The sequence below is a fragment of the Gordonia sp. C13 genome, from assembly GCF_023218005.1.
In the GTDB taxonomy this organism is placed as follows: Bacteria; Actinomycetota; Actinomycetes; order Mycobacteriales; family Mycobacteriaceae; genus Gordonia; species Gordonia namibiensis.
The window spans coordinates 1-57501 of the sequence record NZ_JALPSY010000009.1; the positions used below are offsets into that span (position 1 = coordinate 1).

Here is a 57501-nt window from a genome sequence, read left to right on the forward strand (position 1 = left end):
TTTCAGAAGGGCCCCGTATTCGATGATTTCTTTCGTCGAATACGGGGCTTTTCTCGTTCGCGCACGTCGTATCGACGTGGCCGGCGATGCTTCCCATCAAGGTTCAAGGGCATAGATTGGCAGCTATGAGTGATCGTGATCGTCCGCGTCGTGACGGACGTGGTGAGCGTGATACGCGAGATCAGCGGGAGTCGCGGGGCCAAGGTGGCCCCCGAGGTCAGCGGGGTACCCGCAGCCAGGGCGACTCCAACCGTGGTGATTCGAGTCGGGGCCGTCGCCCGGACCGTCCGGGTCGCGAGCGCGGCGACGGTGGCCGCCGGCAGCAGGGCCCACCGCTGCCCGATGATGTCAATGCGTCGGATCTCGATCCGGAAGTCCGTCGCGATCTCCTGACCCTCGACAAGGCGAATGCCGAGATCGTCGCCAAACACCTGGTGATGGTTTCGCGGCTGCTGCTCGAAGAGCCGGCTCTCGCCCTCGAACATGCCCGAGCCGCACGAGGCCGCGCGTCACGGGTGGGCGTGGTCCGCGAGACCACTGGTATCGCGGCGTACAACGCGGGCGAGTGGCAGGAGTCCGCCACCGAGCTGCGTGCTGCCCGACGCATCACCGGCAACAACGCTCTGCTGCCCCTGATCGCCGACTGTGAGCGTGGGCTCGGGCGTCCGGAACGTGCTGTCGAGATCGCACGTGGCGACGAGGGCCGTACCCTCACCGGTGAGGACGCCACCGAGATGCGGATCGTCGAAGCCGGCGCACGCATCGACCTCGGTGAGCCGGAGAAGGCGGTCGTCACCCTGCAGGCCGAGAACCTCAAGCCGGGCCAGGTGGGAACCGCGCCTGCACGCCTCTACTACGCCTACGCGTCGGCGCTGTACGCATCGGGTCGTCGCGACGATGCCATCACCTGGTTCATGAACGCGGCAGCCGCGGACATCGACGACGTCACCGACGCCGAGTTCCGCCTCACCGAGCTCGCGAATGACGACGCACCCGTCGGAGACGCCGAGCCCGCCGTCGACGGTGTGGATGTTCTCTCCGACAGCGCGGTGTCCGAGGTTCCGCCGACAGCCGAGCAGGCGACGCCGGAGCCCGTCTCTGCCGAGCCCACGTCGACAGAATCGATCGTGACCCCGGAGCCGGTGGCTGCGCCAGAACCGGTTGCCGAACCCGAACCCGAACCTGAGCTGGTGGCGCCTGAGCCGGTCGCTGCGCCTGAGCTGGTGACGCCCGAGCCCGTTAGCGCTCCCGAGCCGGTTGCTTCACCGGAGCCAGCCGACACCGACACGATCGACAACCTGGAAGGGACCGCCGACCTGTCGGCGACGTCGAGCTACGTCGACGAAGGCAATACCGGGTCGCAGGCACTCGTCAATCGGTACGACGCGCTGCTGCTGGACCTCGACGGGACTGTCTTCGCGGGCCATCAAGCGCTGCCGAACGCGGTCGACACCCTCGACCGGCTCGACATCCCCCGTTTCTTCGTGACCAACAACGCGAGTCGTCGGCCCGCCGACGTCGCGGCACACCTACGTGACCTCGGCTTCGACGCGACCGACGACCTCGTCGTCACCTCGGCGCAGTCGGGGGCGCGGTTGCTGTCCGAGCATCTGCCTCCCGGGTCGCGGGCGCTGGTCATCGGCACCGACGGTCTGGCGCAGGAGGTCCGCGAGGTCGGCATCGGTGTCACGCGGAGCGCCGACGACCGTCCCGCAGCGGTCATCCAGGGCCATTCGACCGAGACCGGCTGGGCGCAGCTCTCGGAGGCCGCTCTAGCGATCCGCGCCGGCGCACTGTGGGTGGCGACGAACGTCGACGCCACTCTGCCGTCCGAACGCGGTCTGCTCGTCGGCAACGGCTCGATGGTCGCCGCATTGCGCAATGCCACCGGCAAGGAGCCGCTCGTCGCGGGCAAGCCCGCCGCCCCGCTGATGGCAGACGCCATAGCCCGTGCGGCGGCGAATTCGCCGCTCGTCGTCGGGGACCGTCTCGACACCGACATCGAGGGCGCACACGCCGTTGGGATCGAGAGTGCACTGGTCCTCACGGGTGTCAGCACGGTCACCGACCTGCTGGTCGCACCTCCGGAGCAGCGGCCCACCTACGTCATCGACGATCTGGCCGGCGTGTTCGACGACATCGACGCGGTCCGCGTGGCCGACCAGCCGGGCTGGACCGTGACCGTGGACGCATCCACCGTGACGGTCTCCGGCTCGGGTGACGAGATCGGTCTCGTCCCTGCTCTCGCTGCTGCCACCTGGGCCGCGGTCGACGCGGGCACCGCCGATCCGGAGGAACTGCGGATCCGTGCCGAGGGCACGGCGCGGGAGAAGCTGGCGTCGCTGGGTGTCACCCTCGTCGGCTAGCGTGGTTCACGATGACTTATCCGAGTGACGAGAACAGTCGTTCGGACCTGAGCAGCGGTCCGACACCGAACAGCATGGCGCCCCGACCCGGTCCGGGCGCCATGCCGCGTCGCCAGTACGACCCGATGGCAGCATTGCACGACGCCCCGTCGTCGGAAGCGGGTACCGAGCTCGATCTGCCCGACGTCGAGGCCACGGTCTCGCAGCTTCTCGCGCAGGTCGACGAGCTCCGGGAGTCCGTCGGGGACACCTTCTCGCTGGCTGCGCTCGAGCGCCAGGCGAACCTCCTCGAGCAGGCCCACGACGCGCTCACCGCGGCGCTCGACGCGGTGGACCGCCGATGATCCGACTCCGGATGCGGTACTGACGATGGCGACCAGAGCACGACTCGACGCGGAACTCGTCCGGCGTGGCCTGGCCCGATCCCGTGAACAGGCGCGCGAACTCGTCGACTCCGGCGTCGTGAAGGTCAACGGAACGGTTGCGGCGAAGGCCGCGACCGGCGTCACGCGTGACACCCCGATCGTGGTGGTGGAAGCACCGAAAGACGACTGGGCATCGCGAGGCGCCCACAAACTCCTCGGTGCGCTCGAGGCATTCGAACCCCAGGGTCTGACCCTGGCGGGTCGTCGGTGTCTCGACGCCGGAGCCTCGACCGGTGGCTTCACCGACGTCCTGCTGCGTCGCGACGTCCGGGAGGTCGTCGCCGTGGATGTCGGATACGGACAACTCATCTGGCGCCTGCAGAACGACGATCGCGTACACGTACACGACCGCACCAACGTCCGGCACCTCGAACCGGAGGCGATCGGCGGGCCGGTCGACGTCGTGGTCGCCGACCTGTCGTTCATCTCGTTGGGACTTGTCCTACCGGCGTTCGCACGCTGCGCGGTGCCGGGTGCCGATCTGCTGCCGATGGTCAAGCCGCAGTTCGAGGTGGGAAAGGAGCGCGTCGGCTCGGGCGGCGTCGTGCGCGACCCCGCTCTGCGAGCCGAGGCCGTGCTGGCCGTGGCGACAGAGGCGGCCGCTCTCGGGCTCGAGACCCGCGGCGTGGTGGCCAGTCCGCTGCCGGGCCCTTCGGGCAACGTCGAGTTCTTCCTCTGGCTGCGCAAGGAGCACGGTGGCCGGGCGGGCGAGGAGTCGGGGGAGAGCGATAGGGTCGACCCGTCGGCCTCGACCGACGAGCTCCGCTCGATGATCGAGCGTGCGGTCGCGGAGGGGCCGAGCTGATCGGCCTATCGGCCGGCGCCCGCTCATCCCGTTCTCGCTCGACCACACACGTCCGACCACACTTCTCTGGAGGGAACCACCAGTGACCGACGATTCGGTAGCCGAGTCCGCCGGTGCCCGCGAGTTCTTGGTGGTCGCCCACACCGGACGTGAGAACGTCCTCGAGACGATCGAGGCCATCGCCCGCCACTGCGGTGCCGCCGGTGTCGCGCTACGCGTCGTCGACCACGACACCCTCGACCGGGATGCCCCCGATCACGACGTGATCTACCGCAACCGCGACGATCGGCAGTCGCGACCCGGGAACGTGCCCGTCGATCCCGAGTACCTCCGGTCGCTGGGCGCTGTCGTCGAGGTGACCACCGCCGAGTCCGCATCGGCCGAAGGATGTGAGCTCGTCATCGTCCTCGGTGGTGACGGCACCTTCCTCCGTGCCGCCGAGCTGGCGTGCCCGGCGGGGGTGCCCGTCCTGGGCATCAACCTCGGGCACATCGGTTTCCTGGCGGAGTCGGAGGCGCACAAGGTCGACGAGGTGATGGCTCAGCTCATCGCCCGCGACTACCGCATCGAACCGCGGATGACCCTCGAGATCGACATCGTCGACCCGGCCGACCCCGACCCGCCGACGGCGAGCAGTTGGGCGCTCAACGAGGTCGCGATCCTCAACACCAGCAAGAACGGTGTGCTCGAACTCGTCACCGAGGTCGACGGCCGACCGGTGTCGGCATTCGGCGCCGACGGCGTGCTGGTCGCGACCCCGACCGGGTCGACGGCCTACGCATTCTCGGCGGGCGGCCCGGTGATGTGGCCCGATCTCGAGGCGATTCTCGTGGTGCCCAACAACGCACATGCGCTGTTCGCGCGGCCCATGGTGACGAGCCCGCGGTCGCGCATCGCGGTGGAAGTGGACAAGAACGGACGCTCGGCGGTGGCGCTGTGCGACGGCCGTCGAGCACTCGACGTGCCGGCCGGCGCCCGCGTCGAGGTCGTACGCAGCGATCGTTCGGTGAACTGGATCCGGATCGACTCCGATCCCTTCGCCGACCGGCTCGTCACCAAGTTCGCCCTCCCGGTCACGGGATGGCGAGGGAGGCAGGCATAGGGGTGCTCGAAGAACTGTCGATCACCGGACTCGGTGTCATCGAGGAGGCGCAGGCGCGTTTCCATCCGGGCTTCACGGTGCTGACCGGCGAGACCGGCGCGGGCAAGACGATGATCGTCACCAGCCTGCATCTGCTGTCGGGTGCGCGTGCCGACGCGACCCGCGTCCGAACCGGTAGTGCCAAGGCGATCGTCGAAGGCCGCTTCCGGCTGGCGAACGCCGAGGGCGTGCAGAAGGATCCGGTGGTCGCCGACATCCTCGACTCCACCGGAGCCGAACTCGACGACGACGACACCGTGATCGCGGTGCGCTCGGTCAGTGCCGACGGACGCTCCCGCGCTCACCTGGGTGGGCGCTCGGTGCCCGTCGGCGTGATGGGTCAACTCACCACCGCGGTCCTGGCCATCCACGGTCAGAACGATCAGCTGCGCCTGCTGCGTCCGGAGCATCAACGTGCCGCTCTCGACACGTTCGGCGGATCGAAGGCAGCGTCCGCGCTCGAGGCCTACCGGAAAGCACGAACAGCGTGGGTCGACATCCTCGACGAACTCGATGCCCGTCGTGCCAACTACCGCGAGCTCGCCCAAGAAGCCGACCGGCTCCGCTTCGGCATCGACGAGATCACCGCGGTCGACCCGCTCCCGGGCGAGGACGAGGAGCTCACCGCGACGATCCGACGCCTGTCCGACCTCGAGTCGATCCGCGGGGCCGCCGATCAGGCCCACCACATCGTCGCCGGCGACTCGGGATCGTCGGTCATCGAGGGACTGGGTTCAGTGCGCACGCTCCTCGAGGGCGCAGCCGACGACACCCTGCGAGGACTGGTGCCCCGCGTTTCCGAGGCGCTCACAGTCATCACCGACGTCGGTGCCGAACTGACCGCGTTCACCTCGAGCCTCCCGGCGGACGCCGACGAACTCGACAAACTGCTGGCACGCCAGGCCGAGCTGAAATCCCTGGTGCGCAAGTACGCGCCCGACGTCGACGGCGTCATCGACTGGCGGCACAAGGCACAGGCCCGGCTCGCCGAGATCGAGGACCCGCGGGCGTCGATCGAGGAACTCGAATCCGCGGCTGCCACGGCGCTGGAGAAGGTCGAGGTCGCCGCGGCCAAACTGCACACGCTGCGCCTCAAGGCGGCGTCGTCGATGGCGGACAAGGTGTCCAAGGAGCTGAAGGGCCTCGCCATGGGCGACTCGGCGCTGGCGGTCTCCGTCAGCCCCGAACCCGCCTCGCCCGAGGATCGGCTCGCGATCACGGTCGACGGGACCCGCGCCCACGCCGGGGCCGACGGCGCCGACAAGGTGGAGTTCGCACTCGTCGCGCACCCCGGGGCCACGCCGCTCCCGATCGCGAAGTCGGCATCGGGCGGCGAGCTGTCGCGCGTGATGCTCGCGCTGGAGGTTGTCCTCGCCGCTCCGACCTCCGGCTCGGTCATGGTGTTCGACGAGGTCGACGCCGGTGTCGGCGGTCGTGCGGCGGTGGAGATCGGCAAGCGCCTTTCGAGGCTGGCCCGAGCCCATCAGGTCATCGTCGTCACGCACCTGCCGCAGGTCGCGGCATTCGCCGACAACCACCTCGTGATCGGCAAGTCCAAGAAGGGCGCGCTGGTCACCAGCAGCGTGCGGACCCTCGACCGCGACGAGCGTGTCGCCGAACTAGCACGCATGCTCGCCGGCCTGGGGGAGTCCGACACCGGACGCGCCCACGCCGAGGAACTGCTCGCGACCGCCGAGGCGGAACGGGCCGCGCACTGACCTCGGACGGGCTGGTGCCCGTGTTGCTTGTGTGACAAAAGTTTCTCGTGTTACGGCGCGCCTCCCGGGCTCCGTCGTGTGTTCGGTCAATCATTGCGGGCATGAAGATGCCTGCACTGCTCGCGCGTAACACCGAAGAACTGCCTGGCGTGACCGGTATCGCCAGGATCGACAAGAACACCAAGCGGCTGCTCAGTCGGGTCGGCCCGGGTGACATCGCCATCCTCGACGAGGTCGACCTCGACCGCGTCACCGCCGACGCCCTCGTCGAGGCCAACGTCGTCGCGGTGGTCAACGCCTCTCGCTCGATCACCGGCCGCTACCCGAACCTCGGTCCGGAGGTGCTCGTCGCCTCCGGCATCGTGCTGCTCGACGATGTGGGCCCGGAGATCTTCAAGCGCGTCAAGGACGGCGCCAAGGTGCGCGTCCACGACGACCGTCTGTTCGTCGGTGAGCGTCGTCTGGCTCTGGGCACCGAGCTCGACGAGCGCGACATCGCCGACATCATGATCGGCGCCAAGGCAGGCCTCGTCGATCACCTGGAAGCCTTCTCGGGCAACACGATCGAGTTCATCCGCAGCGAGTCCCCGCTGTTGATCGACGGTGTCGGCGTGCCGGACATCGACGTCGACCTCGCCGGGCGGCACGTCATCATCGTCGGCGAAGGCGCCGACCGTGCTGCAGATCTGCGGGCGCTCAAGCCGTTCATCAAGGAGTACCAGCCGGTGATGGTCGGCGTCGGTACCGGCGCGGACACCCTGACGAAGGCCGGGTACAAGCCCGCGATCATCGTCGGCGATCCGGAGAACATCAAGACCCCGACGCTGAAATCCGGTGCGCAGCTGGTTCTTCCGGCCGACACCGATGGTCACGCCGCGGGACTCGAACGCATCCAGGATCTCGGCATCGGTGCGACGACCTTTCCTGCAGCCGGTTCTGCGGAAGACCTCGCCCTGTTGCTGACCGACTACCACGGTGCCGACCTGATCGTCACCGTCGGCTACCCCGGCACGCTCGACGACTTCTTCGACCGTTCGCGCCGTGAGAGCAACCCGTCGATGTTCCTGACCCGACTCAAGGTCGGTCAGAAGCTCGTCGACGCGAAAGCCGTTGCGACGCTGTACCGCAGCCGTGTCTCCGGTGCTGCGATCGCCTGTGTCGTCCTGGCCGCACTGGTCGCGGTGATCGCGGCGCTGCTGCTGTCGAACACCGGCACCGACGTCACCGATTGGATCGTCACGCAGTGGAATGCGCTGCTCGACTGGGCACGAGAGGTCTGGAACCGATAGGCGATGATTTCGCTACGACAACATGCGATCTCACTGGTCGCGGTATTCCTGGCATTGGCGCTCGGATTGTTCCTCGGCTCGGGGTTCGTCGGTGATCGCGTGAACTCGATGACCGGCACCAGCCGGGACCGCATCGGTGATCTCGAGGAGCAGCGCGACGACCTGAACGCGAAACTCAACGCCGCCAACAGTTTCGATCTGGCGATCGGGCCGCGGCTCATCGCCAACACCTTGCGCGGCCAGTCGGTTCTCGTGGTGACGGCGCCGAATGCGGCAGAGGCCGACGTCGACGCCGTGAAGGAGAACATCTCGGGCGCCGGCGCGCGGTTCGCCGGTCAGATAGCGCTGTCGGAGTCTCTCCTCAGCGACCAGAACGCCGAGCAGCTGCGCACCATCGTCGACCAGACGATCCCGCCGGGAGCGATTCTGCGTGCTGAGCTGACCGACTCGGGCAGCCGGGCGGGTGACCTGCTCGGAACGCTGGTTCTGTCCGGAAAGTCGACCCGCCCCGCGTCGTCGGCTGACCGTCGGACCGGGCTCGCCGCCCTGCGTGACGGCGGGTTCATCGACTACGCCAACAACGCCGTCACGCCCGCCGATCTGATGGTCGTGGTGACGGGTGACGAGTTCGGGCCCGATTCGGGCGCCGAGGGCGCGCTCGTGGCACGCCTGGCCGCCGCGGCATCCGTGCGCGGTGTCGGAGGTGTGCTCGTCGGTCGTACCGGGTCCGCGAACGGCGGCTCGCCGATCGCGGTGGTCCGTGCCGATCCGTCGCTGGCCAACGCCGTGTCCACCGTCGACAACGTCGACCAGCCGACCGGCCTGATCACCACCGTCCTGGCGCTCGCCGCCGAGGGCAAGGGTGCGACCGGGTCCTACGGGACCGGCGCCGGGGCGACTGCGGTCACCGTCGGGGCCGACGGCAAGCCGGCCGCCTGACGCCGTCGAAACCGCCACTAATCGAGCCGATCACGTCATCGGAGTGAGTACCGCCACGCCGCGTCCGGGTGTGGCGGTACGGCGTGGCGGCCCAGTGGTGTTACCCTGGAGTCCCGTAGGTAATCAGGGCATCCGCTCCGATTCGGCCGACGGGAGACACGCTTTTGCGACCTTTGCGACACGTTCACGACACCAAGCACATTTTCGTCACTGGTGGCGTCGCTTCTTCACTGGGTAAGGGCCTCACGGCCTCGAGCCTGGGTCAACTTCTCACCTCTCGGGGCCTGCGGGTCACGATGCAGAAGCTCGATCCCTATCTGAATGTCGATCCCGGCACGATGAATCCGTTCCAGCACGGAGAAGTCTTCGTGACCGAGGACGGCGCCGAGACCGACCTCGATGTCGGGCATTACGAGCGCTTCCTGGACCGCAACCTCTCGCAGTCGGCGAATGTGACCACGGGACAGGTGTATTCGACGGTCATCGCCAAGGAGCGACGCGGCGAGTACCTCGGTGAGACCGTGCAGGTCATCCCGCACATCACCGACGAACTCAAGGCCCGCGTGCTGGCGATGGGCGAGCCCGACGCCGACGGCGAGGTCCCGGACGTCGTCATCACCGAGATCGGTGGCACGGTCGGCGACATCGAGTCGCTGCCCTTCATCGAGGCCGCGCGCCAGGTGCGCCACGAGGTGGGCCGCGACAACGTCTTCTTCCTCCACGTCTCGCTGGTGCCGTACCTCGCGCCGTCGGGCGAGCTGAAGACCAAGCCGACCCAGCATTCGGTCGCCGCGCTGCGCAACGTCGGTATCCAGCCCGACGCGCTGATCCTGCGATGCGACCGCGACGTGCCCGAGGGGCTCAAGAAGAAGATCGCGCTGATGTGCGACGTCGAGCTCGACGGCGTGATCTCCACCCCCGACGCACCGTCGATCTACGACATCCCCAAGGTGCTGCACAACGAGCACCTCGACGCCTACGTCGTCCGCAAGCTCGGACTACCGTTCCGCGACGTCGACTGGACGGTCTGGGGCGAGCTGCTCCACCGCGTCCACGAGCCGCGCGAGACGGTGCGCGTCGCCCTGGTCGGCAAGTACGTCGACCTGCCCGACGCCTACCTGTCGGTCACCGAGGCCATCCGCGCCGGCGGTTTCGCCTGGAAGGCGCGCACCGAGATCAAGTGGGTGCCGTCGGATGACTGCGACACCCCGGCAGGGGCGCAGGCCGCCCTCGGCGACGTCGACGCGATCCTGATCCCCGGCGGCTTCGGCATCCGCGGCATCGAGGGCAAGGTCGGGGCCATCTCGTACGCCCGCCGCCGCGGCATCCCGCTGCTCGGTCTGTGTCTGGGCCTGCAGTGCGTGGTCATCGAGGCCGCCCGCTCGGTGGGTCTCGACGAGGCCAGCTCGACGGAGTTTGATCCCGACACCCCGCATCCGGTCATCTCGACCATGGCCGACCAGGCGGACGCGGTCGCCGGCGAGGCGGACCTGGGCGGCACGATGCGCCTCGGCGCCTACGACGCCGTCCTGAAGGCGGGTTCGGTCGTGGCCGAGTCGTACGGCTCCCGTGAGGTGTCCGAGCGTCACCGTCACCGCTTCGAGGTGAACAACGCCTACCGCGACAAGATCGCCGATTCAGGTCTGGTGTTCTCGGGCACCTCGCCCGACGGTCACCTCGTCGAATTCGTCGAGTACCCGAAGTCGGTGCATCCGTTCTTCGTCGCCACCCAGGCGCACCCGGAGCTCAAGAGCCGGCCGACGCGCCCGCATCCGCTGTTCCGCTCGTTCATCGAAGCAGCACTGAAATACAAGGCGGCCGAACGGCTCCCGGTGGATCTCGGTGACGACTACGAGTCGAACGACGCGCCGGCCGACACCGTCGCGGCGGTCAACGACGTCACCGTCGAACCGGTGGCCGGAATCGACCAGACCGGCGCCGAGGGCTGACCGGGTTGGGCGGCCACGAGTTCGACGTCAAGAGCACTCGCACCGTCTACGACGGGGCGATCATCACGCTGCGCGTCGACGAGGTCGCCATGCCCGGCGGTCGCGTCGCGGAGCGGGAGGTCGTCGAGCATTTCGGTGCGGTGGCGATCCTCGCCCGCGACGAGGACGGCCGCATCGCCATGGTGCGGCAGTACCGCCACCCGATCGGTCGGCGCCTTCTGGAGTTGCCCGCCGGTCTGCTCGACCAGGACGGTGAGGCGCCGCTGACGGCGGCGCAGCGCGAACTGGCCGAGGAGGCCGACCTGGCCGCCGACACCTGGCACGTCCTGGTCGACCTGGCGTCGTCCCCGGGATTCTCCGACGAGGCGCTGAGGCTGTACCTCGCCGAGGACCTCCATCACCTCGACGAGGCGGAGCGCGTCGACGAGGAAGCCGACATGACGGTTGAGTGGCTGTCCCTCGACGACGCGGTCGCGATGGTGCTGTCCGGGGAGATCGTGAACGCCACGAGCGTCGCGGGCATCCTGGCCGCCTCGGCGGCGGACCGGACGGGAATCGCGCTGCGGGACGTCGACGCACCGTGGACCGACGAACCGACCGCGCTGCGCGATCGCCGGCGCTCGTGAGCTCGGCAGTCGTGGGTCGCCTGTGACGATCGCCGCCGACATCTCGCGCTTCCTCGACCATCTCACCGTCGAGCGGGGTGCGGCGGCCAACACCGTCTCGTCGTATCGCCGGGACCTCGAGCGGTACCGGCGGTACCTCGAATCGCGCGACATCGAGTCGATCGACGCCGTCACCGAGGAGGACGTCCGCGAGTTCCTCGTCGACCTGCGACGCGGCGACCCGGACGCCGGGCACACTCCGCTCGCGGACAGCTCGATCGCGCGAACCCTGGTCGCCACCAGGCGTTTCCACAAATTCGCGGTGGAGGAGGGGATCGTCGCGACCGACGTCGCGCATGCGGTCCGTCCGCCTCGTCCGGCGCGGCGTCTACCCAAGTCGCTGCCGGTCGAGGAGGTGCTGGCGATTCTCGAAGCTGCCGGCGCCGAAGATCATCCCCGCGCTCTCCGCGACCGTGCCCTGCTGGAGTTCCTCTACAGCTGCGGGGCCCGCATCACCGAGGCGACCTCACTCGACATCGACGACCTCGACCTCGACACCCGGGCCGTGCGTCTGAGGGGCAAAGGTGGCAAGGAACGTCTCGTCCCGCTCGGCGGGCCGGCGATCGACGCCATCGACGCCTACCTGGTCCGCGGTCGTCCCGCGCTGGTGTCACGGGCGACCCCGGCGCTGTTCCTCAACGCCCGGGGCGGACGCCTCTCGCGGCAGTCGGCGTGGCAGGTGCTGGTCACCGCCGCCGAACGGGCCGGGTTGGACAAGGCCGTCTCCCCGCACACCCTGCGGCACAGCTTTGCGACGCATCTGCTCGACGGCGGCGCCGACGTCCGCGTCGTCCAGGAGCTTCTCGGGCATGCGTCGGTGACCACCACACAGGTCTACACACTCGTGACGGTGAACACGATGCGTGAGGTCTATGCCGTCGCACATCCGCGTGCCCGCTGACCGCGCGCCGACCGCGGGAGAACGTCCGCGATGTCCTAGGCTGATACGAGTCGTCGACCAGGGACCGGCATCCGCCGCCCGGCCGACACGCATCGGACACCGAAGAGTGAAGGGAGCGGCGGGCACGTGACCACTCCGAGCGCACCGCGGTCTGGCACCCGCCTCGAGTGTTCGGGGACGTGGTCGTGACCTCCGCGGGGGACCAGTACAGCATCCAGGTCTCACCGGGTCATGACGCCGACGAGGTCGATCACCACGCGGCCGACGAGATCGGCCCCACCGGACGGCCCTATCGCGAGGTTCCCGAACCGCGACCCCTCGATCGTCACGGTCCGGCGACCGTCATCGCCGTCTGCAATCAGAAGGGCGGGGTCGGCAAGACCACCTCGACCATCAATCTCGGTGCCGCGCTCGCCGAGTACGGGCGTCGCGTCCTGCTCGTCGATCTCGACCCGCAGGGTGCGTTGTCGGCGGGTCTCGGTGTGCCGCACCACGAACTCGAGCAGACGGTCTACAACCTCCTCGTCCCGCCGCAGGTGGCCACCGACGACGTGCTGATGCGTACACGCGTCGACGGACTCGACCTGCTGCCCAGCAACATCGATCTCTCCGCCGCGGAGATCCAGCTCGTCACCGAGGTGGGCCGGGAACAGTCCCTGGGCCGTGCACTGCACCCCGTCTTGGACCGCTACGACGTGGTGCTCATCGACTGCCAGCCGTCGCTCGGGCTCCTCACCGTGAACGCCCTGGCCTGCGCGGACACCGTGCTCATCCCGATGGAGTGCGAATACTTCTCACTGCGCGGCCTGGCGCTGCTCACCGACACGATCAACAAGGTGCGCGACCGCCTCAACCCGCGCCTGGACCTCGGCGGCATCCTCGTCACCATGTTCGACGCCCGCACGCTGCACTCCCGCGAGGTGATGGCACGTGTCGTCGAGGTGTTCGGCGAGGCCGTCTACGACACCGTGATCTCGCGTACCGTCCGCTTCCCCGAGACGAGCGTCGCCGGTGAACCGATCACGTCCTGGGCACCCCGCTCGGCCGGTGCGAAGGCGTATCGGGCGCTGGCGCGTGAGGTGATCGCGCGCAACCTCAAGGGCGCATGACCGTCGACACCGACCCGGCCGTGTCCGATCCTTCTGCGCCGGAAGTGGACGGACCCGACGTGGACGGACCCGACGTGGACGGGCCTGAGGTGGACGGACCCGGAGCGGCCGCGCCGATCGAGGCGTCGGCGCCGGCCGGTGACGCGCCCGAGGAGAACGACGAGGCCACCGAATCCGGCTTCCGGGTCAAACTGCGCAACTTCGAGGGCCCGTTCGACCTGCTGCTGAACCTCATCTCGCAGCACCGGCTCGATGTCACCGAGGTCGCGCTGCACGTGGTGACCGACGACTTCATCGCCTACACCCGCGAACTCGGGCCGGAGGTCGGGCTCGACCAGACCACCGAGTTCCTCGTCGTGGCGGCCACGCTGCTCGACCTCAAGGCGGCACGGTTGCTGCCCTCGGGCGAGGTCGACGACCCCGAGGACCTCGCACTTCTCGAAGCCCGCGACCTGCTGTTCGCACGACTGCTCCAGTACCGCGCGTACAAGCAGGTGGCGCAGCTGTTCGGCGAGCTGGAAGCCGCTGCACTGCAACGCTATCCGCGTGCGGTCTCGCTGGAGCAGCGGTTCGAGGACCTGCTGCCGGAGGTCACCCTGGGTGTCGACGCCGCTGGTTTCGTGCAGGTCGCCGCGACGGCGCTGACCCCGCGGCCGGTGCCGACCGTCGGACTCGACCACCTGCACGACGTGCAGTCGGTTTCGGTGCCGGGTCAGGCGCGTCGGATGGCGGCGCTGCTCAGCGCGTCGACCGGCGAATGGGTCCCGTTCCGCGTGCTCACCGCCGACTGTGAGACCGGCCTGGAGATCGTCGGCAGCTTCCTCGGCCTGCTGGAGCTCTACCGCGAGGCAGCCATCACCTTCGAACAACCCGAGGCTCTCGGCGATCTCGCGGTGATGTGGACCGGAGAACGCGAGATCGACGACCTGCGCATCGACAAGGCAGAGGATTACGGATGACCGACGGACCGATCGACGACGCCGACGATGTGAACGACGAGGCCATGAACGACGAAGCCGTGGCGGACGCGGACGAGCCGGGTGCGGTGGCCGAGGCCGTGCCGGACGACAACGGTGCGAGCGATCCCGGCCCGGCCGATCCCGAACAGACGGCGCTGACGGGGGAGGACGAGGTCGAGGTCCTCGATGACGCGACGCTGCGGGCGGCGCTGGAGGCCGTGCTGCTCGTCGTCGACACCCCGGTGACCACCGAGGAACTGGCCAACGCCGTCGACCAGGACCGGTCCCGGGTGCGCGACATGCTCAACGCGATGTCGTCCGAGCTCACCGCAGCGCGCAGCGGCATCGACCTGCGGTTCGCCGGCGACGGCTGGCGTTTCTACACCCGCGCGGACTACGCGCCGTACGTCGAACGATTGCTGCTCGACGGGGCACGGTCGAAGCTGACGCGCGCGGCACTGGAGACACTGGCCGTGATCGCCTACCGGCAGCCGGTGACCCGCGCGCGGGTCAGCGCAATCCGCGGTGTGAACGTCGACGGCGTGATTCGGACCCTGGTCGCCCGTGGCCTGATCAACGAGGTCGGCCAGGACCCGCAGACCAACGCCACGACCTATGCGACCACCGAGCTGTTCCTCGAACGACTCGGCCTCGCATCGCTGTCGGAACTGCCCGATCTGGCGCCCCTGCTACCCGACGTCGACCTCATCGACGACCTCGACGACGAGCTGCTCTCGGATCCCCGATTCGCCAAACTGTCGCCTCAGGCGTCAGACTCGAAGGTACTGGTCACCGACGGTGACCTGAACGATGACTAGATCCGCACGGATCCGACGAACACAGGATTGAGAACAATGGCTTCCGCTGGCCGAGATGGCTCACCGGGAAAACGCCGTAAGGGCGCCCCCGCACAGCAACCGCGAACGAAGAAGACGCACCGCAAGGGGTCGTCGAAACCCAATGCCGACGTCGGGAAGATCCGGCTCAACAACGCCCGGCCCGCACGCCACCAGGTGGCACCGGACCAGGTGAGCGGCAACGGGCCGGAATTCGTCGCAGACGGTGTCCGACTCCAGAAGGTCCTCGCCCAGGCCGGTGTGGCCTCGCGCCGCGGCGCCGAGGAGATGATCGCCGCCGGACGTGTGAAGGTCGACGGCAAGGTCGTCACCGAGCAGGGTCTGCGCATCAACCCCGACACCGCGATCATCCACGTCGACGATGCGCGCGTGATCATGGACGAGACCAAGCAGTACCTCGCCTTCAACAAGCCCAAGGGCTGGCAGTCGACCATGGCCGACGATCAGGGGCGTCCGTGCGTCGGTGACGTGGTCGCCGAACGCGTGATGGCCGGACAGCGTCTGTTCCACGTCGGCCGGCTCGACGCCGACACCGAGGGCCTGCTGCTGCTGACCAACGACGGGGAGCTGGCCCACCGGCTGATGCACCCGTCGTTCGAGGTGCCCAAGACCTACCTCGCGACGCTGAAGGGCGAGGTGCCGCGCGGCATCGCCCGTCACCTCCGCGAGGGCATCGAACTCGACGACGGCCCGGTCAAGGTCGACAAGTTCACCGTGATCGAGGTCCACGAGGGGCAGTCGCTGGTGCGGATCACCCTGCACGAGGGACGTAACCGCATCGTGCGCCGCATGATGGACGAGGTCGGCTTCCCGGTCACTAAACTCGTTCGCACCCATGTGGGTACGGTCGCGCTGGGGGAGCAGCGACCCGGCAGCCTGCGTGTTCTCGGCAACGACGAGGTCGGCGGCTTGTACAAGGCGGTCGGACTGTGACCGCTGGCACGACGCGCGTCGTCGCCATCGACGGGCCGGCCGGCACGGGCAAGTCGTCGGTGTCGAAGCTGCTCGCCGACAAGGTCGGCGCCAGCTACCTCGACACCGGTGCGATGTACCGCGCGGTGACCCTGGCGGTTCTCGACGCAGGTGTGGCACTTGATGATCCGGCCGGTATCGCCCGGGTCGTCGATGCGGTCGACATCGAGCTGATCCCCAACGGCGACGGGTCGTCGACGGTGCTGCTCGACGGTCGCGACGTGTCCGGCCCCATCCGGACCGACCACGTCACCAGCGCGGTGTCGGCGGTGTCCGCGGTTCCCGAGGTGCGCACCAAACTCGTTGCGCTGCAGCGACAGAACGCGCAGGGGCGCTTCGTGGTGGTCGAGGGTCGCGACATCGGGACCGTGGTGTTCCCGACTGCCGACGTCAAGATCTTCCTGACCGCGACGCCGGAGGCCCGAGCCGACCGGCGGCACAAGCAGAATCTGGCCGCGGGACGCGACAGCGATTACGCATCGGTCCTCGACAGCGTGAACCGTCGAGATCATCTGGATTCGACGCGCGCGGTGTCGCCGCTGCGTGCCGCCGACGACTCCGTCGTCGTCGACACCAGTGACAAGACCCTCATGGAGGTGCTCGACGAACTGAGTGGCCTCGTCGAGACCCGGATCGGAGTATCAGAACGGTGAGCGACAACTTCGAGACCGACCTGACAGCGTTGCCCGGCGACGGCATCTGGTCGGACGAATCCGATTGGCAGCTGGCCGATATCGAGGGCGCCGACGGCGCCGCCGAGGTCGAGCACATGCCGGTGCTGGCGATCGTCGGACGCCCGAACGTGGGCAAGTCCACCCTCGTCAACCGCATCCTCGGCCGGCGCGAGGCCGTCGTCGAGGACATCCCCGGCGTCACGCGCGACCGTGTGTCCTACTCGGCGAGCTGGTCCGGACGCAGCTTCACCGTCGTCGACACCGGCGGCTGGGAGCCTGACGCGAAGGGCCTGCAGCAGGCCGTCGCGGCGCAGGCCGAACTAGCGATGCGCACCGCTGATGCGATCGTCGTGGTCGTCGACGCAACGGTCGGTGCCACTGCGACCGACGAGGCCGTGGCACGCGTCCTGCGCCGGTCGAAGACGCCGGTGATCCTGTGCGCCAACAAGGTCGACAGCGAGCGGATGGAGGCCGACACGGCCGCCCTGTGGTCGCTGGGGCTCGGTGAGCCCCATCCGGTGTCGGCGGCACACGGCCGCGGTGCCGGCGACCTGCTCGACGTCATCTTGCAGAAGCTGCCGGCGACTCCGCGTGAGGCACCCGTGCTGGGCGGTCCGCGCCGCGTGGCGCTGGTCGGCAAGCCGAACGTGGGCAAGAGCTCGTTGCTGAACAAGCTGGCCGGCACCGAACGTTCGGTGGTCGACAACGTCGCTGGGACCACCGTCGACCCCGTAGACGAGATCGTCGAACTGGGCGGCAAGGTCTGGAACTTCGTCGACACCGCCGGTCTGCGTCGCAAGGTGCGCACCGCGAGCGGTCACGAGTACTACGCGTCGCTGCGCACGCGGGCGGCGCTCGACGCCGCCGAGGTGGCGATCCTGCTGATCGATGCCTCGCAGCCGATCACCGAGCAGGACCTGCGGGTGTTGTCGCTCATCATCGAGAGCGGTCGCGCGCTGGTCATCGCATTCAACAAGTGGGACCTGGTCGACGAGGATCGTCGCTACCAGCTCGACAAGGAGATCGACCGTGAGCTCGCGCGCGTGCCGTGGGCGCGTCGGGTGAACATCTCGGCGTCGACCGGTCGTTCGGTGCAGAAGCTGGTGCCGGCGATGGAGAGCGCGCTCGAGGCGTGGGACAAGCGCATCTCGACCGGGCCGCTGAACAGCTGGCTCAAGGACGTCATCGCGGCCAACCCGCCGCCCCTGCGTGGTGGTCGCCAGCCACGCGTGATGTTCGCGACCCAGGCGTCGGTGCGTCCGCCGACCTTCGTGCTGTTCACCACGGGCTTCCTCGAGGCCGGCTACCGCCGATTCCTGGAGCGTCGTCTGCGCGAGGAGTTCAACTTCGACGGTTCGCCGGTGCGCATCAACGTGCGTGTCCGCGACAAGCGGGAGCAGCGCCGCAAGCGCTGACCGTCTCGTGCGTTCCTGGTGCGGTTGTGACTGATGTTGGAGGCGCTGTGAGATGCTGCGTCTCGTGCTCATCTTGGCAATCATCGTCTTCGGAATGGTCATCGGCGCCCTGGCTCAGCTCATCATCGGTGGCAAGAACATGTGGAGTATCGACTGGGGTCTGGCGCTCGTCGCCGGCGTCGCCGGCTCCTTCATCGGCGGGTTGCTGATCAGCCTGATCGCTGGTCACGGCATCGAACTCCACCCCAGCGGCATCATCGGTTCGCTCCTCGGCGCGCTGATCGTGACCGGCGGCTGGATCTGGTTCAAGAAGCGTTCCTCGACCAACTGACCCGGCAGCAGCCGACGCGTCGGGGAACACCCCTTCTGACCAGGCGATTGGTACAGAACAGCACTCGTCGGCTAATCTTTAATCCGCCCGCTCCGGTGGGCAGTCGAAGGACCGAGAGGTCTGCAGACAACGGGCTGTGGCGCAGTTTGGTAGCGCACTTGACTGGGGGTCAAGTGGTCGCAGGTTCAAATCCTGTCAGCCCGACGTAAAGCCCAGGCGAGAGTTGGTTTCTCGCTTGGGCTTCATCATTCCCGGAGGTCGTTTTCCGTGGTCCCACTCTGTCCCCTTGGGGCTCTCTTCGGCGGTCGCCCATGGACGGACGGATCGCGCTGAACCCGAGTCCCGTGGACAATGGGAGGCGAGCAGGCTGCCACGCCACGTACCCCGGAAAGCCCTCGAAGTCGGCCGCCACCTCCACAACGGGGATTGACCAGCGAGGATCACCCCGTGCCAAGGATCGGCGCGGGGTGATCCTCGCTCGGCGGACCGAGTCAGCGCCTGCGGGTCAGGAGATGGCGTCGTCCGCTCGGGCCCGTTTCGTCGTGCCGTCGAGTTCTGGGACGAGACCGAAATCGGTGAGCAGTTGTCCGATCTGGGTATGGTCGAGGCGCTCGATGATGCGGTTGCCGACGAACTTCGGGCCGGGGAGCTCCACCTCCTCGCCGTCACGCAGGCGCGCAGTGGCCTTGAGCAGGAACCTCAGGTCATAGGTGGAGTTGAACACCTCCGGCACGCCGCGGTCGATACCCAGCAGATGGTAGGCGGCCTCCATCCCGGTGCGCACCGAGTACTCGGTGGTGAAGATGGTGTCGCGCGTGGTTTCGGCGAACTGGCCGATGAACGCGAAGTTCACCGCGCCCTCGGGCACAACGTCGGGGCGGTCACCGGCCTTGCGGGGCATGAAGAACGATGTGACGTAGGGCATCATGACGGGCACGGTCTTCGCGCCGTGGGCGGCGAGCTCGGGGATCTGCTCAACGGGGACGCCCATGTGGTAGAGCCACTCCTGGGTGATCTCTTCGCCGGTCGATTCCTGCATCGTCTTGCCGGTGTAGTCGCCGGGAACGTCGACGAAGAGTCCGTATACCCAGACGACGATCTCGTCGTCCGCCTGCGCCTTGAAGTGTGGCTGCCGGTTGACGGTCCAGCTCATCAGCCAGGCGGAGTCCTTGGCGGTGACGATGCCGCCGGTGACGACCTTGCCCGAGAACGGGTCGCGCTTGGCGATCTTCTCGATGTAGGAGGGGATCCCGGGGCCGACGGTCGTGACCGTGGCGGACTCCCACTTGGTCTTGGGGATGTCGCCGGCGAACACGTCGGGACGGCCGAACGACGGATGCTTGGCTGCGATCCGTCGCCACAGGTCCCAAGCAGGTGCCGGGCCTTCGTCGAGCTTCGCAGCGCGGTGGTGGTTGCCGTCGTCGGAGTTTTCGGTGAGCGAGCCGATCGTGGCGAGCACGAGATCGTCGGCACCGAGGTCGACCCCGCCTTCGACCCCGTCCTTGACCCAGTGGATGCGGGTCGCTTGCTTGCGGTCCCCGTCGAAGGTGAAGTCGATGTCGGTGACCTCGGTGGAGAACTCGAACATCACGCCCTGATCCAGCAGCCACCTGTACATCGGGAGCACGAGCGACTCGTACTGGTTGTACTTCGTGAACTTCAGTGCCGACAGGTCGGGCAGACCGCCGATGTGGTGCACGAACCGGTGAAGGTAGAGCTTCATCTCTAGGGCGGAGTGCCAGTTCTCGAACGCGAACATCGTGCGCCAGTACAGCCAGAACTTGCTGTTGAGGAAGTCCTCGCCGAAGACCTCGTCGATGCGCTTGTCCTCCATCTCCTCGCGGGAGGCGAGGAAGACCTTGACCATCTCCTTCTGCGCCTTGTCGCTCAGCCCGAACTCGTTGTTCGTGACGAACTCCTCGCCCTGGTTGTGGGTGACGCGGTTGAGAGAGTAGTTGGGGTCGTCCTTGTTGAGCCAGTAGAACTCGTCGAGCACCGACCCGTCGACCTCGAGCGACGGGATGGTGCGGAAGAGGTCCCACAGGCACTCCATGTGGTCCTCCATCTCCCTGCCGCCGCGGATAACGAAGCCCTTCTCGGGCTTGCGGATCCCGTCGAGCGCCCCGCCGGGGAGGTCGAGCCGTTCGAGGATCGTGATCCTGTCCCCGGGGAGCTGTCCGTCGCGGATCATGAACACCGCCGACGCCATCGAGGTCAGCCCAGCCCCGACGAACCAGGCGGTCTTGTCCTCTACACCCTCGGGCTTACGCGGGCGCGCGAATGCCTCGTAGTTGCCGCTGCTGTAGTACATGGTCACGCCTCCGTGCTCGTGTAGTCGTAGAAGCCTGCACCGGTAGAGATGCCGAGCTTGCCCTGGTCGATGTAGTTCGCCTTGAGCCACTCCGCGAGCGGCTTCGCCTCCGGGCCCGCGTGGCAGAGGATGTTGTACGGCGTGGTGAGGCCGATGATGTCGGTGATCTGGAAGGGGCCCAGCGGCGCGCCTGTGCCGATCCGCCAGACGTTGTCGATGTCCTTTGGCTCGGCGTAGCCGCCCGCTGCGAGTGCGTAGCTCGCGTTCAGGAACGGCACCAGAAGCGAGTTGAGGACGTAGCCGGCCTTCTCCTTGTGAATCGGGATCGGCACCATTCCGATCTCGCCGGCGAAGGCGACGATCTCGTCGAAGACGGCCGGGTCCGTGTCCGACGTCCCCATCACCTCGGCGGTGTTGTACTTCCATACCTGATTGGCGAAGTGGAGTGCGAGGAACTTCGCTGGGCGGCCGGTGGAGTCCTTGAGGTCGCTCGGCAACAGCGTCGATGAGTTCGTTGCGAAGATCGTCTTCTCCGGCGCGAGCCCGCCGAGCTTGCGGTAGGTGTCCTGTTTGATGGAAAGTACCTCCGGGATCGCCTCGATGACCAGATCCGCGTCCGCGACGGCCTCTGCGAGGTCGGATGAGAACCGGATGCGGGTCAGCGCCTCGTCCGCCTTCCCTTCGGCCGCCCCCGCGACTCCGTCCTCCTTATAGGTGATGACGAGAGTGTCGAACCGCTTCTTGGCTGCCTCGATGACGTCGTCGCTGATGTCGTAGGCGGTGACCTGGAAGCCGCTGTAGGCGGTCTGGAAGGCGATCTGGCTGCCGAGGACACCCGTCCCCAAGACCGTCACGCGCGTGATGCTGCTCATTGTCCTGTCTCCTTTTTCTCTTCTCTAACGGCCGATCCGGCCGCCGGGTGTGTAATGCACCACGCCGGTCACGATCTGTGTGACTTGGAGTCTGAGGTCGTTGATCGCGTCGATCTCCGGAATGTCCGAGGCCGACATCCGAGCGATCGCGAGATGGGTGATGGCGAACAGCGCGGATCCCGCAACACGTGCCTCCTCGTCGCTCAGCGCCGGCGCGGCGCGGCGCAGTGTGTCAGCGAGTGACGCCTCGAGTTCGAAGATCAATGCCATGCCCTCGGCTCGGAACTTCGCGTTGTGTGGACCGAACAGCAGCTCCCGCTGGTACGCAGCACTGTTCTCCGGCTCCCGCGCGGCGGCGGCGACAAGCGGGGACAGCCTCGCGACGATCGCGGCGGCAGGCTCGGGCGTCGAGGCCGCATGCTCGGCGCCTTCGGCTATAGACGACCGGAGTACCTCGTTGTAGACCATGAGCAGCAGCTCACTTTTGGTCGCGGCGTAGCGGAACAGAGTCCCCGCTGCTACCCCGGCCCTGGCGGACACCTCCTGTGTGGTTACTGCGGAGAACCCCCGCTCACGCACCAGGTCAGACGCGGCGCGGAAGATCCGTTCCCTCTTGAGCCGCATGTTCTGCTCGCGGCGGGGCTCTACCTTACGGGCGTCCTGACGCCGTTCGGGGCCCGAAAACGGCTGCGTCACATTCACATGAATGAGCGTACTCAGTTTTTCTTGGCTCGCAAGGGAGCAGAACGAGGGGTCCTGTCAGCCCGACAGAATTGTCAGCACAATGTGCTGGCCACTGTCGTGTCTACGCCCAGCCGTTAGCGATGTTCCAGCTCCCCGTACTGGGCGAGCAACCGGTCGATCGCGCTGCAGTCCTGGAGGAATCGCCGGCGCTCGGGGTCCTGGGCGGCGTCGCGCAGCATCTGGTCTGCGTCCGGGACCTGTTCCGCGGCCAGGATCGCCGACCACACAGCCCCGTCGGTGGTGGTGAACGCGTCGACCCCGTCGCGCAGCGCTCGCGCCAGACACCTCCGGTCTTCGAAATCGAGTTTGTCGTGGACCGAGGCGATCATCTCGATCGCCACCGAGGCGTGGGCGCGCTCGTCGCGGCGGTGTAGCGCGATGGTCGCCTGGTGTACCGGTTGGATCGTCCGGTCCCCGGCGATCAGGCTCAGGTAGTCCGCGATCGAGGTCTCCGCGACCGTCGCGAACGCCAGTGTCGTGAGCGCGGCCGCTCGTGGGGACTCTGCCTGTGTGCGCGCCTCCCGATGTCGCCGCACCGTCGACGACTCCGGCAATGTCGTGTCCGGCAACGCCCAGCCGCGACGACGTCGGGTCAGCGCGGACGCGTTCAGGTGCATGAGCGTGTGGTATTCCTCGTCGACCATCGACTGCACCACCGCTGCGCGGTCGGCGTCAGAGAACCCGGTGCCGAACACGTCCCGGAACAGTAGCCCGAAACCGGGTGTCACGACGTCCTGTTCGATGTCGACGACGTTTTTGTTGTACGCGATCCACGCCCATGCCCGGACCCGGGTCCGAACGTCTTCGTCGAGCCGCTCCCAGGTCGGATGCCCCGTGAACGGGAGCAGCACCTCGGGATAGTCGTCGCGGGTGTCGTCGTAGAGGTCGTCCATCGTGGGGATGTCGAGTTCGGGTTCGGTGCGCCGCACCGTCGCCCGCCGCGGCCAGCTCCGCACCAGACCCTCGATGACCGCCGACTCCACCGGGTCGGACGCATCGTGTTCGGGCAGGTGGTCGGTCATCGTGACAGTCCCTCGAACATCTGCGCACACAGTCGCGCGTAGTCGTCTGCGTGACTGCCCAACGATCCACCCGCTTCGGTGAGCAATGTCGCGAAATCCTCGGTGTCGCCCGCGCACGCATCGGACACCCGGGAGACCGCCCGCGCCAACGCCTCTCGCGCGGCAGGTGCACATGGGTTCGACGCCTGCACGTCCCGATACACCTCAGGTGTGCCGCCGGTGATCCGTGCCAGCAGTGCCGACATCGTCGTGAACGGAGGTGTGGCCAGAGCGGCCGCTTCGTCGGCGTCGACTCCGAGGTCGGCGAGCGCGTACCCGAACGCCAGGATCGCCGCATGGGTGAGGGCCTGCACCGCCACACACACGTGGTCGTGCCGGTCCGCGGTCGTCATCTCCACCCGTGCGCCCCACCGCGCGAGGTCGTCGCGAAGGCGACCCGCACCAGGACCGTCTCGATGAACGACGACTGCAACCGTCCGGCCTGAAAGGCCGAGGGACGGAGCGAACATCGGGTTGATCCCGACGATCGGACCGCTCCCGTCGACGTCGTCCCCGGCGAGTTCGGCGACGGCGGAGGAGAACCGGGACTTCACCGAGAGCGTTTCCAAGAGCATCGCTGTCGGCCGCAACAGCGTGCTGACCGCCTTCACGGCCGCCAACGCGACGTCCTCCGGGACCGCGAGGACGACCACGTCGGCCTCGCCCAACAGTGCGGCCGCCTCCGGCCCAGGCGATCGGATGTCGTCGCCGCAGCGTGCGTCGAGCACGTGCACGGTGTCCCCGTCACCGCGCCACCGGTCAGCGAGCATCGTGCCGACCGCCCCCGCACCGCCGGCCACGACGACCGACCGGGCACCGGGGGTAGGTGACGAGGTCATGGTTCGCTCTCGTCGGCGACGGACAGGCAGCGTCGCATCGACAGCGCCTTCACCATCGTCTCCTCGAACTCGTCTTCCGGGTCCGACAGCGCGACGATCGCACCCCCGACCCCGAAGGTGACCTCGGATTCGGTGGCCACCATGGTTCGGATCACGATCGACAGGTCGGCGGTTCCGGTCAGCGAGAAGTAGCCGATCGCACCCGAATACACCCCTCGGGGGCCGGCCTCGAGTTTGTCGATGATCTCCATTGTGCGGATCTTCGGCGCGCCGGTCATCGACCCGCCCGGGAACGCCGCCCGCACACAGTCCACCGCGGACACTCCTTCGCGCAAGGTCCCGCGCACCGTCGACACCAATTGGTGTACCGGCGAGTAGGTTTCGACGTCGAAAAGTGACGGTACGTGTACGGAGCCGGGTTCGCAGACCCGCGACAGGTCGTTGCGGACGAGGTCGACGATCATCAGGTTCTCCGACCGGTCCTTCTCGCTGTGTCGCAGGTCGTACTGGAACCCCTCGTCCTGCACGGGATCTGCCGACCGCGGCCGGGTGCCCTTGATCGGTTTCGACTCCACCGTGCGATCGGCACCCACCTTCAGGAACCGTTCGGGGGATGCGCTGAGCACCGACAACCCCGAGAACTGGAGTAGTGCGCTGTAGGGCATCGGACTGATCTCGCGAAGGCAGGAGTAGCCGGAGACCGGGTCGAGGCTGCGGTGCACGGTCGCCGAATTCGTCAGGCACACCTCGTACGACTCCCCGGACCGGATCTCCGCCAAGCACTGCTCGATGAGCCTCAGGTAGGTCGGGTGGTCGTGCCGGAACAGGATCGGCGCCTCGTGCGACTCCTGCACCAGAGGGGGAGCGGTCACCAGAGGTTCGGAGGCATGGTCTTGGAGCTCCCGGATGGCCGATGCCGTCTCGCACAACCACCGCGCCGTCTTCGGGTCGACGGTGCCGGGCTCCGCGCCGTCGACCGGTTCGAGAGCGAGGAGGTGGGCGCACCCGCGTTCGTGATCGATCACGACGGCCCGGTCCGCGAACACCAGAGCCGCATCGGCCTGTTCGGACGCGTGCGCCAACTGGCCGCCGGTGTCCGCCTTGAGCTCGTAGCCGAGATAACCGACATAGCCGAGGCAGAACCCGAATGGCAGATCCGGCCTGGGCGCCACCGACCGCTCCCGCAACCGGGCATCGAGATAGTCGAAGAAGGTGCTGCGGATCTCTTCTTCGGTTCCATCCGAATGTTGCACTCGCACAGTCATTTCGGGAACTCGGTACGTCACGTATTCGGCGCGCGGGCCCGAGCAGTCACCCATCACGGAAAACCGGCTCCCCGCTTCGTTCGCCGCCGACCCGTCGAGCCAGAAGCTGTTCGGTCCGTCGGCAAACAGGCGCTCGTACACCGCGGACGGATCGACGACCCGGTCCACCTGCTCTGACCGCACCCGGAAGTCGTGCGCCGGCTTCACCGGTGTCGGCCGTTCCTCGGAGGTGGTTCTCGCCGCCAGGGGTCGCCGCGCCCGCTCCGGCGTGGCTGCAGCGAAGTTCGACAGCAGTTCGCGCCCGTACTCGGTGCAGATCGACTCCGGATGGAACTGCACCCCCCACAACGGGAGCTCCCGGTGACGCACCGCCATCAGGACGCCGTCGTCCGACCACGCCTGGGCCTCCAGCTCGGCCGGGACCTCCAGGACCGCCAAAGAGTGGTACCTCACCGCCCGGAACGGAGACGGAAGACCAGCGAACAGGCCCTGTCCGTCGTGGTGGACCGCGCTGATCCGTCCGTGCCGAGGTTCCGGTGCCGAGACCACCGGACTGCCGAACAGGTGACACAACCCTTGGTGTCCCAGGCACACTCCGAGCACGGGGAGTCCGCTGTCGATGAGGGCCCGCCGGCTGATCCCGAAGTCGCGGGCGCAGTCCGGCCGCCCCGGGCCGGGGGAGACCACCACGTTGTCGAATGCCGAAAGATTCACCGACGACCACGGCGCATCGTTGGCAACGACCACGGGTTCCTGGCCGTTCACCTCTGTCAGCAGAGCGAAAAGGTTGTAGGTGAACGAGTCGTAGTTGTCGATCAGCAGTGTCCGCACCGCGACCACCTCAACGCACGCTGGTATCGGGAGCGCCGTCCGCGGGTGAACGCCGGACGAGGACGCGATCGGGGTCCGCATGGTCGATCGGAGCGCCATTCGTGCGCAGTTCGTCGGTCGCCACGATGAGGTCCTCCACCCGGCAGGTCTCCGAGATGAGCAGGTCGTAGAGATCGTGCAGGAACTGTGGTGAGAGTCCGTGATCGAGGGCGTAGCGGTGCGCGTGATCGTGCACCGCTCCCACTCGGCGCGGCTGCATCACGGGAATGGCGTGGCGTTCTTTGAGATACGCGATGCGGGTGCAGATCTCTATCCGGGCGCGGACGTCGTCGAGCAACCGGTTGTCGATTTTGTCCAACTCCGCACGGAGGCCCGCGAGTTCGCGCTCGCCGGGGTTGCCCTCGGTCACCATCTGCCCGTTGTTGCCCGACGATTCGTTCATCGCTCGACCACCTTGCACTGTCCGAAGGAGAGTGCGGCCCGCCGACTTGAACCGCTGAAAACGCGACGCGGGCCCGAACTGACACTGCGCCCGGTCCGCGCTCGCGAACCGCAACCCCCGACTCGGTCCATGGTCGCACCGACCACGAGCAGCATGAGGGCGTAAGCGTCACCGGGAGATCACGATTCGCCAACGACCGTGCCGTCACCGTCATCCGTTCAGATGGTCGAACGCCCGTTTTATCGGACTTGTCCTTGACTGCCTCGTCCGTCCGACGGTCGGTACAACGGTTGTGGCGCAACCCGGGATCGGGCTCGACGCGCGCCGATCCGGGGGCGCCGCCGGGGCAGGCTCAGGCGAGCAGCGGCACCCCGACGTCGGCGCCGCCCTCTTCGGTGATCCGAGCGCCCATCCGGGTGAAGGTGGGTGTGGTGATGAACCCGCCCGCGAAGAGTGCCTCGCCCTGCCGGAACTCGGGTGACTCCGCCAACATGTGTTCGCCGACGAATCCGAAGGTGTCGGCGAGCTCGGCCAGGTCGCGTGGCGCATTCATCCGCATCAGGCAGAGGTTGTCGCACTGGGACAGCACGTTGGGGTGGATCTTCGTCGGCCGTTGTGTCGACAGGAGGAGCCAGAGCCCGAACTTCCGTCCCTCGGCGGCGATCTGCACGACGCGGTCGATGAGGGCCTGCTCGACCGCGCTGGTGGCGACGGGCGGGCAGATGTTGTGGGCCTCGTCGATCACGATGAGGACGGGCCGCCGCTCTTCGCGATGCGCCCACAGATGTTCCAGCACGGACAGCGCCGCAACCTTGGGTTCTGCGGGATGGGCGAACCCGCCCAGATCGAGCACGGTGGCCTGGGGGCGTTCGTCGATGATGTCGGTGGCCGCGACCTCGCCTCGAGCCCACAGATCCCAGTCGAGGACCTGGAGATTCTCGATCCGCTTGGCCAGCCGCTGGTGACCGGGCTCGTCGGATGCGCGCAGCGCCGAGATGTAGGTGTCCTGGTCGGGTGTGTCGTCGGCGCCGCCTCCGCTGAGGGTGGCGTCGGCATGTAGCAGGACGTTGTACTCGTCGGCGTCGGCGATCGGATCCAACTGCAGCACCGCGGCCTTCGCGGTCAGTGGCAGATCGGTGAACCGCGCCCGTAACTGCGGGAGGTCGCGTCGGGTCGAATGCAGCACCTGGATGTCGGTTGCGGCGATGGCCGCGGCGAGATCGGGGTCGGTGGTGTCGCGCGTCTCTGGAAGCCGGGTGAAGTCGGCGTTCGGGTCGAGGATGAGCAGCGGCAGTCGGGTGTTCAGCAGCAACTGCTCCAGCACCACCCCGAGCGCATAGGTCTTCCCCGAACCGCTCTGGCCGCACCAGAAGGTGTGCCGGTTGAACTTGCGCGCGGAGAGGACGACGTCGGACGTCGCGTCGTCGCGATGGCTTCCCACTGTCAGTCGAACCACGCCTGAAGAATACGGCGTGGACGGACTCGGCACCGACTCGAAGCGCCGCACGATGTGTGCCGGATTCACCTCGGGAAAGCGGTCAGAGCCGTTCGACCTCGACGAAGACGATGGTGTTCGTCGAACCCCGGTTTTCGACGCGGTGTTCGACACCGGCGATCCGGGTGTAGCTCTCGCCGATCCGGAGCTCCGCGGCGATCTCCGAACCGTCCGGTGCGACGGCGTACATGGTGTCGTCGACGAGCGGCACGACGACGTAATCGTGGTCGTGCCGGTGCATGGGGATGGCCCCACCCGGCTCGATCGTCCACCGGGTGACCCGGAACCGGCCGTCGTCCTGCTGCACCTCGCCGTGCGAACCCGTGCTCATGGCGTCCTCCGTGTTGTCGATGGTCACTTGCCGGCGTGACGCAGGTGCCCGTACAGCGCAGCGCGGTAACCGCGGGTGTAGCTGGGCTCCTCGTCGTCCGGGTCCGGCGGGCAGGCGAGCGTCGACGACGCGAGCTGACGCGCCCACGGTGCCGGGAGCGCACACAGCGCGGCCTCCGCATCCTCGAACCCCTTCTGGAAGAGATCGGGATCGAGGTGCTCGTCGAGGTCGGCATCGTAGATAGGAAAAGACGTGGGTAGTCGGGTGACGACGCCGTATTCGGTGACGATGTCGAGGTCGGGGAGCTCGTTCTCGTGATTCGTCAACGGACCGTGCGCCTTTCGGCGAGGGTGCGGTAGAGCGTAGCCCGGCTGACCCCGAGCGCCTGGGCGATCCGCGGCACGGATTCGCCTGCGGCGCGCATCTGTTCGGCGCGGAGTACCTGCTCGTCGTCGAGGACACGGGGTCGGCCGACCGTCGACGTCGACCGCCGGTGGGGTGTGGTCAGTGGCCTCGCCGAACTGAGTGCGGGGGAGGGGTCGTCGAGTTCGGCCAGTGACGCCAGCACACCGACGACCATCGCGCCGGTCGGGTCGTCGGTGTCGATGCCCTCGCGCAACGAGCGGAGACCGATGCGTCGTCTCGCGAGTTCACGTGTGATGGCCATGACCTCGCGGATGTTACGGCCCAGTCGGTCGATGCCCACGACCACCGTCGTGTCACCGGCTCGCGCGTAGTCGAGTAAGGCGTTCATCCCAGCCCGACGGTCCGCGGGTTGCGTCCGGTCGGCGGCATCGGTGTAGATCCGGCCAGGGTCCACCCCTGCCTCGGTCAGTGCATCGATCTGTGGCCCGAGAGCGTGCGCTCCCGGGGTCTCGCGCGCGTATCCGAGGGACATCCCCGGTGCGCCACCTCTCGCTTCGTCTGTCACAAGCGGAACTCTATCTCAAAAGTCTCGATTCAGATTCTGAGACGCGCCCGAGATTCGAGACGGATTCGATGGGAGTTTGGAGAGCTCGAGGAGTTTCGAGATTCGATGTCGCAAAAAGGGGTCTCATAAGTTTCGAGACCTGGCTCGTATGCCAGATTGCGTTCTGTCCCGGTTGCCGACACAGAACGCAACCGGATCGAACTCATCCGGCAACGACAGCACGAAGGGCCTGGCGACGGAATGTCGCCAGGCCCTTCGTGGTTCGTCGCTTTCGCTCCTCACACCTCAGGGAGCGAGGGGGGGCGTCGCTTTCGCTCCTCACACCTCAGGGAGCGAGAGGGGCGTCGCTTTCGCTCCTCACACCTCAGGGAGCGAGAGGGGCGTCGCTTTCGCTCCTCACACCTCAGGGAGCGAGGGGAGCGTCACTTGTGTTCGTATCACCTCAGGAGCGAGGGTCAGAAATAACCGTTCGCCGGGAGGGGAGTGTCGTTGACCAGCAGGTCGCCGAGTGCGATCGCCTTGTACGACGTGGGGTTGTGGAGCGTGACGGTGCGGATGTTGCGCCAGTGGCGGTCCAGGTTCTTGGCCCGGCTGGCCGATGACGCGCCGCCGACGTCGAACAGGTCGGCGGCGGCACGCAGTCCGACGCGGTCGACGTGGACCTTGACCCGTGCTGCCGCGATGGATGCCTTGCCGAACAGGTCCGGCTCGATGACGCCGCTGCGTGCCGGTGCGAACGCCTCCTCGATGGTCTGTGCGGCGTCGAGGACTGCCGCCCGCGCGACGTGGGCGGCCGCGTCGATCTCACCGACGGTGCCGAGCAGCACGGGGTCGTGCCGCGGTGACTCGGCGGGGGCGTGGTCGAAAGTCCGTGTTCGTGACCGCAGGAGTGCGGTCGCATCGTCGCCGACGGACAGCAGAATTCCGGTGATCAGTGCCTGAAGGTAGAGCTGCAGGAACGGTCCGTCGTTGGCGACCGCGGCGGTCGACGCCGGGTCGGTGAAGGCCAGGACGTCGTCGGCGGTCACCCGGACACTGTCCAGGGTGGTGGTTCCGGTACCGGTGCGGTTCTGGCCGATCCCGTCCCAGTCGTCGACGACGGTGACCCCCTCGCGACCGATGGGCAGGACGACCCGAGCGACCTGACCGTCGAACTCGCCGCCGCGTACCGTCGCAGTGACCGACACGTAGTCCGAGAATGCGGTGCCGGTGCTGTAGAACTTGGCCCCGGTCAGCAACCACCCGCCGTCGATGGCACGCAGTTCGGTCCGGAAGGAGAGCGAACCCGCGTTCCCGGTGCGTTCACTGGTCGCGTTGCCGAACACCTTCCCCGCGGCGATCTCCGCGGTCCAGCGGTCGCGGACGGGTCCTTGGGGGAGTCGGCGGATCTGCTCGACGAACCAGAAGTGTGCCCGCAGGATGTGGGCGACGATCGGATCGGCGCGGGCGAGGTCGATGAGGAATCCGAACAGCTCGGGCGCACCGGCACCGGGGCCGGATGCGTCGTCGAGAGTCAGAGCGGTGTAACCGGATTCACTCAGCAGGCGTACCTGGGCGTGCGGGTCGACCCCGGTCAGTTCGCGCGCGGCGGCTTCGGCGGCGATCTCGGACAGGATCGTCGAGCGATCGGAGACGACACGGGTCAGGACGCTCATGCGGGCACCTCGACCTTCTCGGCGAACGCGCCCCGGTAGGCCGCGGCGGGATGGGTGTCCGGGAGGGTGTCCCGGCCCGTCAGCTTGCGCCGGCTGGTGCCAGGCGCGTACTCCTGTTGGGCCAGTCCGCGCTCACGCAATACCGGCAGGACGTGCTCGGCGAACTCGATGTAGCTGTTCGGGATCGTCGCGTTGATGACGTTGATGCCACCGACCCCCGCGTCGCGCCATTCGGCGAGGCGATCGGCGATCTGCTCCGGCGTGCCGACGACGCGTCCACTGCGGCTGCGCAGTTCGGCCAGGTCGCGGACGGTCGGCTCACGGTCGGGCACGGCCTCGCGCAGCCACAGCAGCGTGCTCTGCGTGCCCTCGGTCTTGATCTCGCCGATCGGGGTGTCGAGGTCGTAGAACCCGAGATCGAACCCGAGACCACCCGCAGAGTGGGCGATGATCGTGCTCGGATCGATGTACTCGTCGAGCTCGGCGGCCTTCCGCCGTGCCTCCTCCTCGGTGCTGCCGATGACGAAGGAGAGTCCCTGGAAGAACTGGATGTCCTGCGGATCGCGGCCGGCCGCGGCGGCCAGACGGCGGGTGTCGTCGACGAGTCCCTTCGCCGCCTGCGGCGTGGGTGACACGATGAACTGTGCCTCGGCGTTGCGTGCGGCGAACCGACGGCCCGTGGGCGACGAGCCTGCCTGGAACAGCACCGGTGTGCGCTGCGGCGACGGGGCGACCAGGTGGGGTCCCTCGACGCGGTACCGGTCGCCGACGTGATGGATCTTGTGCACCTTGTCGAAATCGGCGTGGATGCCGCCGACCTTGTCCTGGATCAGGGCGCCGTCGTCCCAGCTGCCCTCCCAGAGCTTGTAGACGACGTCGACGTATTCCTCGGCCCACGCGTAGCGATCGTCGTGGGCGGTGATCCCGTCGTATCCGAAGTTGCGCCAAGCGTTCTGGGACAGGCTGGTGACGATGTTCCATGCGATTCGACCGTTGGAGGCGTGATCGAGTGTGGAGATCTTGCGGGCGAAGTCGAAGGGGTGTTCCTGCAGGATCGAGCTGGTGATCGCGATGCCGAGGTTCTCGGTGTGCGATGCGAGCGCGGAGGCGAGAACCAGCGGATCGTTGCTCGGGATCTGCAGGCCGGTGTCGACGAACTTCTTCCAGTCGCCCTGGTAGTCGTCGTAGAGTCCGACGACGTCGGCGAAGAAGATGAAGTCGAATCTGGCCTCTTCCAACGTCTTTGCGAGGTCGATCCAGTGCTGGAGGGAGTTGAAGTCCGTCTGCCGCGCATCGGGAGCACGCCATGCCCCGTGCAGGATGTGGGACGTCGTGTTCATCACGAATGCAGCGAAACGCAAGGGTTTTGGCTCTGACACCCGGACGACGGTACTTTCGCCCATCGTCCCGTGCGTCGTTGTGCTCAGGGTGAATCCAAAGACTGACGTCGACGCCGCCGATCATTACCGTACGAGCTGACCGCGGGTCACCGCTGCCGTTTCAGCGTGTCGCGACATCGGCGCCGGCCCGCCGATCCCCGCGGTCCGACCTTGTTCTAGTCGGCTTTCCACCACTGTCGATTCACGACTCTCGATATCGAGGAGTACCTGGCGTGTTCAGATCTGTCCGTTCCAGACGGACTCGAGCCCTACTGGCAGTCGGCCTGTCGGCCGCTGCGCTGCTGTCGGCGTGCGGCGAACGCCCGGCCACCGGAGACGGTACGTCGACGGGTGTCCCCGCAGCGGCCGGCGACTACCTCGACGGCGGCGTCATCGAGTACGGACACGAGCAGGAACCACCGTGCATCCACGGCGGCTGGGTGCAGAACGCTTATCTCGCACGGCAATATCTCGACAACCTCGTCTCGCTCGACGACGACGGGACGGTGGTGCCGTGGCTGGCGACGAGCTGGGAGATCTCCCCGGATCGCAAGACCTACACCTTCCGCCTCAAGCCCGATGTGAAGTTCAGCGACGGAACCGATCTCGACGCGGCCGCGGTGAAGACCAACTTCGACAAGTACCTCGATCCGGACGCCCCCAACGGAACGGTGATGGCCTACATCGGGCAGTACTACGCCGGCGGCGAGGTTCTCGATCGCAACACCTATGCCCTGCACCTGAAGCAGCCGTACAGTCCGCTGCTGACGGTTCTGACCCAGGGCTACTTCGGGATTCAGTCGCCGACCGCGCTCGCGCGGGGGAAGAAAGAGAACTGCTCCAAGCCCGTCGGCTCCGGACCGTTCATCATCGAACGCTGGGATCGCAACCGCAGCATCACCTTCGTGCGGAACCCGGACTACAACTCGGCACCGGCCAACGCGAAACACCAGGGCCCCGCCTATGTCGACAAGGTGATCTGGAAGTTCCTCAAGGACCCGGTGCTGCGGTACGGCTCGTTGACCAGCGGATCATCCGATGTCATCTACAACGTCCCGGCCATCAACTGGGCTGATGCGACAACGCGGTTCCAGACCAAGCAGTACGTGACGCCGGGACGCCCCAACGCGATCACTCTCAACGTCGACCACGCACCATTCGACGACGTCCGGGTGCGTCAGGCGTTCGCCTACTCGGCCGACCGCGAGAAGGCAGTCGAGACAGCCTTTCTCGGCGTCGTGCCGTTCAACTCGAACGGCGCGCTGAGTCAGAGCACCCCGGACTACGACCCGGCCGCCGGCGCCTATGTCCGGAACCCGGACAAGGCGAATGCTCTGCTCGACCAGGCCGGTTGGACTGCCCGCGACTCCGACGGCATCCGCACCAAGGACGGCCGGCGTCTCACCGCACGCGTGGTGTACGCCGCCGACGCCATCGTCGGACCCGAGGGGGCGGCGATCCTGCAGAACATCGCCTACCAGGCGCGCGACGTCGGCTTCGACATCGAACTCGTCCCGGCGACGCAGAGCGAGTACTTCGGCGGCAACTACGCCAAGGCGCCCACCTACGACGCCTACGTCGGCTACTGGACGAGCCCGACCCCGGGGTTGCTCCACATCAACTGGCGTCAGCGGCTCGAGGATTCGCCCAACCCGCACAACACGGCCTACTACAACGACCCGGTCCTGCAGGGTTTCATCGAGAAGGCCAACAGTTCGGCGGACCCGGCCGAGCAGCGTGAGTTCTACAGCAAGGCCCAGAAGCTGATCGGTGACCAGGCACTGTCGATCGGCCTCTACACACAGACGACCTCGATCGCGGCCGATCCCAAGCTGCACGACGTGTGGGTCGAGAAATCCCAAGGTGAACCAGTGTTCGCGGATGCGAGGTTTGTGCGATGACCATCCAGGTCGACAAGACGACGATCATCGACCCGGAGTCGGCAACCGAGCGGGTCCGGAGTCGACGCCGCGGAGGCTCGGCGGTGTGGCTCCGCTGGCTCGGCAAACTCGGCTCGGCCGTGTTCGTGCTCTGGGCGGCTGCGACGGTCACGTTCCTCCTGCAGGTGCTCGCACCCGGTGACCGCGCGACGTTGCTGCTGAACCTGTCGTCGGGGGAGAGCCGCGAACGCACTCCCGACGAACTGGGCCCGGTCAACGACCAGTTCGGGTTCACCGATTCGATCTGGCAGCAGTACCTGCACTACCTCCAGGGTCTGCTGCGCGGTGACCTCGGGACGTCGTACCAGCTGAGTGAACCCGTCACCGACGTGATCGCCGCCCAGCTGGGTCCCACCCTGGTACTCACCATCAGCGCCCTGGTCGTGGCCTGGCTGCTGGTCCTGGTGACCACGACGCTGACCGCCGGCCGCCGCGGTCCGGGCGGAGCGCTCGGCGCCCTGCTCGAGACCGTGAGCGCCGGTCTCCCGCAGTACTGGCTGGGGTCGATCCTTTTGGTGGTCTTCGCCATCGATCTCGCCTGGTTCCCGGTCGAGAGCGGCAACTCGCTGCGAGGACTGGTCCTGCCGGTGCTCACGCTGGCGATACCGCTGGCCGGGTTCCTCGGCAGCATCGCTCGCGACGAGTTCGCCCGGGCACTCGACCAGCCCTTCGTTCTCACTGCTCGAAGCCGTGGTCTCGGCGACCTGTCGGTTCGTGCTCGACATGTGCTGCGCCACTCGGTCATCCCTGCTGTCACCGTCTCCGGTTGGGCCATGGGTGCGCTGCTCTCGGGTGCGGTCATCGCCGAGACCGTCTTCGCCCGGGCCGGAATCGGACAGACCCTCGTCGCAGCCGCCAGCTCGCGCGACGTCCCGCTGGTCAGCGGCATCGTCGTGCTCGTCGCCGCCATCTACACCGTCGCCAACCTGCTGGTCGACTTCCTCTACACCGTCATCGACCCCCGGATCGAGGTCCCGTGACCATCCAGAAACCGTCCACCGGGACGGCACCCAACTCGGCGTCGTCTGAGGCGACATCATCCGACAAGACCTCGTCGATCAAGACCTCACGGAGCACGGTCACCGCACTGCCGGAGACCTCGCGCCGGCCGTGGGCGCTGCCACCCACCGTGATCGCCGCGCTCGGCGTCCTCGTCCTGCTGTTCCTGGCAGCGGTCGTACCTGGTCTGATCGCTCCGTACGACCCGCTTGCCATCGACCTCGATGCGACGCTGTCGCCGCCGACGTGGGCGCACCCGTTCGGTACCGACCTGTCGGGTCGAGACTTGCTGAGCCGCATCATCTTCGGCACCAAGCAGTCCCTCGCCATCGGTCTCGGAGCGGTGGCGGTGGCACTGGTCCTCGCCGTGGCGCTGGGAATCACGGCCGGCCTGTCGGGGCGGATCGCGCAGGCTCTGGCCAATCGTTGGATCGATGTGCTGTTCGCCTTCCCGACGATCCTGCTCGGGCTCCTGCTGACATCGGTGTTCGGCCCCGGCCCGTACACGCTGATCTTCGCGATCGGGATCGGTATCGCCCCGGGCTATGCACGTATCATCCGCGGCCAGGTCCTGACCGTCCGCAATGCCGCCTACATCGAGGCGGCGACGGCGCTCGGGCACTCGCGGACGCGAATCCTCGTGCAGCACATCGCTCCCAACGCACTACGACCGATGATCGTCACCGCGACACTGGGCGTCGGTCAGGCGATCATCTGGGCCTCGGGGTTGGCCTATCTCGGTCTCGGCGTCGCGCCCCCGTCACCCGAGTGGGGCGCCCTGCTCGACGCCGGACGCACCTACATCACCGTGGCCTGGTGGCTCGAGATCTTCCCGGGCCTTGTCATCGTGATCACCGCCCTGGCATTCACCACCGTGGGACGCCACCTCGGCGCCCGTCTGGAAGGAACCACCCGATGACCGTAGTCGCGACTCCCCTCGAGGCCCGGACCGACGTCGCCGACACCGGCGACTCCACCACACCGCTCGCCGAGATCCGGGACCTACACGTGACCTTCGGCGGCCGCGAGGTGGTCAAAGGAGTCTCGTTCTCGGTGAACGCAGGCGAATGCCTCGCGATCGTCGGCGAATCCGGGTCGGGTAAGTCCGTCACCGCCCGCACCCTCATCGGACTCACCGGTGAAGGGGCCCGGATCAGCGCCGAGACGGTCGCTTTCGACGGTCGCTCCCTCCTCGGGTACAAGGACCGGGACTGGCGTCGTCTGCGCGGTCGGGGCATCGGATTCGTCCTCCAGGACGCCCTGGTATCGCTGGATCAACTGCGCACCGTCGGAAGCGAGATCGGGGAGGCCCTGACCGCCCACTCGGGCTCCCACGGCGGCGGTCTCTTCCGGAACTGATCACCGCGCCGACGTGCCGAACGGGAGGAGAAGATCGTCGAACTACTGACGCTGGTCGGGGTTCCCGAACCCGGCGTCCGCGCTGCCCAGCGACCGCACGAACTCTCCGGCGGTCTCCGGCAGCGTGCGCTGATCGCCTCGGCTCTCGCCCAGGACCCGAAACTGCTCATCGCGGACGAACCGACCACCGCTCTCGACGCCACCGTCCAGGCCCAGATTCTCGACGTCCTCGGCGAGGCGAAGGACCGGGGCAACGGCGTCATCCTCATCTCCCACGACCTCGCGGTCGTCGCGCGTCTTGCCGACCGCGTCGCGGTGATGCGGCAGGGGGAGATCGTCGAGTACGGCTCCACCGACGACGTGCTGCGCAATCCGAGGCACGACTACACCAAGAGCCTGCTGGCGTCGGTGCCGTCGCGCACCTCCAAGGGCACACTCCTGACCAGCGGCGAGGCGCTGCCGGAACCCCCGACGGCCTCCGCTGCCGGTGTGCCTCCCGCGCTGCGTGTACGCGATCTTCGAAAGTCCTTCGAGGGCAGGAACAAGACCGAGCGACCGGCGGTACAGGGTGCGAGCTTCGACGTCCTGCCCGGCAAGACGCTCGGCATCGTCGGTGAATCGGGGTCGGGCAAGACGACAACTGCACGCATGGTCCTCGGGCTGACCGACCCGGACTCGGGAACCGTTGAGCTGAACGGGCGCCCGTGGAGTGGGCTGTCCGATGTCGAACGACGCGCGAACCGTCATCAGATTTCCGTCATCTACCAAGACCCGCTCAGCTCTTTCGATCCCCGGTGGAACGTCGAACGCATCCTGCGCGACAGCCTGCGTTCGCGGAACCTGCGCGGAACAGCGCTCGACGACCGCATCTCCGAGTTGCTCGACAGTGTCGGACTCTCGGATGCGTTCCGCCGGCGTCACCCGCTGCACCTGTCCGGAGGGCAGCGACAGCGTGTCGCCATCGCCCGTGCGCTGGCGCCGGAACCGACGGTGATCGTGTGCGATGAGCCGGTCTCGGCTCTCGATGTCTCGATCCAGGCCCGCATCCTCGATCTACTCGCGATGTTGCAGGTGGAAACCGGTGTCTCGCTGGTCTTCATCTCGCACGATCTCGGCGTCATCCACCACGTCGCCGACGACATCCTGGTGATGCGCGGGGGAGAGGTCGTCGAATACGGAGAGGCCGACCGCGTCTTCGGTGACCCGGAGCATCCCTACACGCGTGAACTGCTCGCCGCGGTTCCGACGATCGGCACCGGGGAGCTCATCGTCTGAGCCTCCCGGTCAGCGCACTCCGGGCGGAAGGTCCCCGAACCGGTAGACGCGGTCGAAGATCGGCACGAAGATCGACGACACCGGGCCACCCGACGGGTTCGCGTTCGCATCGGTGCCGCGCGGCCACCGGTAGGCGACGGTGACGCTCACCGGCGTCGAACCGGTGACCTGGGTGTATCCGGTGGGCTTGGTCGCCAGGCCCAGGAACTTGCCGGGCCGGAACAGCAGAACGGCGACCGGGGAGGACACGGTGCCGCGTGAGGTGTCGAAGACGGCCCACAGCAGGGGCGGGCAGTTGGGCGTGCGGTCGAGCGATCGGCTCAACGGCCCCTTCCGCGCGACCCACGTCGCATCGCTACCGCGGAAAGGCGGGCCGATCACCCGGAGTGCGCGTTTGACCTCCGGTGAGCCGAGGTCCAGACAGAGCCCGTTGCCCGAAGTGGTGGCCGCCTGATGCGGCGTGCCCGGGGAGGCGGTTGCCGTGGGTGTGGCGACGCCGAGTGCGGTGACGACAGCGCACACGGTGGCGATGAGAGAAGTGGCGACGCGTGATCGTCTGGTCCGCATGAGTCTCCTCGGTTCGTCCCTGAAGTGCCCCTGCGGGGACGCTAACAACATCGAGAGTGCTCTGCCCCCAGATCAGAACAACGTCGGCGGGAGCGCACCTTCGAACTCGAGGAGCCACCGTTTGGTCGCCAGACCTTCACCGGGGAGGCCGCCGGAGAATCCGCCCAGGCCGTCACCTGCGACGACGCGGTGGCAGGGGATCAGCAGGGGAGTCGGGTTGACGCCCATGATCGAGCCGACGCTGCGCGCGGGGATGCCGGTGCCACTCATCGTCGCGAGTTGCCCGTAGGTGACGGTTGTGCCGGACGGGACGTCGCGGTGCAGGGCGGTCAGGACCGCGCGGGCCGATGCGGACACCCCGGACAGTTCGATCGGGAGGTCGAACGTCGTCAACGAACCGTCGAAGTAGGCGTGGAGCTGACGTACCGCTTCTGCGACAACCGGTTTCGCGGACGAGAGATCGGACTGTGCGTCCTCGTTGCTCCAGGCGACGCGGACGATCGAGGCGTCGTCTCCGGTGATCAGTAGCCGCCCGACCGGTGTCGAGATGGCAACGGTGCTCGTCGTCTCGGCATCTGGATCGTGTGCTGCGGTCATCGGCGTCTCTGTCGCTCGTGCGGGGTCCGGCGTCACCCACGGTAGCGGCATGGTCTGACATCTGGCGGGTGACGACACCGGGCCGCATCATCGGTTCGGGTCAGGCGGCAGGGCGACCGGCACGAGCGTGAACAGGACGACGTCTCAGGGCTGGGTCGAGGAGAGCAGGGGGCAGATAGGTCTGGTCGAGCCTGCCGATATCCGTTCCGGGTGGGACGATCTCGTCGATGCGGTCGAGGACATCGTCGGGCAGCGCGACCTCGAGCCCTTTGAGAAGGTCTTCGAGCTGCGGGATCGTGCGTGGCCCGATCAGGGCGCTGGTGATTCCGGGGTGGGTGATGGCGAACGACATCGCCATGTGGGTCATGGGGATACCCGACTCGGCAGCCAGCGCGGCGAGTTCCTCGACCGCGTCGAGCCGGTTCTCGTCGTCGAGGGCCTTGATCATGCCGGAGCGGACCAGGTCGTTCGCTTGTCCCCGGCGGACCCGGCCGGTGAGCATCCCCTGGCCGAGTGGGCCCCAGGCGATGACTCCCATGCCGAAACGTTGCGCAGTCGGCAGTACTTCGGTTTCGATGCCCCGGTTGAGAAGTGAATACGGTGCCTGCTCGGTGCGGAACCGGCGCACGCCGTGTCGGTCGGCGATCCACTGCTGATCGACGATGTCCGAGACCGGGGTGTTGGAGGAACCGATGGCGCGGATCTTGCCGCTGCTCATCAGGTCGGTGAGGGCGGAGAGGGTTTCCTCCGGATCGGTGTCGGGGTCGGGGAGGTGGACCTGATACAGGTCGATGTAGTCGGTCTGTAGGCGACGCAGGGACTCTTCCACCGCGGTCACGATCCATCGACGTGAAGCGCCCCGACGGTTTGGGTCGTCGCCCATCGGGCGGCTGAATTTCGTTGCCAGCACCACATTTTCGCGGCGACCACGGAGTGCTTTGCCGACGACGACCTCCGACGCACCGTGCGGCGGTAGGGAGTAGGCGTCTGCGGTGTCGACGAAGTTGATGCCGGCGTCCAGGGCGGTGTTGATGAGGCGGACCGATTCGTCGTGGTCGGGGTTTCCCATCGACGCGCCGAGTAGCAGTGTGCCGAGCGCGTAGGGGCTGACCTTGATCCCGGTTCGGCCGAGTGGGCGGTAGTGCATGAGGTTCTCCCTGAGGGGTGGGTTCGGAGTCGGCCGACGGCCGTGACCCCTAAGCGGAATGCTATTCCGCTAATATGCGGAACGGCGTTCCGGTACACAAGGGTTTCCGGAATGCTTTTCCGGAAGTCTGTTCGTGAAAGAGTGGTGGCGTGGACTTCAACGACGCCGGCACGGCCGAGGTGGCCGAGGGCGGATCCCGACCGCGTCCGAAGCGGGCGGATGCGCAACGCAACGTCGTCGCGCTGATCGATGCCGCGAAAACCGTCTTCGCGAAGGTTGGGGTGGACGCGCCGGCCAAGGAGATCACCGACCTCGCCGGAGTCGGCGTGGGCACTCTCTATCGCCACTTTCCGAAGCGTTCGGATCTGGTGGCCGCCGTACTCGAGAAGGAGATCGACGCCTGCGTTGAACTGGCCGAGGAGCTACGGAGTTCTCATCAACCGGCCGAGGCGCTGAGGACCTGGGTCCGGCGGTACACCGAGTTCGTCGGCACCAAGCGGGGTCTCGCCTCGGCGCTGCACTCTCCAGATCCGGCGTTCGATGCACTGGCGGATCACTTCGCGAATCGCCTCGAACCGGCAGTTGCCGCGCTGCTGGCGGCCGGCTCGGACGAGCTACGTGCAGACGTCGGCGCTGCCGAAGTACTGCACGCGATCGCGCTGCTGTGCCAGCGCGTGCCCGGAAGAGAACTCGACTACAACCAGCGGCTGGCCGGTGTGTTCGTCGACGGTTTGTACCGTCGGCCCGAGGACGTCCCGGAATAAAGAAGCCAGGCAGGGTGTTATCGCCCCCATGAGTGCCAACGCAGAATTGAGTCCTGAAGGCTGGGTCCGCGAGCAGACCCAGAAGATCCTCGAGCAGGGCACCACCGAGGGTGTCCAGGTCATGGACCGCCCGATCGTCCTGTTCACCACCACCGGCGCGAAGTCCGGCAAGAAGCGGTACGTCCCGCTGATGCGGGTGGAGGAGAACGGCAAGTACGCGATGGTGGCGTCCAAGGGCGGTGCTCCCGAGCATCCGGCCTGGTACTTCAACGTCAAGGCCAACCCGCAGGTGACCGTGCAGGACGGAACCGAGGTCAAGGAACTCACCGCGCGAGAGATCAGCGGCGACGAGCGTGCCCACTGGTGGGAGCTCGCGGTGGCGGCCTTCCCGCCTTACGCGGAGTACCAGACCAAGACAGACCGAGAGATCCCGGTATTCATCCTGGAGTGATCCTTCTGCAGCCCGCAGGCACCAGAGCCCCCGACACCGTCGGGGGCTCTAGTGTTGTGGCCACTAGGTGTGCGACAGCGAAGCGGGAGTAGGCATGGGACACGTCGTCGATTTCAAGCACGTCTCCACACAGGGCCTCGAGTCCTCACCGGTGACGGACGCCCTCGCCGGCCTGAGAGCCAACGAATCCCGGTACTACAAAACGAAATATGCACACGACTTCACTGTCGTACCAGCCGACGCTGCGCCGGAGGTTCTCGAGCGGGTCACCCGCATCCTCGCCGAGGAACGCGACATCGCGATCGGCTCGCGCCCACTCGAGGTCAGCGACTTCGAGGTCGACGGCCTCCACATGTCGTACGTGTTCTACGAGTCGGGGCTCGCGGTCAATGTCATGTACAGCATCGATCCGGCAGGCAAACGCGCCGTCGGCTTCAAGCTGTCCGACGGCATGGACGTGCCCGAGGAACTCGAGTCGAAGTTCAAGTTCGCGCGGCAGAAGTCGAAACTCGCCGGCACCATCCGCGGTTCGTACCTCGTCATTAAGGGTGAGTACTGACCGAGTGTTCGTCATGGCGACGATCCTCATGCGCGGGATAGGCGTGGATCAGCGCACTGGCGAGCTTCGGAACAGCATGCGTCAGCTCGTGTTCGGCGTCGTGCGCGATGCTGTGCGCCTCGGTGAGCCGTAGGTTCGGGTCGACGTCGAGCTCGGCGTCGGCATGGAGGCGGTGGCCGATCCAACGCATGCGGATGCTCCGTACCGCGAGCACTCCCGGACGTTCGGCAAGGGTCGTCTCCGCGGTCTCGACGAGGGCCGGGTCCACGCCGTCGAGGAGCCGGCGAAAGACGTCGCGCGCTGTCGTACGCAGCACCGCGAGGATGGCGACGGTGATCACCAGGCCGATGATCGGGTCAGCGAGTGGGATTCCCGCTGCCACGCCGCCTGCGCTGAGTAGCACGGCCAGCGACGTGAAACCGTCTGTGCGCGCGTGGAGTCCGTCGGCGACGAGTGCCGCTGAACCTATTCGACGGCCGATGCGAATGCGGTAGAGCGCCACCCACTCGTTGCCGATGAAACCGACGAGCCCGGCCAGTGCGACCCATCCGAGGTGGTCGATGGGGCGGGGATCGATGAGTCGTCCCACGGCCTCGTAGCCGGCGATGACGGCCGACAGCGCGATCATCGCGACGACGAACAGGCCGGCCAGGTCCTCGGCTCGTCCGAATCCGTAGGTGTAGCGGCGAGTGGCCGACCGGGTCGCCATCGCGAACGCGATCCAGAGCGGTACCGCGGTCAGAGCATCCGAGAAGTTGTGGATCGTGTCGGCGGCCAGCGCTATCGAGCCCGATGCGGCGACGATCCCGGCCTGCGCCACCGCGGTGACGCCCAGGACCACCAGACTGATCTTCACAGCACGGATACCCGCGCGCGACGATTCCAGAGCGGAGTCGAGACTGTCTGCGGCGTCGTGGGAGTGAGGCGCGAATATCTCGGCGACCACTCCGGCGAACCCGTGGCGGTGCTGGTGATGCGAATGATCGTGCCCGTGGTGCTGGTGATGCGCGTGCGGATCGCGGGGCAGATGCGTCATCGCTCAGGCCTCCCGTCCGGTTCCCGGTTCGACGGCGCGGAGTGCTGGATCGTCGCGATGGTGTGGCGGTATGCCCGGCCCGGCGTGCTCCGCGTTGAACACCGCGTCGGTGACGAGCCGCTGGACGTGCTCGTTCTCGAGGCTGTAGAAGATCGTCGTGCCGGCGCGGCGGGTGCGGACGAGCCGCGCCATGCGGAGCTTGGCGAGATGTTGCGACACCGAGGGGCCGGGCTTGCCGACCGCCTCGGCGAGTTCGCTGACCGACATCTCGGTGTCGGTCAGCGCCCACAGCAGCTGAATGCGGGTCGGGTCGGCAAGCATCCGGAACACCTCGACCACCAATCGCACCTGATCCTCGGCAATAGGAGGACGGGCGATCGGTGAATGCTTATCTGCATTCATATGCAGATAGTAGCTCTCCTGCTGTCAGCGGGCCACGCCCCGACAGAATCGCCGTCAGGCGAAGCGGATGTTCATGGTCGCGAGACCGAACACCTTCCGGCCACCCGATTTCGCGACGATGATGACCATGCCGGTCCGGGTCTCCGGGTCCAGAGACTTGATGCGTCCGCTGAACTCGATCTCGCCACCGTCGACGGCCGACACGGGAACCGTCTGCGACAGGCGGACCGAATAGCGGGTGACAGCGCCGGGATCGCCGGACCACGAGGCGACGAAGGCCGCGCCGAGGCCCATGGTGAACATTCCGTGTGCGATGACGTCGGGCAGACCGGCGAGCTTGGCCACCGCCTCGTCCCAGTGGATGGGGTTGGCGTCGCCGGCGACACCGCCATAGTTGACGAGGTCACCGCGGGAGATTCGCGCGGTGTGGATCGATAGTTCGTCGCCGACCGACAGCTCGTCGAAGGACCGGGCTCCGGACGGGCGCGTCGAGCCGTCCGCGACCCGGATCTCGCCCTCGGGCCGGACGGTCTTCTCGTACAGGTGGTGGGTGTCCTCGTGGCTGAAGATGTTGACGTCGTGCATCATCACCCTGCGCACCGCGGCGCTGAGGCCCGGATCGACCTCTTCGGCGGTCACGCCCACGACGGTGGTGTGCATCGTGTGCACCTTCTCGCCCGCGGCGTCGGTCATGGTGTTGGTCACCGTGATCAGTTCACGGCCCGCGACCTTGCGGACGCCGGACAGTTCGACGTCGGTGACGAGCTCGTCGCCGGCCACGATGGGCCGGTGCTGCTCGAAGACCTGCTCGGTCTGCACGTAGGTGTCGTAGCCGACGATCACGGACTCGAACAGCTCGCGGTTCGCCGCCATCGCCGGGATGGACGTGAACGTCAGCGGTGCGACGAGTCCCGAATACCCGAGTGCGACAGCGGCTTCGGGCTCCCAGTGCGCGGGGTGGTAGTCCTGCACCGCGCGGGCGTATTCGCGGACCTTCTCGCGTCCGACCTCGTAGGAGCCGTCGAGGACGTAGTAGTGACCGACGCGCGTCTCGAGGTCGGGCGCCTCGCCGGCTGCCGTCGGTTCCGTGATCGGGGGTTGGGTCATTTCGACAACGCTAATCGCGCGGGTTCCGCTGGCAAAACCGCGGTGGGTGTCCTGTCACGTACTCGACCCTCTCGGGTGGGCGTCAGCGTCGCAGCCCCTTGCCGTGCGCGAATTCCGCAGGACGTCCCGAGGACTGCCAGTCGTGCCAGTTCTCCCGGTGTCGGCACATCGCCTTCTCGTGCAGACGACGGAACGTCGGGGAGATCCGACGCAGCGTCTCGACGAGTGTCACGGCCGGCAACCGCAGCAGGATCAGCGCGAGCCCCGGGACCGGGTTGGGCATGTCATAGCGAAAACGTGTCGTCGGCATCATGTAGATCGTCGAGTAGGCGGCGTACATCATGGCGTTGTACCTCCCGCGGATCCGCTCGAGGCCGGTCGCGTTCTCGTTGGCGAACGCGGCCGGGAACGACTCGATGAGTTCGGCGCCGTCGCCGCCCGCGTCGTAGCTGCGGGTGGTGTTGACGAAGGCCAGGAGTCGCAGTGAGTCGGCGATGGTCTCCGGGAACCACTGGGTTCGCACGCCGAGGAGGTGCCCGAGGTAGCGCTGATAGTGCAGCAGCACCCGGATCTCCCTGGGCGTGGTCTGGACCCCGGTCAGCCACAGCGCCGACGCCGGCACGACGCTGCCGCCGAGCAGGGTGAGCAGCTGATAGGACTGGCTGATCGGCTCACCCCACCGTTCGACGTCCCACTCGGGGTGCTTCGCGACCGTACGTCGAACCCACACGTGCATCACGCGGACACGCATCGCCGTGGCCCGGCCGGCTGATCCCGGGGTCAGCAGCGCGCCGGGCTGGGAGACGTCGATCCAGAACCGGGCCGTCTCCAGGAAGCGGCGCAGCGCGTTGTCGCCTGCGTACCCGCCTGCCAGCGACAGCGGTTTGGCGACCGCGGCCTCGGTGTACATCTCGAGCGTTATCCCGCCGGCGACACTGAACAGGCCGGTGCCCCATCGGCGCCAGATCGCCTCGCCCTCGGCGATGAGCTGCGGGTCGACCCAGTCGGGAACCGTCTCGAACTCCTCGAACAGCTCGACGAGCGCGGGCGGAGGGTTCTCGACGCTGTCGAGTCCGTCGGTCAGGGCCTTGTCCAGCAGTGCGCGCGCGGCCTCGGAGCCGAGCGTGCCGTAGACCTCGTCGACGAACCGTTCGGCCACCGGATCGGTGCGGAACATGTCCTCGGCGAAGGTGCGTAGGTGTTCGGGCTCGGGGTAGAGGTCTTTGCCGGTGACCCTGCGGACGAGGGCGCGCGCACGGCCAAGCTTCCGGTTCGACATCGCAGCGTCGTAGGTGACCGCACTCGGGAAGCCGGGAACGTCGTCGCTCGAGCGACTCGGCAGCACTGCGGGCACGGGAACCCCCAACCGTTTGAGACGAATTGATTCATGTGTATCACTCTGGCGTCGCGCTTCGCACGTCCCGCCCCTTGACCTCAAGTTCACTTGAAGTTGCACGGTGGGGACGTAATCATCACCGCTCGATGAGGAGATCTGATGCGCCAGGTGCTGCCCGACCTCTGGGAGACTTCCACCGACAACCCGTTCCCCGGCCTCACCACCCATGGCTATCTGTGGACGTCCGACCGCAACGTGCTGTTCTACTCGATGGCATCGGACGCCGAGTTCGACGATCTGGAGAAGCTGGGCGGCGTCGACGACCAGTACCTGTCCCATCAGGATGAGGCCGGCCCGATTCTCGGCCGGATAGAAGACCGGTTCGGGGCGACGCTTCACGCGCCGGCACCCGAGATCGAGCGGATCGGTCGGTTCGCACGTGTGGACATCGCGATCGCCGAACGGTACGTCGACGACAACGGGGTCGAGGTGATCCCGACGCCGGGGCACACGCCCGGCAGCACCTGCTACTTGGTACCCGGTGATGACGGGCTGCGGTATCTGTTCACCGGGGACACGTTGTACGTCAACGCGTCCGGGGGATGGACAGCCGGCTACCTACCGTTCAGTGATGCGTCGACTCTCGCGGAGAGTCTGCATCTGTTGGCGCACGTCGACCCCGATGTGGTGATCTCGAGTGCGTTCGCCGGGGAGTCGGCGGTGCATCAGGTCACCGAAGGGGAGTGGTCGAGTCATCTGGAGGAGGCGCTGGAGGGATTGGCGATCGCGTCCCGAACGCGTTGATGTGCAGGCGATCGGTGAGGCGACCCCTGTGGAGTTCCCATGCGCGACGCCAGATGTGATGTATCGGGACATCGGTGACAGTTCTGCGTCAAGACATCGGTGACACTTCGTGTATCAGGACTTCGGTGACGGTCTGGGCTTGCTGGGACGTGGGCCGCGGGGTTGTCGGTTGCCGACGTAGCTGATTCCAGCAGTGGGTCGGGGGTGTTCGACGAGCACTTCTCCGTCGGTGTTGGCGATGGCGATCGTGTTGTCGTCGGCGGCGACAAGGACGCGGTCGAAGGCGTGGTCCACATCGACCATGTAGGTGACTGCGTCTACGCTGATCGTGCCCGAAGTGCTGACAGTCCTGACCAGGACGCCCGCGGGGAGATCGGTTGGGGGGCGCGGTGAGGGCCGCTGACGCGGTACCGGCGGGTCGAACAATGGCTGACCATGCACGGGGCGTGGCACCTCAACTTTGAGCGTGGCCTGCCACGCGGTGAGCGGTGTGACCCGCCCGGGGAGCCCTTGGTGAGGCCGTTGGGTGTTATAGATGTGGTCGAACGCGTCGACCTGGGTTTGCAGCTCGGACGAGGTGTCGGCCAACGGTTGTTTGTCCAGGTAGCGGAACAGCGTCTGGTGAAACCGTTCGTTCTTGCCTTGGGTGGTTGGCTTGTAGGGCTTGCCCGTGATCGTTTCCACACCAAGCGATTCCGTGCCAGCGATGCTGTCGAGGGGACCAGCTTGAGGCCCATTGACTGCATCTTGTCGTGCACGCTGATCGGTCCGTGATCGAGGCCGGAGGCCTCTAAGGCGGCGCGCACTGCCACCGCCTGGGCTTTGACCTCGTCGCTCAGTGCTGACGGGCTCGATTTCGGGCGGCGGCTGCGGGGCTCGAGAACAGCCGCCGGACCCTCAGACTTCGCGCGTTTCCGTAAGTCGTAGAACGACTTCCGGGAAATCCCGTGTTCGGCGCAGAACGTCGAGACCGCTCCGCGCGGTGCATCATCAGGCCACTGCGAGATCGCTAGCCGCACAAGGGGGTCGATAGATTCATTAACAGCCACGCCTGAGTGTCGGTGTCATACGCGTTGCGCCGCATCGTGGTGCTAGTGCCGAGGTTCGAGGGGGCACTCCGGCATGCCAGGTCCATACTCAGGCAATGCTCAGACGGGTCAGGCGAGCGCAGCCGAAGGATGATCCGATCGTTTCGTCGAGTACAGGGCCGCGGCGACCGCGAACCCGCCGGCCAGCACCACCACCAGCGGCAGGCCCAGTCCCGACCCCGGGATCAGCGCACAAAGGACCACCAGCGCGGCGATAGTGTTGGTGGTGGCGCGCAGACGGGCTTGCTTTAGGGCCATCAGGACTGCGAGGGAGGCGACAGCAATAGCGAGGCCGACCGGGATCAGCCACCGGCCGTAGGCGCCGCTCACGTCGAACACACCGCACAGGGCGATCACTGCCCCAACGAGTAGAGCGAGCGCATCAACGGCCAGCGAGACGATCATAGCTAGGGCGAAACGGTCCTCCGGCGGCCCCAGCGCATCGCGCCGCCACAGGACACCGATGACGACGCCGATGACGGTCAGCACCACGACCAATGCAATCCCGGGGAACACGTATCCGATCCCGTCGGGGCACACCCACACCTGCTGTCCGTCGATAGTGCTCGACTCACAGCCCAAGTGCAGCACCGATTCCGACACGTAGATCAGCGGCCAGGCAAGGATGACTGCCAGCGGTATCGCGATCGCGATGCTGACCAGCAGAATCCCGATCAGTGTCGCGATTGCGCGCCCCAACCCTGAATCCTTCACGGCATCAATCCTACGAGGTGACAATCGAGTTGGTCGCCGAGAGCCATCTGATCCACCCTCCCTGGAAGTTCACCTGACGTCCGCCGTTGACTGCGAACTCATCGGAGGTGGGAAGTCCGAAGCGGCCGTTTTCGTAGCCGTTGCGGCCGTAGGCGGCGAAGATCGCTCCGTACACCGCGTGGGCGCCGGTGGCTGCGGACCAGTAGATATTTCCGGTCTCAAACCGGTTGAACCAGCAGGCCTTGGTGGGGCATTTGATCTCGTCGCTTTTTGGGTACTTGAGCGGACCTGCGGTGGCGCCGGCCAAGGCGTAGGCTTCGCCGATCTTGCCCCAGATTCCGTAGGCGCCGGTGTTGGGGTGCCAGTAGATGCGGCCCTGAGCAAGACCCCTCACACTGTGCCTGATGTTTTGATGCAGAACTGTCACCGATGTTCTGGGAGATGACATATGCGCGACACCAGATCCACGTGTACGATCGAACACATATTCGATCCACGGAATCTCGGGGGTGATCATCGTGGCCGCTACTGCAACCGTCGACGCCGAAGGCTCGGCACCCTCAGACGCGGTCGCGATCATCGAGCAGATGCACGCCCTCACCAACCGGTTGCAGAATACTGACCTCTCTCGATTGTCAGATGCCGAGATCGCCCAGGTGGCCGCCGAGAACGAGCGTCTGATCGCCCGCCTCACCTACGCCGGCAACCAGCAGATCGTCGAGGCCGAGAACCGCAACCTGGCCCGAAAGACCGGTCATCGCAGCATCATCCAGTACATGCAACACCGCCTGCGGATCACCTTCCCCGGTAGGCGCCATGCCGAGGTGAAAGCCACCGCCACCTACGCCGACCTCACCACCGGACAACCACTCGAACCCGAACTCCCCACGCTCGCCCGGGAAATGGCCGACGGCCGGGTGGGGTCTGCCCATGTTCATGCGGTGATGGACGTGATGGACCAGATTCCGCATGCCATCCCACACGACGTGCGGGCCGCCGCCGAACAGACCCTGGCCGAATACGCCGCCACCCTCACAGTTGCCGAGATCGGTCAGGTCGGTGCCCGCCTGCTGGCCCATCTCGATCCCGACGGCACCCTCACCGACCACGACGACCGCGCACGCCGCCGCAACCTGCAGGTGAACCGGCAACGCGCGGACGGGACCTCCAAACTCATCGCCAACCTCACACCTCTCGCGCGGGCGCGGATCATGACCTTCCTGGCCGTCTGGGCCCGGCCCGGCATGAACAACCCCACCGATCCCGAATCGCCGAGCGGATCGATCGAGGACGCCGACCCCGAGGTGATCGCGGCAGCAGCCGACCGCGACCACCGCACTCCCGCCCAGCGCAATCACGACGCCCTGAACGCACTGCTGGAAGCGGTGTTCGACGAAGGAATGCTCGGCAAGACCCACCGAGGCCTGCCGGTCCAGCTGATCGCCAAAGCCGAGCTCGACGACCTCATCCGCGAAACCGGGTTCGCCACCAGCGCCGACGGCACCCTCGTCCCCATCGCAGACCTCATCGCCATCGGCGCCGACGTGCAGCCCTGGTTGGCGGTCTTCAAAGACGCCACCGCGGTCCCGCTGTACTTCGGACGCGGCAAACGACTCGCCACCATGGAACAGCGGCTCGTCTCGTTCGCCCGACCTGACGGCGAGATGTGCTCCAGCCCGGACTGCGACATACCCACCACACACGTGGAAATGCATCACGCCCACACCGATTGGGGAGATGGCGGATTCACCGACATCGACAACCTCACTCCCGCCTGCACGCGCCACCACCACATGGTCGGTGACCAGCCCGGTCAATACTCGACCAGGATGATCGCCGACGGGTCCGACGAAGGCAGATGTGCCTGGCAGTTGAACGCCGAACCAGGGGCGCCACCCAACCCCGAACGCATCAACCGACGACCCGACATAGCCCGACGGTTCAACGAAGTCCTCACCGACACTCGTGACGAAATACACGGACAACCCGAACCGTTGTCCGTCGATGCACCACGCCCACAACTGCGGCAGGTCATCGACCTGCGCGATGCCACTCCTGCCGAACTTGTCGTGGCCTCGGCGCTACTCGATGCCGCCTACCGGAACTGAGAACCGGTGGCCGTCAGTCGAACAGCCGCCGGAACACGTTGGTCTCGGCGAGATCGACCAGCTCGTCGCCGCGGCCGGACAACACAGTGCGCAGGGCGTAGAGGGTGAATCCCTTGGCCTGCGCGGCGGTGATGGTCGGCGGGATCGACAATTCCTGTCGGGCCGTCGTCACGTCGAGCAGCGCCGGGCCGTCGTGAGCCAGGAACTCGTCGATGGCACCGGCGAGATCGTCGGGCTGCTCGACCTTGCGTCCACGGATTCCGACGGCCTCGGCGAGTTTCGCGAAATCGGGGTTCTCCAGATCTGTCCCGTAGTTGACGAACCCGGCCGCCTTCATCTCCACCTCGACGAAGTTCAGCGAGGAGTTGTTGTAGACGACGATCTTCACCGGCAGTTTGTTCTGGGTGATGGTCAGAAGCTCGCCCAGAAGCATCGCGAGTCCGCCGTCGCCGGCGAGTGCGATGATCTGGCGCCCCGGAAAGGCGGTTTGCGCGCCGATGGCCTGCGAGACCGCATTCGCCATCGACCCATGGGTGAACGAACCGATCAGGCGGCGGGCGCCGTTCATCACCAGGTACCGCGCCGCCCACACGACCGGAGAGCCGACGTCGGGGATGAACACGGCGTCAGCACTGGCTTCCTCGCTGATCAGCCGGGTGAGGTACTGGGGGTGGATGGGTGCCCGGTTACGGTCGTTGTCGGCCAGTTCGTCCAGACGCCGACGTGCCTTGGTGTAGTGGGCGAGCGACGTCGTCAGGTGTTCTGGGTCGCGGTCGGTCGAGATCAGCGGGAGCAGCGCGCGCACAGTGTCGCCGACGTCGCCGACCAGCGGTACGTCGACCGGGCAGCGACGTCCGATCTGTTCGCCGCGGATGTCGACCTGGATGATGGTCGCCTTGGACGGGTAGAACTGCTGATACGGGAAGTCGGTGCCCAGCATCAGTAGGGTGTCGCACTTCTCGATCGCGCGATAGCCCGACGAAAAGCCCAGCAGCCCGGTCATTCCCACGTCGTACGGGTTGTCGTATTCGATGAATTCCTTGCCCCGCAACGCATGCACGATCGGGGCCTGTAGCGCGCGGGCCAGCCCGACGACCTCATTGTGGGCGCCCTGCACGCCGGCACCGGCAAGGATGGTGACGCGCTGGGCAGCGTTGAGCCTGTCCGCGGTGCGGGCCAGGTCGGCATCGGTGGGCCGCACGACGCGCGGCACGTGCCGGATCGGGGCTCCAGCACGGCGTTTGGGGCACGGTTTGAGGAACAGCTCGCCGGGGATCACGAGCACTGCCACGTCGCGTCGCTCCACCGCGGTCCGCAACGCCACGTCGAGCAGTCGCGGCATCTGGTCGGGGGTGCTCACCATCTCGCAGAAGGCACTGCATTCACGGAATAGCTGTTCGGGGTGGGTCTCCTGGAAGTAACCGCTGCCGATCTCGGGTCCGGGGATGTGGGCCGCGATCGCGAGCACCGGGACGCGGCTGCGATGGGCGTCGAAAAGCCCGTTGATCAGGTGGAGATTGCCGGGACCGCAACTGCCCACGCAGACCGCGAGCTCGCCGGTGAGAGCAGCCTCGGCGGAGGCAGCGAAAGCAGCGGCTTCCTCGTGCCGGACGTGCTGCCAGGTGATGGCCTCGGTGGTGCGCAGAGCGTCGGTGAGCCCATTGAGGGAATCGCCCGGAAGCCCGTACACACGCTGCACTCCGGAACGTTCGAGTTCTTCGACGATCCGTTCGGCGACTGTTGTCGACATGGTGATCCATTCGGTCGAGTCCGTGTCCACCCGACTATAGACGCGACGCTTGCGGTGCCGACCTGCTTCAACTTCCGCGCGCGATGATTCCAGGCGTGGCGTTCGGTTTCGCCGATGACACAATCTGTCCATGCCACAGCGCGGTGAACCACTGCAGAAACTCGGTTTTCTGACGATCGGCCGGTTTGACGAGAACGACCCACGGGCAGGTCATCTCGAGACCCTGCGGATGATCGAACTCGCCGAGGAACTCGGGTTCGACAGTGTGTGGTTGCGCAATCGGCACCTCCAGTACGGGATCTCGTCACCGGTCGCGGTGCTGGCGGCTGCGTCGATGCGGACCAGCCGCATCGAACTGGGTACCGCCGTCATCCCCCTGGGTCTGGAGAATCCGTTGCGGTTGGCCGAAGATCTCGCGACCGTCGACCTCCTCAGCGACGGACGGCTCAATCCCGGCGTCTCCGTAGGCGTCCCGATGCGCTACGACGACTTCAAGACCTCGCTGTACCCGGAAACCCACGACATGGAGAACTTCTCCAAGGATCGCGTCAGCCGTCTCCTCGACAATCTGCGTGGCGAACCGGTCAGTGACTTCGAGGGCACCGTCGGTATCGAACAGTTCTCTCGTAGGGTGCAACCGCATTCACCGGGCCTTGCCGACCGGGTGTGGTACGGCGGCGGCAGGTCGTCGGCGATCTGGGCCGGCGAGCAGGGCATCAACTACCTGACGTCGTCGGTGGTCACGATCGAGGGCACCGACTCCCGGGACTTCGCAACGATCCAGGCCGAGAACATCGACGCTTACCGGGCGCACCACGTCGATCCCGCCCGTGCCCGGGTGTCGCAGGGCCTCGTCGTCATCCCCACCGATTCAGCGACCCCGGAACAGATCCGCAAGTACGAGGACTACGCCGCAGCAAGATTCGAGCGCACCCTCACGCCGCAGGGGCCGCGCGGAATGCTGTTCGCACCTGACTACGTGGGACCGTCCGACGAGCTCGCCGAGCGGCTCTGGGACCACGCCGGCTTCCAGCGGGCCACCGAAGTGGCCATCGCTCTGCCGTTCTCGTTCGACGAGCCGGACTACCTGCAGATCGTCGGCGACCTCGCCGGCCGACTCGGCCCTGCGCTGGGATGGTCGCCTGCTGGCTGAGCGGCACCAGCCTGCCCGCCGGCAGGCGTCATTTCGGTGATGCGACCGCGCTCGAAGTCGCATCACCGAAATGGGTCGCATGGACTCATCCCTGGTGATCCGAGGTCACCGCGAGTTCTTTCGCGGCGTCGAACGCTGCCCGGAGGGTGTTCAGCCGGGCGTCGGCGAACTCGAGCGAGTCCGAACCCAGGAGCTGATGCAGCGGCGCGTCGCCCTCCTCGGCGACGGTGATGATGGCCGCTGCGGCGCGGACCGGGTCGCCGAGCTGGGTACCGGGCATGGCCAGGTGCGCCCGGGTCATCTCACGGATGGCGGGGTAGGCGTCGACCGTGGACTCGGGCAGACCCAGCGAGGTGGGACGCAGGAAGTCGGTCCGCAGGTAACCGGGTTCGATCAGGTTGACGGCGATGTCGAAGTCGGCGACCTCGGCGGCCAGCGACTCGGTGAGGCCCTCCAGTGCGAACTTGCCTGCGCTGTACAGGCCCCAGCCGGGGAACGTGGTCAGGCCGAGGATCGACGACACGTTGATGATGTGGCCACTGCGGCGTGCCCGCATCTGGGGGAGCGCTGCCCGCAGCACGTTCCAGACCCCGAAGATCTGGACGTCGAACATGTCGCGGGCCTCGGCGTCGGTGACCTCCTCGATTGCGGCGAGGAAGCCGTAGCCCGCGTTGTTGACGACCACGTCGATGCCGCCGAAGCGATCCTGCGTGGCCGTGACGGCAGCGGTGACCTCGGTTTCGTCTGCGAGCGACACCTGCAGAGGGAGAAGGCGACTCGTGTCGACACCGGGAAGGGCCTCGATCAGTCGATCCTTCGAGCGGGTGGTGGCGGCGACGTTGTCACCGCGCTGCAGCAGTTGTGTGACCAGCTCCAGGCCGAGGCCGCGCGAGGCGCCGGTGACGAACCAGGTGGCCGGACGGTCGGTGGGGTAGTTCATGATTGCCTCCTGTGGGTAGGGCTGATTTCGATACGGCTCCTCGCAAGCTCGTCGCCTACTCGATCAGCGGTATCGCGGTTCTTCTGCCGAACCGGTGACACCAGAATCGCGTTCCGAAAGGCGCTGTGGGACGCCATAACTGACCACCTCGAACCCAGGACCCGGCAACCTGGGACCGACAGACCCAGGCACGGTCCGCACCGGGCGCGCATGATGGTGGGCATGGCCGATCTGAATCGAGAACTCGCGGACTTCCTCCGCCGTGCTCGGGCCGCGCGCGACCCACAGGAGGCCGGCCTCCCCGACGACGGGCGGGTTCGCCGCGTCAAGGGACTGCGGCGCGAAGAGGTGGCAGTGCTGGCCGGAGTGTCCACCGACTACTACACGCGCCTGGAGCAGGGCCGGCGCATCGTCCCGTCGACGCAGGTCATCGACGCGATCGGGCGTGCCCTCGGACTCGACGACGTAGGCCGCACCCATCTGCACGACCTGGTTTCGGCGACTCGAACTCCGCGCACCGCCGCACGCTCGCGCTCTGCGGTACAGCGGGTGCGGCCGGGACTGCGCCAGCTGCTCGATTCACTCGACGCGCACCCCGCGCTGGTCCTCGGCCGCCGGACCGAGGTGCTGGCGGCAAACCGGATGGCGTGCGCATTGTTCGCCGACTTCGAGCGCATGCCCGGACGCGAACGGAACTACGCCCGCTGGATGCTGCTCTCCGACAACGCGCGCAACCTCTTTCTCGACTAAGAGGTGCAGGCCCGCAACGCAGTCGAGGCACTCCGGCTCGAGGCCGGACGAGCACCGGAGGACCGCGACCTCATCGAACTGGTGGGGGAGCTGTCGGTGTCGAGCCCGGAGTTCCGGCGGTGGTGGTCGGAACATCGGGTCCACCAGCGCACCTTCGGTTCCAAGCAGCTCGTCCACCCGGTCGTCGGCGAGGTCACCGTCGACTACGAGACCTTCATGCTGCCCGGCGACAACGAGCAGACGCTCTACCTCTACACCACCGAGCCAGGATCGGCGTCCCGCCAAGCGATCTCGATTCTGGCCAGCTGGAGTCAGCCTGCGCGTGAACCCGAATCCGAGCCGTCGGACGGTTGAAGCGAACTCGCCGGCACACGCCCGCTGAAGCACATCAGGATGTCGCGGATCGGTGCTTCGATGACCTGACCCGACCCGGCCGCGAAGTCGACGTCGGTGGCCTCGAACCGGAGGCCGCGGTTTCGGCGCCGCGCGAAGAACGGGAAGGCGACGTCCCAGATCTCCTGCGCCGCGGCCGCTGCGGCATCGACCGGCATCGGACGGTCGATACCGAGTGGCACGGCGATGTCCTGGCCGTGCAGGAGGGAGTCGAGAAGGGGTGCCCGCTCGTTGGTGGCGAACGGGTGGCGCCGTGACCCGACCATCGCGCGGAGTTTCTCTGCCGCCTCGGGCGGCGTCGTCGGATCACGGACGGCCATCTCACGGATCATCGTGTTGAAACGGAAGCCGTACCGGATGGCCGCGGGGATCACCTGGCGGGCGTCCGCGTGGGACTGGGTGAGATGCACCGCGACGTCCCGGATCGTCCAGCCTGTGCACAGTGACGGGGTGGCGAGCTGTTCGTCGGAGAGGGAATCGATCAGCGCGGCCAGGTCGATCCGCTCCTCATCGATGTGGTTCCACAGAGTGTCACTGTCCATCGCGGGCTCCCGTTCCGAATTGGTCAGGATGCCTGACAATATTAGTCAGGAGTCCATACTAAAGTCAACGGTATGACCGACGAACGACCCGCCCTCGGCGTCCTGATGTTCGTGGCCCACCGGTCCATCGAACGGCGGGTCATGGCACGGCTCGCCGCCGTCGGGGCCGACGACATCACTCTCGCGCAGAGTCGCGTGGTGCAACGGCTCGCGCCCGAGCCGATGCGGCTGACCGACCTCGCCGAGCAGGCGGGTGTCACCAAGCAGACCGCCGGTGGCATCGTCGATCAGCTCGAGGCCGCGGGATATCTGGTCCGTGTTCCCGATCCGTCGGACCGTCGGGCCCGACTGGTGACCCTCAGCGATCGTGGCGTCGAACTGTGTGAGATCGCGGCGCGGGAGGTCGAGGCCATCGAACAGGAATGGCGTGATCATCTGGGCGCAGACGACTTCGCGGCTCTGGAGAAGTCGTTGATCCGTTTGCGTGAGATCACCGATCCCTACCGCTGAGTCCTCTCGACGGGTTGGCGCAGGATCGTGCGGAGTTTCTCCGGCGGGGTCTTGCGGAAGTCGCTGAAGTAGATCTCGTGGTGTCGCCCGGTCATCCTTAGGTCGTGGTCCGGGATGAACTCGTCGTGCATCCGCGCGAGAACGGGTGCCTCATCGTCGAAGGAACCGAGATGCAGGGTCTGGACACAGAGTCCCTCGTCGAGCGTTGCGGTGCGGAGGTCGTCGAGCCGGGGCGGTGGCTTCTTCGCGCCGACGGTCTCGATCACCGCGGCAATCATGTCGTCGGGCAACCACTCTGGGACCATGACCATCAGTGTCCAGTTCCATTGCTTCTTGTCGCGGGCGCCGGTGAACACGGTCATGTCCTCGGCCCACCACTGGCCCTCGAGCGGTGGGACCACGTAGTCGCGTGCGAGTCCGCGGCTGCTCGCGAACTTGAGCTTGTAGGCGACCGGGTACAGGGTTTCGATCGCGGCAGTGAAGTTCGGGGAGTCGTTGGGATCGCCCTTGCCGTCGATCATCAGGTACTGCATGGGCGG

General features: G+C 67.0%; 53 protein-coding genes, 1 tRNA gene and 3 pseudogenes (1 of these 57 only partly in view). 30 read left to right on the forward strand and 27 right to left on the reverse strand.

The window, feature by feature from the left end; translation table 11 throughout:
* The first annotated feature begins 125 nt into the window (after positions 1-125).
* The 18 genes from M1L58_RS09615 to M1L58_RS09700 all read left to right on the forward strand — a co-directional run bounded on the left by M1L58_RS09615 (position 126) and on the right by M1L58_RS09700 (position 18719).
* Complete coding sequence (locus M1L58_RS09615) at positions 126-2366, forward strand: HAD-IIA family hydrolase (protein WP_248658728.1); 2241 nt, start codon at positions 126-128, stop codon at positions 2364-2366.
* Positions 2367-2377: 11 nt separating this feature from the next.
* Positions 2378-2710 (forward strand): hypothetical protein, encoded by a 333-nt coding sequence (locus M1L58_RS09620; RefSeq protein WP_154884064.1) that lies wholly within the window; start codon positions 2378-2380, stop codon positions 2708-2710.
* A gap of 25 nt (positions 2711-2735) precedes the next feature.
* Positions 2736-3596 carry a TlyA family RNA methyltransferase gene (locus tag M1L58_RS09625; RefSeq protein ID WP_248658729.1) on the forward strand — a complete coding sequence of 287 codons (861 nt, stop codon included), beginning with the start codon at positions 2736-2738 and terminating at the stop codon, positions 3594-3596.
* Between the two features lie 82 nt (positions 3597-3678).
* A complete protein-coding gene (locus tag M1L58_RS09630; protein WP_006865096.1) occupies positions 3679-4698 on the forward strand; it encodes an NAD kinase in 1020 nt (339 codons plus the stop codon).
* A 2-nt stretch (positions 4699-4700) separates the two neighbouring features.
* The gene (recN, locus tag M1L58_RS09635; protein WP_248658730.1) at positions 4701-6455 is read left to right on the forward strand and encodes a DNA repair protein RecN; all 1755 of its coding nucleotides are present in this window, start codon (positions 4701-4703) and stop codon (positions 6453-6455) included.
* Between the two features lie 101 nt (positions 6456-6556).
* A complete protein-coding gene (gene steA / locus M1L58_RS09640) occupies positions 6557-7744 on the forward strand; it encodes a putative cytokinetic ring protein SteA (protein ID WP_154884069.1) in 1188 nt (395 codons plus the stop codon).
* A 3-nt stretch (positions 7745-7747) separates the two neighbouring features.
* The gene (locus M1L58_RS09645) at positions 7748-8683 is read left to right on the forward strand and encodes a copper transporter (RefSeq protein WP_248658731.1); all 936 of its coding nucleotides are present in this window, start codon (positions 7748-7750) and stop codon (positions 8681-8683) included.
* A 164-nt stretch (positions 8684-8847) separates the two neighbouring features.
* Positions 8848-10632 (forward strand): CTP synthase, encoded by a 1785-nt coding sequence (locus M1L58_RS09650; RefSeq protein WP_083876356.1) that lies wholly within the window; start codon positions 8848-8850, stop codon positions 10630-10632.
* Between the two features lie 5 nt (positions 10633-10637).
* Positions 10638-11258, forward strand: a complete 621-nt coding sequence (locus M1L58_RS09655) for an NUDIX domain-containing protein (protein ID WP_248658732.1) — start codon at positions 10638-10640, stop codon at positions 11256-11258.
* Positions 11259-11280: 22 nt separating this feature from the next.
* A complete protein-coding gene (gene xerD / locus M1L58_RS09660; RefSeq protein ID WP_154884070.1) occupies positions 11281-12198 on the forward strand; it encodes a site-specific tyrosine recombinase XerD in 918 nt (305 codons plus the stop codon).
* Positions 12199-12365: 167 nt separating this feature from the next.
* A complete protein-coding gene (locus M1L58_RS09665) occupies positions 12366-13307 on the forward strand; it encodes a ParA family protein (RefSeq protein ID WP_006865089.1) in 942 nt (313 codons plus the stop codon).
* Positions 13304-14266 carry a segregation and condensation protein A gene (locus M1L58_RS09670; protein WP_248658733.1) on the forward strand — a complete coding sequence of 321 codons (963 nt, stop codon included), beginning with the start codon at positions 13304-13306 and terminating at the stop codon, positions 14264-14266. Before M1L58_RS09665 ends, M1L58_RS09670 begins: the two co-directional genes overlap by 4 nt.
* Positions 14263-15084 carry an SMC-Scp complex subunit ScpB gene (gene scpB, locus M1L58_RS09675; RefSeq protein ID WP_248658734.1) on the forward strand — a complete coding sequence of 274 codons (822 nt, stop codon included), beginning with the start codon at positions 14263-14265 and terminating at the stop codon, positions 15082-15084. Before M1L58_RS09670 ends, scpB begins: the two co-directional genes overlap by 4 nt.
* Positions 15085-15120: 36 nt before the next feature.
* Positions 15121-16056 carry a pseudouridine synthase gene (locus M1L58_RS09680; RefSeq protein WP_154884073.1) on the forward strand — a complete coding sequence of 312 codons (936 nt, stop codon included), beginning with the start codon at positions 15121-15123 and terminating at the stop codon, positions 16054-16056.
* On the forward strand, positions 16053-16748 hold the full coding sequence (gene cmk, locus M1L58_RS09685) for a (d)CMP kinase (RefSeq protein WP_248658735.1): 696 nt from the start codon (positions 16053-16055) through the stop codon (positions 16746-16748). Before M1L58_RS09680 ends, cmk begins: the two co-directional genes overlap by 4 nt.
* Complete coding sequence (der, locus tag M1L58_RS09690) at positions 16745-18184, forward strand: ribosome biogenesis GTPase Der (RefSeq protein WP_006865084.1); 1440 nt, start codon at positions 16745-16747, stop codon at positions 18182-18184. Before cmk ends, der begins: the two co-directional genes overlap by 4 nt.
* Positions 18185-18248: 64 nt before the next feature.
* On the forward strand, positions 18249-18515 hold the full coding sequence (locus tag M1L58_RS09695) for a GlsB/YeaQ/YmgE family stress response membrane protein (protein ID WP_248658736.1): 267 nt from the start codon (positions 18249-18251) through the stop codon (positions 18513-18515).
* A 130-nt stretch (positions 18516-18645) separates the two neighbouring features.
* Positions 18646-18719, forward strand: a tRNA-Pro gene (locus tag M1L58_RS09700).
* A gap of 301 nt (positions 18720-19020) precedes the next feature.
* Here the strand turns inward: M1L58_RS09700 and M1L58_RS09705 are convergent.
* The 13 genes from M1L58_RS09705 to M1L58_RS09765 form a co-directional block, all read right to left on the reverse strand.
* Positions 19021-20826 (reverse strand): oleate hydratase, encoded by a 1806-nt coding sequence (locus M1L58_RS09705; protein ID WP_248658737.1) that lies wholly within the window; start codon positions 20824-20826, stop codon positions 19021-19023.
* A gap of 2 nt (positions 20827-20828) precedes the next feature.
* Positions 20829-21698 (reverse strand): 3-hydroxyacyl-CoA dehydrogenase, encoded by an 870-nt coding sequence (locus M1L58_RS09710; RefSeq protein ID WP_248658738.1) that lies wholly within the window; start codon positions 21696-21698, stop codon positions 20829-20831.
* A gap of 24 nt (positions 21699-21722) precedes the next feature.
* Positions 21723-22322: a TetR/AcrR family transcriptional regulator gene (locus tag M1L58_RS09715; RefSeq protein ID WP_248658739.1), complete on the reverse strand. Its 600-nt coding sequence runs from the start codon at positions 22320-22322 to the stop codon at positions 21723-21725.
* Between the two features lie 194 nt (positions 22323-22516).
* Positions 22517-23464, reverse strand: a complete 948-nt coding sequence (locus M1L58_RS09720; protein WP_248658740.1) for a diiron oxygenase — start codon at positions 23462-23464, stop codon at positions 22517-22519.
* Complete coding sequence (locus M1L58_RS09725) at positions 23461-24342, reverse strand: prephenate dehydrogenase dimerization domain-containing protein (protein WP_248658741.1); 882 nt, start codon at positions 24340-24342, stop codon at positions 23461-23463. Before M1L58_RS09725 ends, M1L58_RS09720 begins: the two co-directional genes overlap by 4 nt.
* Positions 24339-26447 carry an aminodeoxychorismate synthase component I gene (gene pabB, locus M1L58_RS09730; RefSeq protein ID WP_248658742.1) on the reverse strand — a complete coding sequence of 703 codons (2109 nt, stop codon included), beginning with the start codon at positions 26445-26447 and terminating at the stop codon, positions 24339-24341. Before pabB ends, M1L58_RS09725 begins: the two co-directional genes overlap by 4 nt.
* A gap of 1 nt (position 26448) precedes the next feature.
* The gene (locus tag M1L58_RS09735) at positions 26449-26880 is read right to left on the reverse strand and encodes a chorismate mutase family protein (protein ID WP_248658743.1); all 432 of its coding nucleotides are present in this window, start codon (positions 26878-26880) and stop codon (positions 26449-26451) included.
* Between the two features lie 352 nt (positions 26881-27232).
* Positions 27233-28336, reverse strand: coding sequence for an ATP-binding protein (locus M1L58_RS09740; protein WP_248658744.1), 1104 nt, complete (start codon positions 28334-28336; stop codon positions 27233-27235).
* An 82-nt stretch (positions 28337-28418) separates the two neighbouring features.
* The gene (locus tag M1L58_RS09745) at positions 28419-28706 is read right to left on the reverse strand and encodes a cupin (protein WP_248658745.1); all 288 of its coding nucleotides are present in this window, start codon (positions 28704-28706) and stop codon (positions 28419-28421) included.
* A gap of 23 nt (positions 28707-28729) precedes the next feature.
* Positions 28730-29032, reverse strand: a complete 303-nt coding sequence (locus M1L58_RS09750) for a hypothetical protein (RefSeq protein WP_006865077.1) — start codon at positions 29030-29032, stop codon at positions 28730-28732.
* Positions 29029-29604, reverse strand: coding sequence for a recombinase family protein (locus tag M1L58_RS09755; RefSeq protein ID WP_006865076.1), 576 nt, complete (start codon positions 29602-29604; stop codon positions 29029-29031). Before M1L58_RS09755 ends, M1L58_RS09750 begins: the two co-directional genes overlap by 4 nt.
* Positions 29605-30092: 488 nt before the next feature.
* Positions 30093-31292 carry an acyl-CoA dehydrogenase gene (locus tag M1L58_RS09760; protein WP_248658746.1) on the reverse strand — a complete coding sequence of 400 codons (1200 nt, stop codon included), beginning with the start codon at positions 31290-31292 and terminating at the stop codon, positions 30093-30095.
* Entirely contained in the window at positions 31289-32671 is a 1383-nt protein-coding gene (locus M1L58_RS09765; RefSeq protein ID WP_248658747.1) for an LLM class flavin-dependent oxidoreductase, read from the reverse strand. The genes M1L58_RS09760 and M1L58_RS09765 overlap by 4 nt, the downstream gene beginning before the upstream one ends.
* Before the next feature lie 233 nt (positions 32672-32904).
* Here M1L58_RS09765 and M1L58_RS09770 point away from each other — a divergent pair, with 233 nt between their 5' ends.
* The 4 genes and pseudogenes from M1L58_RS09770 to M1L58_RS09785 all read left to right on the forward strand — a co-directional run bounded on the left by M1L58_RS09770 (position 32905) and on the right by M1L58_RS09785 (position 38244).
* Complete coding sequence (locus M1L58_RS09770; RefSeq protein WP_006865073.1) at positions 32905-34572, forward strand: ABC transporter substrate-binding protein; 1668 nt, start codon at positions 32905-32907, stop codon at positions 34570-34572.
* A complete protein-coding gene (locus M1L58_RS09775) occupies positions 34569-35591 on the forward strand; it encodes an ABC transporter permease (protein WP_154881842.1) in 1023 nt (340 codons plus the stop codon). The genes M1L58_RS09770 and M1L58_RS09775 overlap by 4 nt, the downstream gene beginning before the upstream one ends.
* On the forward strand, positions 35588-36529 hold the full coding sequence (locus M1L58_RS09780) for an ABC transporter permease (protein WP_006865071.1): 942 nt from the start codon (positions 35588-35590) through the stop codon (positions 36527-36529). The genes M1L58_RS09775 and M1L58_RS09780 overlap by 4 nt, the downstream gene beginning before the upstream one ends.
* A pseudogene (locus M1L58_RS09785) lies at positions 36526-38244 on the forward strand (dipeptide ABC transporter ATP-binding protein). The gene M1L58_RS09780 and the pseudogene M1L58_RS09785 overlap by 4 nt, the downstream one beginning before the upstream one ends.
* Positions 38245-38253: 9 nt before the next feature.
* On the opposite strand, the gene M1L58_RS09790 reads toward M1L58_RS09785, so the two are convergent.
* The 3 genes from M1L58_RS09790 to M1L58_RS09800 form a co-directional block, all read right to left on the reverse strand.
* Positions 38254-38811, reverse strand: coding sequence for an LppP/LprE family lipoprotein (locus M1L58_RS09790; protein WP_185982046.1), 558 nt, complete (start codon positions 38809-38811; stop codon positions 38254-38256).
* A 72-nt stretch (positions 38812-38883) separates the two neighbouring features.
* On the reverse strand, positions 38884-39408 hold the full coding sequence (locus tag M1L58_RS09795) for a methylated-DNA--[protein]-cysteine S-methyltransferase (protein ID WP_248658748.1): 525 nt from the start codon (positions 39406-39408) through the stop codon (positions 38884-38886).
* Positions 39409-39508: 100 nt separating this feature from the next.
* A complete protein-coding gene (locus tag M1L58_RS09800) occupies positions 39509-40555 on the reverse strand; it encodes an aldo/keto reductase (protein WP_248658749.1) in 1047 nt (348 codons plus the stop codon).
* A 149-nt stretch (positions 40556-40704) separates the two neighbouring features.
* Between M1L58_RS09800 and M1L58_RS09805 the strand changes: the two genes are divergently transcribed.
* From M1L58_RS09805 to M1L58_RS09815, 3 genes are all read left to right on the forward strand, one after another.
* Positions 40705-41319, forward strand: coding sequence for a TetR/AcrR family transcriptional regulator (locus M1L58_RS09805; protein ID WP_248658750.1), 615 nt, complete (start codon positions 40705-40707; stop codon positions 41317-41319).
* Between the two features lie 28 nt (positions 41320-41347).
* Positions 41348-41770 carry a nitroreductase family deazaflavin-dependent oxidoreductase gene (locus M1L58_RS09810; RefSeq protein WP_006865066.1) on the forward strand — a complete coding sequence of 141 codons (423 nt, stop codon included), beginning with the start codon at positions 41348-41350 and terminating at the stop codon, positions 41768-41770.
* A 94-nt stretch (positions 41771-41864) separates the two neighbouring features.
* Entirely contained in the window at positions 41865-42329 is a 465-nt protein-coding gene (locus tag M1L58_RS09815; protein WP_248658751.1) for a phage tail protein, read from the forward strand.
* Here the strand turns inward: M1L58_RS09815 and M1L58_RS09820 are convergent.
* The 4 genes from M1L58_RS09820 to M1L58_RS09835 form a co-directional block, all read right to left on the reverse strand.
* Positions 42313-43365 carry a cation diffusion facilitator family transporter gene (locus M1L58_RS09820; RefSeq protein WP_248658752.1) on the reverse strand — a complete coding sequence of 351 codons (1053 nt, stop codon included), beginning with the start codon at positions 43363-43365 and terminating at the stop codon, positions 42313-42315. The two genes, M1L58_RS09815 and M1L58_RS09820, sit on opposite strands and share 17 nt — an antisense overlap.
* A 3-nt stretch (positions 43366-43368) precedes the next feature.
* Positions 43369-43767: an ArsR/SmtB family transcription factor gene (locus tag M1L58_RS09825; RefSeq protein ID WP_051992439.1), complete on the reverse strand. Its 399-nt coding sequence runs from the start codon at positions 43765-43767 to the stop codon at positions 43369-43371.
* 54 nt (positions 43768-43821) lie between these two features.
* Positions 43822-44874: a fused (3R)-hydroxyacyl-ACP dehydratase subunits HadA/HadB gene (locus M1L58_RS09830; protein WP_248658753.1), complete on the reverse strand. Its 1053-nt coding sequence runs from the start codon at positions 44872-44874 to the stop codon at positions 43822-43824.
* Positions 44875-44956: 82 nt separating this feature from the next.
* The gene (locus M1L58_RS09835) at positions 44957-46228 is read right to left on the reverse strand and encodes an oxygenase MpaB family protein (RefSeq protein ID WP_248658754.1); all 1272 of its coding nucleotides are present in this window, start codon (positions 46226-46228) and stop codon (positions 44957-44959) included.
* Positions 46229-46369: 141 nt separating this feature from the next.
* Here M1L58_RS09835 and M1L58_RS09840 point away from each other — a divergent pair, with 141 nt between their 5' ends.
* The gene (locus M1L58_RS09840; RefSeq protein WP_248658755.1) at positions 46370-47014 is read left to right on the forward strand and encodes an MBL fold metallo-hydrolase; all 645 of its coding nucleotides are present in this window, start codon (positions 46370-46372) and stop codon (positions 47012-47014) included.
* 504 nt (positions 47015-47518) lie between these two features.
* Here the strand turns inward: M1L58_RS09840 and M1L58_RS23730 are convergent.
* The 3 genes and pseudogenes from M1L58_RS23730 to M1L58_RS09855 all read right to left on the reverse strand — a co-directional run.
* Positions 47519-48063: pseudogene (locus M1L58_RS23730) on the reverse strand (integrase core domain-containing protein); the annotation flags it as partial.
* Positions 48064-48171: 108 nt separating this feature from the next.
* The gene (locus M1L58_RS09850; protein ID WP_248658756.1) at positions 48172-48816 is read right to left on the reverse strand and encodes a hypothetical protein; all 645 of its coding nucleotides are present in this window, start codon (positions 48814-48816) and stop codon (positions 48172-48174) included.
* A gap of 10 nt (positions 48817-48826) precedes the next feature.
* Positions 48827-49333, reverse strand: coding sequence for an LGFP repeat-containing protein (locus M1L58_RS09855; protein WP_248658757.1), 507 nt, complete (start codon positions 49331-49333; stop codon positions 48827-48829).
* On the opposite strand from M1L58_RS09855, the gene M1L58_RS09860 reads away from it, so the two are divergent.
* Positions 49326-50924, forward strand: a complete 1599-nt coding sequence (locus M1L58_RS09860) for an HNH endonuclease signature motif containing protein (RefSeq protein WP_248658758.1) — start codon at positions 49326-49328, stop codon at positions 50922-50924. The genes M1L58_RS09855 and M1L58_RS09860 overlap by 8 nt on opposite strands.
* Positions 50925-50937: 13 nt before the next feature.
* On the opposite strand, the gene poxB is transcribed toward M1L58_RS09860, so the two are convergent.
* Entirely contained in the window at positions 50938-52674 is a 1737-nt protein-coding gene (poxB, locus tag M1L58_RS09865; protein ID WP_248658759.1) for a ubiquinone-dependent pyruvate dehydrogenase, read from the reverse strand.
* A 130-nt stretch (positions 52675-52804) separates the two neighbouring features.
* Between poxB and M1L58_RS09870 the strand changes: the two genes are divergently transcribed.
* Positions 52805-53827, forward strand: a complete 1023-nt coding sequence (locus tag M1L58_RS09870) for an LLM class flavin-dependent oxidoreductase (RefSeq protein WP_248658760.1) — start codon at positions 52805-52807, stop codon at positions 53825-53827.
* Positions 53828-53912: 85 nt separating this feature from the next.
* Here the strand turns inward: M1L58_RS09870 and M1L58_RS09875 are convergent, their stop codons facing one another.
* Positions 53913-54767 carry an SDR family NAD(P)-dependent oxidoreductase gene (locus M1L58_RS09875; protein ID WP_248658761.1) on the reverse strand — a complete coding sequence of 285 codons (855 nt, stop codon included), beginning with the start codon at positions 54765-54767 and terminating at the stop codon, positions 53913-53915.
* Positions 54768-54989: 222 nt separating this feature from the next.
* Between M1L58_RS09875 and M1L58_RS09880 the strand changes: the two are divergent.
* Positions 54990-55871, forward strand: a pseudogene (locus M1L58_RS09880) (helix-turn-helix transcriptional regulator).
* Here M1L58_RS09880 and M1L58_RS09885 read toward each other — a convergent pair.
* On the reverse strand, positions 55829-56452 hold the full coding sequence (locus M1L58_RS09885) for a maleylpyruvate isomerase family mycothiol-dependent enzyme (protein WP_248658762.1): 624 nt from the start codon (positions 56450-56452) through the stop codon (positions 55829-55831). The pseudogene M1L58_RS09880 and the gene M1L58_RS09885 sit on opposite strands and share 43 nt — an antisense overlap.
* Before the next feature lie 72 nt (positions 56453-56524).
* Here M1L58_RS09885 and M1L58_RS09890 point away from each other — a divergent pair, with 72 nt between their 5' ends.
* Complete coding sequence (locus tag M1L58_RS09890; RefSeq protein WP_006865053.1) at positions 56525-56962, forward strand: MarR family winged helix-turn-helix transcriptional regulator; 438 nt, start codon at positions 56525-56527, stop codon at positions 56960-56962.
* Here M1L58_RS09890 and M1L58_RS09895 read toward each other — a convergent pair.
* On the reverse strand, positions 56953-57501 hold the 3' portion of the coding sequence (locus M1L58_RS09895) for a GyrI-like domain-containing protein (RefSeq protein ID WP_248658763.1). The gene runs 78 nt beyond the window's last position; 549 of the gene's 627 nt are visible here — the last part of the coding sequence; its start codon lies beyond the right edge, outside the window — the gene reads right to left on this strand; the stop codon is at positions 56953-56955. The two genes, M1L58_RS09890 and M1L58_RS09895, sit on opposite strands and share 10 nt — an antisense overlap.

What these genes read in the sequence shown, in the direction of transcription:
- M1L58_RS09615 (WP_248658728.1), top strand. Translation starts at nt 126, where the DNA reads ATGAGTGATCGTGATCGTCCGCGTCGTGACGGACGTGGTGAGCGTGAT.
- M1L58_RS09790 (WP_185982046.1), bottom strand. Translation starts at nt 38,811, where the DNA reads ATGCGGACCAGACGATCACGCGTCGCCACTTCTCTCATCGCCACCGTG.
- M1L58_RS09810 (WP_006865066.1), top strand. Translation starts at nt 41,348, where the DNA reads ATGAGTGCCAACGCAGAATTGAGTCCTGAAGGCTGGGTCCGCGAGCAG.
- M1L58_RS09800 (WP_248658749.1), bottom strand. Translation starts at nt 40,555, where the DNA reads ATGCACTACCGCCCACTCGGCCGAACCGGGATCAAGGTCAGCCCCTAC.
- M1L58_RS09830 (WP_248658753.1), bottom strand. Translation starts at nt 44,874, where the DNA reads ATGACCCAACCCCCGATCACGGAACCGACGGCAGCCGGCGAGGCGCCC.
- M1L58_RS09815 (WP_248658751.1), top strand. Translation starts at nt 41,865, where the DNA reads ATGGGACACGTCGTCGATTTCAAGCACGTCTCCACACAGGGCCTCGAG.
- M1L58_RS09755 (WP_006865076.1), bottom strand. Translation starts at nt 29,604, where the DNA reads ATGTCCCTCGGATACGCGCGCGAGACCCCGGGAGCGCACGCTCTCGGG.
- M1L58_RS09760 (WP_248658746.1), bottom strand. Translation starts at nt 31,292, where the DNA reads ATGAGCGTCCTGACCCGTGTCGTCTCCGATCGCTCGACGATCCTGTCC.
- M1L58_RS09890 (WP_006865053.1), top strand. Translation starts at nt 56,525, where the DNA reads ATGACCGACGAACGACCCGCCCTCGGCGTCCTGATGTTCGTGGCCCAC.
- M1L58_RS09720 (WP_248658740.1), bottom strand. Translation starts at nt 23,464, where the DNA reads ATGACCGACCACCTGCCCGAACACGATGCGTCCGACCCGGTGGAGTCG.
- M1L58_RS09870 (WP_248658760.1), top strand. Translation starts at nt 52,805, where the DNA reads ATGCCACAGCGCGGTGAACCACTGCAGAAACTCGGTTTTCTGACGATC.
- M1L58_RS09840 (WP_248658755.1), top strand. Translation starts at nt 46,370, where the DNA reads ATGCGCCAGGTGCTGCCCGACCTCTGGGAGACTTCCACCGACAACCCG.
- M1L58_RS09725 (WP_248658741.1), bottom strand. Translation starts at nt 24,342, where the DNA reads ATGACCTCGTCACCTACCCCCGGTGCCCGGTCGGTCGTCGTGGCCGGC.
- M1L58_RS09855 (WP_248658757.1), bottom strand. Translation starts at nt 49,333, where the DNA reads ATGATCACCCCCGAGATTCCGTGGATCGAATATGTGTTCGATCGTACA.
- M1L58_RS09620 (WP_154884064.1), top strand. Translation starts at nt 2,378, where the DNA reads ATGACTTATCCGAGTGACGAGAACAGTCGTTCGGACCTGAGCAGCGGT.
- M1L58_RS09710 (WP_248658738.1), bottom strand. Translation starts at nt 21,698, where the DNA reads ATGAGCAGCATCACGCGCGTGACGGTCTTGGGGACGGGTGTCCTCGGC.
- M1L58_RS09885 (WP_248658762.1), bottom strand. Translation starts at nt 56,452, where the DNA reads ATGGACAGTGACACTCTGTGGAACCACATCGATGAGGAGCGGATCGAC.
- M1L58_RS09875 (WP_248658761.1), bottom strand. Translation starts at nt 54,767, where the DNA reads ATGAACTACCCCACCGACCGTCCGGCCACCTGGTTCGTCACCGGCGCC.
- M1L58_RS09705 (WP_248658737.1), bottom strand. Translation starts at nt 20,826, where the DNA reads ATGTACTACAGCAGCGGCAACTACGAGGCATTCGCGCGCCCGCGTAAG.
- M1L58_RS09745 (WP_248658745.1), bottom strand. Translation starts at nt 28,706, where the DNA reads ATGAGCACGGGTTCGCACGGCGAGGTGCAGCAGGACGACGGCCGGTTC.
- M1L58_RS09670 (WP_248658733.1), top strand. Translation starts at nt 13,304, where the DNA reads ATGACCGTCGACACCGACCCGGCCGTGTCCGATCCTTCTGCGCCGGAA.
- poxB (WP_248658759.1), bottom strand. Translation starts at nt 52,674, where the DNA reads ATGTCGACAACAGTCGCCGAACGGATCGTCGAAGAACTCGAACGTTCC.
- steA (WP_154884069.1), top strand. Translation starts at nt 6,557, where the DNA reads ATGAAGATGCCTGCACTGCTCGCGCGTAACACCGAAGAACTGCCTGGC.
- M1L58_RS09825 (WP_051992439.1), bottom strand. Translation starts at nt 43,767, where the DNA reads ATGAATGCAGATAAGCATTCACCGATCGCCCGTCCTCCTATTGCCGAG.
- M1L58_RS09820 (WP_248658752.1), bottom strand. Translation starts at nt 43,365, where the DNA reads ATGACGCATCTGCCCCGCGATCCGCACGCGCATCACCAGCACCACGGG.
- M1L58_RS09795 (WP_248658748.1), bottom strand. Translation starts at nt 39,408, where the DNA reads ATGACCGCAGCACACGATCCAGATGCCGAGACGACGAGCACCGTTGCC.
- scpB (WP_248658734.1), top strand. Translation starts at nt 14,263, where the DNA reads ATGACCGACGGACCGATCGACGACGCCGACGATGTGAACGACGAGGCC.
- M1L58_RS09680 (WP_154884073.1), top strand. Translation starts at nt 15,121, where the DNA reads ATGGCTTCCGCTGGCCGAGATGGCTCACCGGGAAAACGCCGTAAGGGC.
- M1L58_RS09625 (WP_248658729.1), top strand. Translation starts at nt 2,736, where the DNA reads ATGGCGACCAGAGCACGACTCGACGCGGAACTCGTCCGGCGTGGCCTG.
- M1L58_RS09735 (WP_248658743.1), bottom strand. Translation starts at nt 26,880, where the DNA reads ATGAACGAATCGTCGGGCAACAACGGGCAGATGGTGACCGAGGGCAAC.
- M1L58_RS09715 (WP_248658739.1), bottom strand. Translation starts at nt 22,322, where the DNA reads ATGCGGCTCAAGAGGGAACGGATCTTCCGCGCCGCGTCTGACCTGGTG.
- M1L58_RS09645 (WP_248658731.1), top strand. Translation starts at nt 7,748, where the DNA reads ATGATTTCGCTACGACAACATGCGATCTCACTGGTCGCGGTATTCCTG.
- M1L58_RS09775 (WP_154881842.1), top strand. Translation starts at nt 34,569, where the DNA reads ATGACCATCCAGGTCGACAAGACGACGATCATCGACCCGGAGTCGGCA.